The sequence below is a fragment of the Streptomyces sp. NPDC059895 genome, assembly GCF_042731035.1.
Taxonomy (GTDB): Bacteria; Actinomycetota; Actinomycetes; order Streptomycetales; family Streptomycetaceae; genus Streptomyces.
The window spans coordinates 1-57,249 of record NZ_JBHWKO010000035.1 but is presented as its reverse complement, the minus strand read 5'-3'; the positions used below and the strand labels follow the sequence as shown (position 1 = coordinate 57,249).

At 72.5% G+C, this 57,249-nt stretch carries 49 protein-coding genes and 2 pseudogenes; 27 read left to right on the top strand and 24 right to left on the bottom strand.

The features are described from left to right. Nucleotides 1–114: 114 nt before the first annotated feature. The 3 genes from ACFV9M_RS30690 to ACFV9M_RS30680 all read right to left on the bottom strand — a co-directional run bounded on the left by ACFV9M_RS30690 (nt 115) and on the right by ACFV9M_RS30680 (nt 2,959). The gene (locus ACFV9M_RS30690) at nt 115–873 is read right to left on the bottom strand and encodes an SDR family NAD(P)-dependent oxidoreductase (RefSeq protein ID WP_385067817.1); all 759 of its coding nucleotides are present in this window, start codon (nt 871–873) and stop codon (nt 115–117) included. Nucleotides 874–956: 83 nt separating this feature from the next. Further along, a complete protein-coding gene (locus ACFV9M_RS30685) occupies nt 957–2,300 on the bottom strand; it encodes an MFS transporter (protein WP_385067820.1) in 1,344 nt (447 codons plus the stop codon). Nucleotides 2,301–2,377: 77 nt separating this feature from the next. Beyond that, entirely contained in the window at nt 2,378–2,959 is a 582-nt protein-coding gene (locus ACFV9M_RS30680) for a TetR/AcrR family transcriptional regulator (RefSeq protein WP_385067823.1), read from the bottom strand. Nucleotides 2,960–3,246: 287 nt separating this feature from the next. On the opposite strand from ACFV9M_RS30680, the gene ACFV9M_RS30675 reads away from it, so the two are divergent. Beyond that, nucleotides 3,247–3,531 carry a hypothetical protein gene (locus ACFV9M_RS30675; protein ID WP_385067826.1) on the top strand — a complete coding sequence of 95 codons (285 nt, stop codon included), beginning with the start codon at nt 3,247–3,249 and terminating at the stop codon, nt 3,529–3,531. A 71-nt stretch (nt 3,532–3,602) separates the two neighbouring features. On the opposite strand, the gene ACFV9M_RS30670 is transcribed toward ACFV9M_RS30675, so the two are convergent. After that, nucleotides 3,603–4,121 carry a hypothetical protein gene (locus tag ACFV9M_RS30670; protein WP_385067829.1) on the bottom strand — a complete coding sequence of 173 codons (519 nt, stop codon included), beginning with the start codon at nt 4,119–4,121 and terminating at the stop codon, nt 3,603–3,605. A 129-nt stretch (nt 4,122–4,250) separates the two neighbouring features. On the opposite strand from ACFV9M_RS30670, the gene ACFV9M_RS30665 reads away from it, so the two are divergent. The 6 genes from ACFV9M_RS30665 to ACFV9M_RS30640 all read left to right on the top strand — a co-directional run bounded on the left by ACFV9M_RS30665 (nt 4,251) and on the right by ACFV9M_RS30640 (nt 10,360). Further along, on the top strand, nt 4,251–5,537 hold the full coding sequence (locus ACFV9M_RS30665) for a flavin-containing monooxygenase (RefSeq protein ID WP_385067831.1): 1,287 nt from the start codon (nt 4,251–4,253) through the stop codon (nt 5,535–5,537). 10 nt (nt 5,538–5,547) lie between these two features. After that, a complete protein-coding gene (locus tag ACFV9M_RS30660; RefSeq protein ID WP_385067833.1) occupies nt 5,548–6,018 on the top strand; it encodes a RidA family protein in 471 nt (156 codons plus the stop codon). Continuing rightward, a complete protein-coding gene (locus ACFV9M_RS30655) occupies nt 6,015–6,689 on the top strand; it encodes a DUF1028 domain-containing protein (RefSeq protein WP_385067834.1) in 675 nt (224 codons plus the stop codon). Before ACFV9M_RS30660 ends, ACFV9M_RS30655 begins: the two co-directional genes overlap by 4 nt. Continuing rightward, nucleotides 6,686–7,834 (top strand): M20 family metallopeptidase, encoded by a 1,149-nt coding sequence (locus tag ACFV9M_RS30650; protein WP_385067836.1) that lies wholly within the window; start codon nt 6,686–6,688, stop codon nt 7,832–7,834. The genes ACFV9M_RS30655 and ACFV9M_RS30650 overlap by 4 nt, the downstream gene beginning before the upstream one ends. A gap of 187 nt (nt 7,835–8,021) precedes the next feature. Further along, nucleotides 8,022–9,392 carry an MFS transporter gene (locus tag ACFV9M_RS30645; protein ID WP_385067838.1) on the top strand — a complete coding sequence of 457 codons (1,371 nt, stop codon included), beginning with the start codon at nt 8,022–8,024 and terminating at the stop codon, nt 9,390–9,392. Between the two features lie 41 nt (nt 9,393–9,433). Next, entirely contained in the window at nt 9,434–10,360 is a 927-nt protein-coding gene (locus ACFV9M_RS30640) for a LysR family transcriptional regulator (RefSeq protein ID WP_385067840.1), read from the top strand. Between the two features lie 218 nt (nt 10,361–10,578). Here the strand turns inward: ACFV9M_RS30640 and ACFV9M_RS30635 are convergent, their stop codons facing one another. Further along, nucleotides 10,579–11,196, bottom strand: coding sequence for a TetR/AcrR family transcriptional regulator (locus tag ACFV9M_RS30635; RefSeq protein WP_385067843.1), 618 nt, complete (start codon nt 11,194–11,196; stop codon nt 10,579–10,581). 240 nt (nt 11,197–11,436) lie between these two features. Between ACFV9M_RS30635 and ACFV9M_RS30630 the strand changes: the two genes are divergently transcribed. The 8 genes from ACFV9M_RS30630 (at nt 11,437) to ACFV9M_RS30595 (ending at nt 23,297) form a co-directional block, all read left to right on the top strand. Then, entirely contained in the window at nt 11,437–12,909 is a 1,473-nt protein-coding gene (locus ACFV9M_RS30630; protein WP_385067846.1) for an aldehyde dehydrogenase, read from the top strand. Nucleotides 12,910–13,055: 146 nt separating this feature from the next. After that, nucleotides 13,056–14,408, top strand: coding sequence for an aspartate aminotransferase family protein (locus ACFV9M_RS30625; RefSeq protein WP_385067848.1), 1,353 nt, complete (start codon nt 13,056–13,058; stop codon nt 14,406–14,408). A 132-nt stretch (nt 14,409–14,540) separates the two neighbouring features. Continuing rightward, nucleotides 14,541–16,058: an APC family permease gene (locus ACFV9M_RS30620; protein ID WP_385067851.1), complete on the top strand. Its 1,518-nt coding sequence runs from the start codon at nt 14,541–14,543 to the stop codon at nt 16,056–16,058. A gap of 47 nt (nt 16,059–16,105) precedes the next feature. Then, the gene (locus tag ACFV9M_RS30615; protein WP_385067854.1) at nt 16,106–17,500 is read left to right on the top strand and encodes a purine-cytosine permease family protein; all 1,395 of its coding nucleotides are present in this window, start codon (nt 16,106–16,108) and stop codon (nt 17,498–17,500) included. A 26-nt stretch (nt 17,501–17,526) separates the two neighbouring features. After that, nucleotides 17,527–19,182, top strand: a complete 1,656-nt coding sequence (locus tag ACFV9M_RS30610; RefSeq protein ID WP_385067856.1) for an amidohydrolase — start codon at nt 17,527–17,529, stop codon at nt 19,180–19,182. A gap of 225 nt (nt 19,183–19,407) precedes the next feature. Next, nucleotides 19,408–19,755, top strand: a complete 348-nt coding sequence (locus ACFV9M_RS30605) for a hypothetical protein (RefSeq protein WP_385067859.1) — start codon at nt 19,408–19,410, stop codon at nt 19,753–19,755. A 394-nt stretch (nt 19,756–20,149) separates the two neighbouring features. Then, the gene (locus tag ACFV9M_RS30600; RefSeq protein WP_385067862.1) at nt 20,150–21,409 is read left to right on the top strand and encodes a sulfite oxidase; all 1,260 of its coding nucleotides are present in this window, start codon (nt 20,150–20,152) and stop codon (nt 21,407–21,409) included. Between the two features lie 1,081 nt (nt 21,410–22,490). After that, nucleotides 22,491–23,297 (top strand): nucleotidyltransferase, encoded by an 807-nt coding sequence (locus tag ACFV9M_RS30595; RefSeq protein WP_385067865.1) that lies wholly within the window; start codon nt 22,491–22,493, stop codon nt 23,295–23,297. 289 nt (nt 23,298–23,586) lie between these two features. Here the strand turns inward: ACFV9M_RS30595 and ACFV9M_RS30590 are convergent. Continuing rightward, a pseudogene (locus tag ACFV9M_RS30590) lies at nt 23,587–23,774 on the bottom strand (aldo/keto reductase); the annotation flags it as partial. 103 nt (nt 23,775–23,877) lie between these two features. Between ACFV9M_RS30590 and ACFV9M_RS30585 the strand changes: the two are divergent. Further along, the gene (locus ACFV9M_RS30585) at nt 23,878–24,474 is read left to right on the top strand and encodes a TetR/AcrR family transcriptional regulator (RefSeq protein ID WP_385067868.1); all 597 of its coding nucleotides are present in this window, start codon (nt 23,878–23,880) and stop codon (nt 24,472–24,474) included. A 210-nt stretch (nt 24,475–24,684) separates the two neighbouring features. Next, complete coding sequence (locus ACFV9M_RS30580) at nt 24,685–25,140, top strand: nuclear transport factor 2 family protein (RefSeq protein ID WP_385067871.1); 456 nt, start codon at nt 24,685–24,687, stop codon at nt 25,138–25,140. 93 nt (nt 25,141–25,233) lie between these two features. Here the strand turns inward: ACFV9M_RS30580 and ACFV9M_RS30575 are convergent, their stop codons facing one another. Then, nucleotides 25,234–25,662 (bottom strand): hypothetical protein, encoded by a 429-nt coding sequence (locus ACFV9M_RS30575; RefSeq protein WP_385067873.1) that lies wholly within the window; start codon nt 25,660–25,662, stop codon nt 25,234–25,236. A gap of 97 nt (nt 25,663–25,759) precedes the next feature. Here ACFV9M_RS30575 and ACFV9M_RS30570 point away from each other — a divergent pair, with 97 nt between their 5' ends. The 3 genes from ACFV9M_RS30570 (at nt 25,760) to ACFV9M_RS30560 (ending at nt 28,210) form a co-directional block, all read left to right on the top strand. Continuing rightward, a complete protein-coding gene (locus tag ACFV9M_RS30570; protein WP_385067875.1) occupies nt 25,760–26,479 on the top strand; it encodes a substrate-binding domain-containing protein in 720 nt (239 codons plus the stop codon). 73 nt (nt 26,480–26,552) lie between these two features. Then, on the top strand, nt 26,553–27,044 hold the full coding sequence (locus ACFV9M_RS30565) for a GNAT family N-acetyltransferase (RefSeq protein ID WP_385067877.1): 492 nt from the start codon (nt 26,553–26,555) through the stop codon (nt 27,042–27,044). Nucleotides 27,045–27,379: 335 nt separating this feature from the next. Then, a complete protein-coding gene (locus ACFV9M_RS30560) occupies nt 27,380–28,210 on the top strand; it encodes a DUF4232 domain-containing protein (RefSeq protein ID WP_385067879.1) in 831 nt (276 codons plus the stop codon). Here the strand turns inward: ACFV9M_RS30560 and ACFV9M_RS30555 are convergent. The 9 genes from ACFV9M_RS30555 to ACFV9M_RS30515 all read right to left on the bottom strand — a co-directional run bounded on the left by ACFV9M_RS30555 (nt 28,159) and on the right by ACFV9M_RS30515 (nt 36,467). Beyond that, complete coding sequence (locus ACFV9M_RS30555) at nt 28,159–28,482, bottom strand: hypothetical protein (RefSeq protein ID WP_385067882.1); 324 nt, start codon at nt 28,480–28,482, stop codon at nt 28,159–28,161. The genes ACFV9M_RS30560 and ACFV9M_RS30555 overlap by 52 nt on opposite strands. Before the next feature lie 226 nt (nt 28,483–28,708). Then, on the bottom strand, nt 28,709–29,971 hold the full coding sequence (locus tag ACFV9M_RS30550; RefSeq protein ID WP_385067886.1) for an APC family permease: 1,263 nt from the start codon (nt 29,969–29,971) through the stop codon (nt 28,709–28,711). Between the two features lie 108 nt (nt 29,972–30,079). Next, entirely contained in the window at nt 30,080–30,565 is a 486-nt protein-coding gene (locus ACFV9M_RS30545) for a hypothetical protein (protein WP_385067888.1), read from the bottom strand. A gap of 157 nt (nt 30,566–30,722) precedes the next feature. Further along, nucleotides 30,723–31,862: an LLM class flavin-dependent oxidoreductase gene (locus ACFV9M_RS30540; protein WP_385067890.1), complete on the bottom strand. Its 1,140-nt coding sequence runs from the start codon at nt 31,860–31,862 to the stop codon at nt 30,723–30,725. A gap of 25 nt (nt 31,863–31,887) precedes the next feature. Beyond that, entirely contained in the window at nt 31,888–33,072 is a 1,185-nt protein-coding gene (locus tag ACFV9M_RS30535) for an SfnB family sulfur acquisition oxidoreductase (protein WP_385067893.1), read from the bottom strand. Nucleotides 33,073–33,077: 5 nt separating this feature from the next. After that, complete coding sequence (gene ssuE, locus ACFV9M_RS30530) at nt 33,078–33,632, bottom strand: NADPH-dependent FMN reductase (RefSeq protein ID WP_385067895.1); 555 nt, start codon at nt 33,630–33,632, stop codon at nt 33,078–33,080. A 57-nt stretch (nt 33,633–33,689) separates the two neighbouring features. Further along, a complete protein-coding gene (locus ACFV9M_RS30525; RefSeq protein ID WP_385067898.1) occupies nt 33,690–34,907 on the bottom strand; it encodes an acyl-CoA dehydrogenase family protein in 1,218 nt (405 codons plus the stop codon). Nucleotides 34,908–34,956: 49 nt separating this feature from the next. Further along, entirely contained in the window at nt 34,957–36,123 is a 1,167-nt protein-coding gene (gene sfnG, locus ACFV9M_RS30520) for a dimethylsulfone monooxygenase SfnG (protein ID WP_385067900.1), read from the bottom strand. A gap of 266 nt (nt 36,124–36,389) precedes the next feature. Next, nucleotides 36,390–36,467, bottom strand: coding sequence for a putative leader peptide (locus ACFV9M_RS30515; protein WP_350786652.1), 78 nt, complete (start codon nt 36,465–36,467; stop codon nt 36,390–36,392). A gap of 143 nt (nt 36,468–36,610) precedes the next feature. Here ACFV9M_RS30515 and ACFV9M_RS30510 point away from each other — a divergent pair, with 143 nt between their 5' ends. Further along, entirely contained in the window at nt 36,611–37,522 is a 912-nt protein-coding gene (locus ACFV9M_RS30510) for a LysR family transcriptional regulator (protein WP_385067902.1), read from the top strand. A gap of 325 nt (nt 37,523–37,847) precedes the next feature. Continuing rightward, nucleotides 37,848–39,011 (top strand): TetR/AcrR family transcriptional regulator, encoded by a 1,164-nt coding sequence (locus ACFV9M_RS30505; protein WP_385067904.1) that lies wholly within the window; start codon nt 37,848–37,850, stop codon nt 39,009–39,011. A 148-nt stretch (nt 39,012–39,159) separates the two neighbouring features. On the opposite strand, the gene ACFV9M_RS30500 is transcribed toward ACFV9M_RS30505, so the two are convergent. After that, nucleotides 39,160–40,359: an oxygenase MpaB family protein gene (locus ACFV9M_RS30500; protein WP_385067906.1), complete on the bottom strand. Its 1,200-nt coding sequence runs from the start codon at nt 40,357–40,359 to the stop codon at nt 39,160–39,162. Nucleotides 40,360–41,037: 678 nt separating this feature from the next. Between ACFV9M_RS30500 and ACFV9M_RS30495 the strand changes: the two genes are divergently transcribed. Further along, entirely contained in the window at nt 41,038–44,163 is a 3,126-nt protein-coding gene (locus ACFV9M_RS30495; RefSeq protein ID WP_385067909.1) for an ATP-binding protein, read from the top strand. Here ACFV9M_RS30495 and ACFV9M_RS30490 read toward each other — a convergent pair. From ACFV9M_RS30490 to ACFV9M_RS30480, 3 genes are read right to left on the bottom strand one after another with little or no spacing between them, the layout of a single operon-like run. Beyond that, complete coding sequence (locus ACFV9M_RS30490) at nt 44,144–44,935, bottom strand: ABC transporter permease (RefSeq protein WP_385067911.1); 792 nt, start codon at nt 44,933–44,935, stop codon at nt 44,144–44,146. The genes ACFV9M_RS30495 and ACFV9M_RS30490 overlap by 20 nt on opposite strands. After that, nucleotides 44,932–45,903, bottom strand: coding sequence for an ATP-binding cassette domain-containing protein (locus ACFV9M_RS30485; protein ID WP_385067914.1), 972 nt, complete (start codon nt 45,901–45,903; stop codon nt 44,932–44,934). Before ACFV9M_RS30485 ends, ACFV9M_RS30490 begins: the two co-directional genes overlap by 4 nt. A 48-nt stretch (nt 45,904–45,951) precedes the next feature. Continuing rightward, on the bottom strand, nt 45,952–46,554 hold the full coding sequence (locus tag ACFV9M_RS30480; protein WP_385067916.1) for a hypothetical protein: 603 nt from the start codon (nt 46,552–46,554) through the stop codon (nt 45,952–45,954). A gap of 250 nt (nt 46,555–46,804) precedes the next feature. Between ACFV9M_RS30480 and ACFV9M_RS30475 the strand changes: the two genes are divergently transcribed. Then, nucleotides 46,805–47,944: a YrhB domain-containing protein gene (locus ACFV9M_RS30475; protein WP_385067919.1), complete on the top strand. Its 1,140-nt coding sequence runs from the start codon at nt 46,805–46,807 to the stop codon at nt 47,942–47,944. A 264-nt stretch (nt 47,945–48,208) separates the two neighbouring features. On the opposite strand, the gene ACFV9M_RS30470 is transcribed toward ACFV9M_RS30475, so the two are convergent. Then, nucleotides 48,209–48,868 (bottom strand): TetR/AcrR family transcriptional regulator, encoded by a 660-nt coding sequence (locus ACFV9M_RS30470; protein ID WP_385067921.1) that lies wholly within the window; start codon nt 48,866–48,868, stop codon nt 48,209–48,211. Between the two features lie 175 nt (nt 48,869–49,043). On the opposite strand from ACFV9M_RS30470, the gene ACFV9M_RS30465 reads away from it, so the two are divergent. After that, a complete protein-coding gene (locus ACFV9M_RS30465; protein ID WP_385067924.1) occupies nt 49,044–50,162 on the top strand; it encodes a serine hydrolase domain-containing protein in 1,119 nt (372 codons plus the stop codon). Between the two features lie 131 nt (nt 50,163–50,293). On the opposite strand, the gene ACFV9M_RS30460 is transcribed toward ACFV9M_RS30465, so the two are convergent. Both ACFV9M_RS30460 and ACFV9M_RS30455 read right to left on the bottom strand, forming a co-directional pair. Next, nucleotides 50,294–52,606 (bottom strand): FdhF/YdeP family oxidoreductase, encoded by a 2,313-nt coding sequence (locus ACFV9M_RS30460; RefSeq protein ID WP_385067925.1) that lies wholly within the window; start codon nt 52,604–52,606, stop codon nt 50,294–50,296. Nucleotides 52,607–52,640: 34 nt separating this feature from the next. Further along, nucleotides 52,641–53,159 carry an SRPBCC family protein gene (locus ACFV9M_RS30455; protein WP_385067928.1) on the bottom strand — a complete coding sequence of 173 codons (519 nt, stop codon included), beginning with the start codon at nt 53,157–53,159 and terminating at the stop codon, nt 52,641–52,643. A gap of 816 nt (nt 53,160–53,975) precedes the next feature. Between ACFV9M_RS30455 and ACFV9M_RS30450 the strand changes: the two are divergent. Further along, nucleotides 53,976–54,243: pseudogene (locus ACFV9M_RS30450) on the top strand (transposase); the annotation flags it as partial. 168 nt (nt 54,244–54,411) lie between these two features. After that, a complete protein-coding gene (locus tag ACFV9M_RS30445; RefSeq protein ID WP_385067930.1) occupies nt 54,412–56,493 on the top strand; it encodes a SpoIIE family protein phosphatase in 2,082 nt (693 codons plus the stop codon). Between the two features lie 106 nt (nt 56,494–56,599). Here ACFV9M_RS30445 and ACFV9M_RS30440 read toward each other — a convergent pair. Then, a partial coding sequence (locus ACFV9M_RS30440) for a helix-turn-helix transcriptional regulator (RefSeq protein WP_385102583.1) occupies nt 56,600–57,249 on the bottom strand: 650 nt, incomplete at its 5' end.

Here is a 57,249-nt window from a genome sequence, read left to right as displayed (position 1 = left end):
CGCGCACCGCCGGTCACGCCGGGGCGGCCCCTTCGCTCAGGGGTGAGGCATCACCCGTCCGACGCCGTCACGACGGTCCCTGACCGGGAGCGTGCCGCCGGCGCCCACGAGCCGTCAGGCCGATGCTCCACTGTCGATGACCAGGTCGGTGCCCACGACCGAGCCGGCCGCGGGCGAGGCGAGGTAGAGGACCGCCGCCGCCACCTCCTCGGCCTGCGCGACCCGGCCGAGCGGGTTCTCCGTTTTGACCCGCTCGGCTCGGTCGGCCTCGGTCTCGCCCGGCCGCAGCGACATGGGAGCGGCGGCTGCGCCGGGGCTCGCCGCGTTGATGCGGATGCCCTGGTGGATGTGGTCGAGAGCGGCGGCGCGGGTCAGCGCGGAGACGGCTGCCTTCGAGGTGAGGTACGCGGCGGTGTTCGGGACGCGCAGGTGTGCGCCCAGGTTGGAGGAGATGTTGACGATGACGCCGCCGCCGTTCTCCTTCATGTGGGCGATCTCGTGCTTCATGGCCAGCCAGACGCCGGTGACGTTGGTCCGCAGCACCGCGTCCCAGTCCTCCTCGCTCACCTCGCCGACGGGTACGGTGGCGCGGAGTATCCCGGCGTTGTTGACCGCGACGTCCAGTCCACCGAAGCGGGACACGCTCTCGCGGACCAGGTGCTGGAGCCGGCCGGAGTCGGTGACGTCGGTGGTGACGGCGGCGGCCGTGCCGCCGGTGGCCTCGATGAGGCCGACCGTCTCGTCCAGAGAGGCCTCGGTGCGTCCCGCGGCGACCACGGACGCGCCCTCGGCGGCGAAGGCGAGCGCGATGGCGCGGCCGAGCCCGGAGCCCGCGCCGGTGACGAGGGCTGTCTTGCCTGTGAAGCGGTTCATTGCGTCGGCTCCCTTGGATGATGGTCACGTGCCTGGGTGAAGGTCACGTGCCTGGGTGATGGATCACGTGCCCGGGTGACGGATCACGTGGTGCGGTGGTGCAGGAGGGCGACGACGGCGAGGGCGGCCCCCGTCGCGGCCAGGGACCAGGCGTCGCTGCCGAGGGTGAGCAGAACGGCGAAGAAGACGGTCGGGCCGACTTCCATCGCGGTGTTCAGCACCCCGGCCGCGAGCCCGGTCCGCTGCCGCGGCACGCCTTCGGTGGCGAGCACGGCGGCTCCGCCGAAGGAGGCGGCGGTGCCGGCGGGCAGCAGTACGAGGCCCGGCAGCAGTCCGTACGCGTAGCGGATGTGTGCGTCGGTCCCGGTGAGCGCGAGCAGGGCGAGCCCGGCAGCGCCCGTGCCGAGCCCGGCGGTCGTGACGGCTCGGGCCCCGTACCGGCCGATGAGCGGCCCTGCCGCCCGGCCCGAGGCGATCAGCACGACGGCGAAGGGCACGAAGGCGGCCGAGGTCCGCAGCGGTGACCAGTCGCGCGCCTGCTGGAGGTGGAGCGAGAGGACCACGAACGTCATCGCGGTGGCACAGGCGCTCAGCGCGATGGCCGCGAGTGCGAGGGCCCGCCGCCGGTCGAGCAGGAAGCGCGGTGGCAGCAGCGGGTCGCGGGCACGGCGCTCGGCGTACCAGAACGCGGCCAGAGTCGCGGTCCCGGCGAGCAGCGGCGCGAGCACGTCGGCCGACGCCCAGGGGCGGGCGTCGGTGACGACGAGCCCGTAACTGGCGAGGGTGATCCCGGCGGTGGCGAGCAGAGCACCCGGCAGGTCGAGGGACCTGCCCCGGTTCGGTGCGGTGTCCGGAAGCAGCCGGGGCGCCAGGGCGAGGGCGGCGACCGCCACCACGAGTGGTACGGCGAAGGTCCAGCGCCAGGAGAGCAGCGCGCAGACGCCGGAGAGCAGGTTTCCCGCCGTCGCGCCGAGTACCGAGAGCCCGCCCCAGGTGGCCATCGCCCTGCCGTACGCGGTGGCGGAGGGGAGGACGGCGCGCAGTACGGCCATGGCGGCCGGCGCGATGAGGGCCGCGCCCGTGCCCTGGGCCGAGCGCGCCGCGAGCAGTCCCCAGAAGCCGGGAGCGAGCGGGGCGGCGGCCGAGGCGGCGGCGAAGACGACGAGGCCCGCGGTGAGGACGCGCCGCCCGCCGTAACGGTCGGCGAGGCGTCCGCCGAAGAGCAGCAGCGCGGCGAAGGTCAGCCCGTAGGCGGCGCTGAGCAGGATCAGGTCGGCGCGCCGCAGGTCGAATTCGCGCCCGATGAGGGGTAAGGGCACGGCGAGCGCGGCGAGCGTGAAGATCAACGTGGTCTGGACGCCGCCGAGGAGGACGAAGGCGTATCGGTGCTGCGTGGTGGCGACGCGGACGGTACTGGTTGCGGTCATGTCACCCCTGTTCTTGACCGATCGATTCAGTATTCGGGCATGGGAAAGCGCGCCCGACGGCTTGCGGCGGCAGTGATTCAGTCCAGCAGGGCCAGCGCCTGTTCCGCCGCGTCCCGCACCCGGGCGGGATCGCTCGACGCCTTGCCGACGATCCGGACTCCTTGCAGCAGGACGAGCAGCATGCGGGCCAGCGCGCGTGGATCGCGGTCCTCTGCCAGCTCGCCCTGGGCCTGGGCGCGGACGAGCGCGGAGTGCAGCAGGGTCTCGACGTGCTCCCAGCTGAGCTCGACCCGGCGGGCGGCGGCAGGGTCGTGCGGGGCCAGCTCGGCCGCGGTGTTGGTGACGAGGCAGCCGTCGACCCCTTGCGGGGAGGCCGCTTCCGCGGCGAAGCGGCGCACCACCGCGCGCACCGCGGGCAGTGCGGGGCCCGGCTGGGACAGCTCGGCCAGGAGGAGCGGGTCGCGTGTCTCGGTGTACCGGTCCATGGCCCTCAGGTACAGCTCGTGCTTGCTGCCGAAGGTCGCGTAGAGGCTGGCACGGCCGATGCCGAGATGCTCGACGAGGTCCGTCAGCGACGTCGCTTCGTAGCCGCGCCGCCAGAACAGCTCGAGAGCCGACTGCAACGCGGCGTCAGGATCGAATTCCTTGGTCCTGGGCACGTCAAAACCCTAGTGGAGTCTGGACCGTTCGGTCAAATAAACGGAGCCCGTGGCTGGATGGGAGGTGGTGCGGAGTGGTGAAGGTTCCCGACTCCACGCGATCCCCACGTTCGGAGGAGCCCGGCCGTGTGGCCGCGCGTGTCATCGAGGCCGGACGGGCGCAGCGCCGTTCGGATCACACGGGCGGCCTTTGGTGATGAACGTCGGACGCCTCGCGAGCGCCGGCTGTCGCAGCGGGTATGGCGTCTCAGCGAAGGACGGACCCGCAACTCGTGAGGAGAACAGCCGTGTACGCAGCAGTCCGGAGGTATGAAGGGGTGACCGATCCGGCCGAGGCGGGGCGCCTGGTGAACGAGGGGTTCCTGCCGCTCGTGCGCCGGATCCCCGGTTTCGTGGCCTACTACTGGGTCGACGCCGGCGACGGCGTCATGGTCTCGACCAGCGTCTTCGAGGACCGGGCCGGTGTCGAGGAATCGGTCTCGAGAGCGGCGGAATTCGTGCGCGACAACCTCGCGTCCCTGCTCCCCAACCCTCCCCAGATCACGGCAGGGGAGGTCGTGGCCTCCGCGTAGCGGCACTCGCTCCCGCTGCTCAGGCATGTTCGGTCAGGCGTGTTCACGCAGGCGTGTTCCCACAGGCGTGTTCACGGGCCACGCGTCGGTGTCCGCGTGCGGTGCCAGGTGTAGACCACGACATGCAGGTCGGGGTGGTCGGCGGGGGCGAGGCGGTGGTGTTCGCAGCGCAGGACGCCTTGGGCAGGGTGGTGGAAGACGCGCGGGCGGGAGGTGAAGCCCTCGATCCGGTGGTCCTGCCAGGCGGCACGGAACGTCTCGCTGGTGTCCAGCAGCCGCTGGACGGCGGGGGAGCGGGCGAGGTCACCCAGGCGGGGCCCGGCCTCGGCGCGGAGCTCGGCGAGGAAGCGGCGGCTGGTGGTCTCCCAGTCCGGCAGCAGGTCGCGGACGTAGGGGTCGGTGAACACCAGACAACCGCCTGCCACGCCGGCAGCCGGCTGTGCCGGACCGGCACCCGCGGGCGGCCCGGACGAGCCGGGCAGGGCCCGTACGTCCGCGGTGCGGTCGAGACGGAAGGCCCGGTCCTCGTCGGACCGCCGCGCTTGGGCCGGCGGTGCGTCGCTCGCCGCGCCGGCGACCGACCCTCCCACATCTGAAAATCAGATCGCCTACAGCGGAAACATCTGTTGGACAGGCTTTCAGCCGCGCCCCAGGATGACTCGTGCGGTAGCACAGTCAACGCGACACCGGGATGGACTACCGCCTGAGTGGAGGCTGAAGTGCCGAGTGAAGAAACCGAAGTGGTCGTCGTCGGGGCGGGCCAGGCGGGCGTGGCGATGAGCGAGCACCTGGGAGCCCACGGCGTACCGCACATCGTCCTGGAGCGGCACCGGATCGCCGAGCAGTGGCGCTCGCAGCGGTGGGACTCGCTGGTCGCGAACGGGCCCGCGTGGCACGACCGGTTCCCGGGGCTGGAGTTCCCCGACGTCGCCCCCGACGCCTTCGCCTCGAAGGAACAGGTCGCCGACTACTTCGCCGCGTACGCCGACAAGATCGCCGCCCCGGTCCGGTGCGGTGTCGAGGTGACCAGGGTGCGCAGGCAAGCCGGCCGGCCCGGCTTCCGGGTCGAGACGTCGGAGGGCTCCCTCGACGCGCGCTTCGTCGTGGCGGCGACCGGACCGTTCCAGCGGCCCGTGATCCCGCCCGTCGTCCCGGACGGCGCCGTCCCCGTGCAGATCCACTCCAGCGGGTACCGCAACCCGGAGCAACTGCCCGAGGGCGCGGTCCTCGTGGTCGGGGCCGGCTCCTCGGGGGTCCAGATCGCCGACGAACTGCGCCGGTCCGGTCGCCGGGTCCTCCTCTCCGTCGGTCCCCACGACCGTCCTCCCCGCCGATACCGCGGACGGGACTTCTGCTGGTGGCTCGGCGTGCTCGGGCTCTGGGACGCCGAGACGCCTCCCCAAGGTGCCGAACACGTCACCATCGCGGTCAGCGGGGCCCGCGGCGGCCACACCGTGGACTTCCGTGCCCTGGCCGGCACCGGCATCGAGCTCGTCGGCCTGACCGTGTCCCACGACGACGGCGTCCTGCGCTTCGCGCCGGATCTCGCCACGAACATCGCGCTCGGCGACGCCAAGTACCTCGCGCTCCTGCGGGCGGCCGACGCGTACGTCGAGCGCAACGGGCTCGACCTCCCCGAGGAGCCGGAGGCCCACGTCCTCGGGCCGGACCCGGAATGCGTGACCGACCCCCGGCTGGAGCTCGACCTCGCCGAGGCCGGCGTCACCTCGATCGTCTGGGCGACGGGCTTCGCCGCCGACTACGGCTGGCTCGAGGTCGACGCGTTCGACGAGAACGGCCGACCGGACCAGCGCCGCGGAGTGTCCCGCGAGCCCGGCGTCTACTTCCTGGGCCTGCCCTGGCTGTCCCGGCGCGGGTCGAGCTTCATCTGGGGTGTCTGGCACGACGCCCGGTACGTCGCCGACCACATCGCGACCCGGCGGGGCTACCTCGCGTACGGCACCACCGACCGGCCCGGCACCGCGCCGGCGACCCGGAACGACTGAGGAGCGGACGATGACCTCCACGAGCGAGGGCCGCCAGGTGAAGGCCCCGATCGTCGCCGGCGGGCACACCCGGATCCGGCCGTTCAACACCCGTGACACCTATCCCGAGCAGAACCTCGACAACGACCTCTGCCAGGCCGTCGTCGCCGGACACACCGTCTACGTCCGGGGCCAGATCGGCCAGGACCTCGACACCAGCGAGTCGGTCGGCATCGGCGACGCCGAGGCGCAGGCCGAGCGGGCGATGGCGAACATCAGGACGCTGCTCGAAGAGGCGGGCAGCCGGATGGAGCACCTGGTCAAGCTGACGATCTATCTGGTCGACCCGCGCTACCGCGAGGCGGTGTACCGCACCGTGGGCCGCTGGACCAAGGGCGTCCACCCGATCTCCACCGGCCTGGTGGTGTCGGCGCTGGCCCGCCCGGAGTGGCTCTGCGAGATCGACGCCGTCGCCGTCATCCCCGGGGAGGACCGGGCATGACGTTCTCCCTGGTGGTCCGCGACGGTGAGCGGTTCGGTGTCGCGGCGAGCTCGTCGAGTCCGGCGGTCGCCGCCCGGGTCGCCCATCTGCGGCCCGGCGTCGGCGCGGCCGCCTCGCAGAACATCACCGACCCCACACTCGGCACGAGCCTGCTGGACGCGCTGACGGACCACGGCGACGCGGAACGCGCCCTGGCCGACGTCACCGGCGCGGCACGGAACGCCACGACCATCGCCTACCGTCAGCTGACCGTGCTGGGCCGCTCCGGGCCCGGCTTCGCCCACAGCGGCTCGCGAACGCTGGGCAGGCACGCCTCGGCCACCGCGGACGGCGCCGTGGCGGCCGGCAACATGCTGTCCGGCGAACACATCCCCGGCGTTCTCCTCGACGCGTACTCCGCCGCCACGGGCGAGCTCGAGCAGCGGCTGCTCACCGCGATGAAGGCCGCCGTCGCGGCCGGCGGCGAGGAGGGGCCGGTGTACTCCGCGGGCCTAACGGTCGTCGCGGACGTGGGCTGGCGGGTGACCGACCTGCGGGTGGACTGGGCCGAGGACCCCGTGGACCGGCTCGGTGAGCTCCTCGACGTCTGGCTGCCGCAGCGGGACGACTATGTGCGGCGCGGACTCGACCCCGCCTCCGCCCCCTCGTACGGCGTTCCGGGCGACCGGTGAGGGGCGCGCTGAAAAGGGCGGCCCGGCAGGCCGTCGACCGTCATGCCGAGGAGCTGATCGGCCTGTCCGAGCGGCTGCACGCCGACCCGGAGACCGCCTGGGAGGAACACCGGGCCGCCGCCGCCGTACCCGAGCTGCTGGACCGCGCCGGATTCGACGTCACCTCGTCCTACCTGGGCCTGGAGACCGCCTTCCTCGCCCGGTTCGGCAGTGGGCCCGTCCGGATCGCGTTGTGCGCCGAGTACGACGCGCTGCCCGGCCTCGGTCACGCGTGCGGGCACAACCTCATCGCGGCGAGCTCGGTCGGCGCCGCGCTCGGCCTGGCCGCCGTCGCCGACGACGCCGGCCTCACCGTCGAGGTCTACGGCACCCCGGCCGAGGAGGGCGGCGGCGGCAAGATCGAGATGCTCGACCGGGGCGCCTTCGCCGGGGTCGACCTCGCGATGATGGTGCATCCGGCGCCGGTCGACGTCGCCGAGGCCCGCCCGTTCGCGGTCAGCCACTCCAGGATCTCCTACACCGGGAAGTCCGCGCACGCCGCCGCCTACCCGGAGGCCGGCATCAACGCGGCCGACGCCTTCACCGTGGCCCAGGTGGCCATCGGGCTGTTGCGCCAGCAGCTGCCGGCCTCGGCGCGCGTGCATGGCGTGGTGACGCACGCCGGAGACGCCCCGAACGCCATCCCGGAGCGGTCGGCCGGACGCTGGTACGTCAGGGCCGAGACGCTCGCCGAACTGGCCGAGCTGGAGCCACGCGTCATGCGGGCCTTCGAGGCGGGTGCCCTCGCGACCGGCTGCGCCCTGGAGATCGAGCCGGAGAGCAAGCCGTACGCGGAGTTCCGCGCGGACGAGACCGCCCTCGGGCACTACCGCGCGAACGCCCTCGCCCTGGGCCGGGAGTTCGCGCCGCCCGGCCGGGCCGCACGGATGAACCGCGCCTCCACCGACATGGGCAACGTCTCGCAGGTGGTGCCGGCCATCCACCCCTACATCGGCATCGGTTCGCTGCCCGCCACCAACCACCAGCACGAGTTCGCCGCGCACTGCGTGGGCGGGCCGGCACAGCGGGCCCTCCTCGACGGAGCGGTCGCGCTGGCCTGGACCGGCGTGGACCGGGGCGCGCCGGCCGGGGGAGGGGCGGCGTGACGGAAGCGGGCGGGCGCGAGCCGAGACGAGGGCCCTGGGCGCGCGGCCCGGGCGCGCTGACCTGGGCGCCACTCCGCGAGCTCACCGGCCCCGCCTCCCCGACCGGCCCGCCCGCGCTCTGAGGGCACGGCGCCGGCGGCACCCGCACAGCTCCGGCTTCTCCATCCATCCCCACAAGGAGGCGCGTATGCCCACCTGTAAGACCGGCGCCCCGACGGCGACCGAGGCCGAGCCCGCCACCGACGCGGCGGCACTGCGCAGGAGCGTCGCCGCGGGAGCCGTCGGCGTGTTCGTGCACTGGTTCGACTGGGCGGCCTACGCCTATCTCGCCGGTACCGTCGCGACCGTGTTCTTCCCGGCCGGGGACGCCACGACCGGACTGCTCGCCGTGTTCGGCGTGTTCGCCGTCTCGTTCGGCATCCGGCCGGTCGGCGCCCTGGTGTTCGGACCGCTCGGCGACCGGATCGGCCGCAAGCGCACGCTGTCCCTGGTCATCTTCATGATGTCCGGCGCGACCCTGGCGATCGGTCTGCTTCCCGGCTACGCGTCGATCGGGATCGCCGCCCCGGTGCTCCTGGTGGTCCTGCGCCTGGTCCAGGGCTTCGCCGCGGGCGGCGAGTTCGGCAGCGCGGCCGGCTTCCTCGCCGAGACGGCGCCGCGCCGCCGTCGCGGATTCGGTGTGAGCTGGCTGGAGGTCGGCTCCCTGCTCGGCTTCCTCGCCGGCTCGTTCGTCTTCCTGCTGCTGTCCACCGGACTCGACGACGACCAGCTCACCTCCTGGGGCTGGCGCATCCCCTTCCTCGTCTCCGCACCGCTCGGCGTCATCGGTTTCATCATCCGCAACAAGATCGAGGACACCCCGCAGTACCGGGCGCTCGAAGCGGGCGGCGCCGTCCCGAGCAGCCCCGCGCGGGAGCTGCTGCGCTCCCACAAACGGCAGCTGCTCCAGGCGGCGGGCCTGATGGCGGCCATGCACGTCCCCTTCTACGCGGTGCTGACCTACCTCGTCACCTACGAGACCGACCACCTGGGCCACTCGGCCGACAGCGCGGCCCTGCTGTCCACCGTCATCTCGCTGCTGGGGCTGGTGCTCGTGCCGCTGTTCGGCATGCTGTCCGACCGCGTGGGACGCAAGCCGGTGTTCGTCGGGGCGACGGCGGCCCTGCTGGTCGTCTCCACCCCGGCCTTCCTCCTGATGCGGACCGGGCTCGCCGGAACGTGGATCGCCGGTCTGCTGCTCGGCGTGATCCTCGCGGCGATCCTCGGCACCTACGCGGTGTGGTCGGCGGAGATCTTCCCCACCCGCACCCGTCAGAGCGGACTGTCCGTCGCCTACAACATCACCGCCGCGCTGTTCGCCGGCACCGTGCCCTACCTGATGACCGTGCTCATCTCGGTGACGGGAAGCACACTGGTGCCCGGCCCGTACCTGATGGTGTTCGCCGTGGGCGGCCTGGTCGCCGCCCTGTCCCTGAAGGAGACCGCCGGTTCCGCGCTGCTGCGCCCCGAGGACGTCCCCGACGCACCCCGCGAGCGTGTCGGAGGCACCGCCGCATAGGGTCGGGCCCGGACACGGTTCACCGGGCACAAGGGTCTGGCATGACGTCACCGCTGGGTTTCACCCTCGTTCAGCTGCGCTACTTCCTGGTCGCCGCCGAGCGCGGATCCATGACGGAGGCGTCGGCGGAGCTGCACATCGCCCAGTCCGCCGTGTCCGCGGCCGTCTACAACCTGGAGCGGGACCTCCAGGTGCAGCTGTTCATCCGCCGACGGGGCCGGGGGCTGACCCTGACGCCCGCGGGGGAGAGGCTGCAACAGCAGGCGCGGGATCTGCTGGCCCGCGCCCGGGAGGTCGAACGGGAGGCCCGGGGAGACGGTGAGGCCCTCTCCGGGCCGGTGGCCGTCGGCTGTTTCGTGACCCTGGCGCCCTACTACCTGCCGCCCCTGTTCAGTGAGTGCACCCGACGCCATCCGGGCATCGAGATCGACGTGGTGGAGGCGGAGACGGACCGGCTCGTCGACGCCCTGGCGGCGGGGCGCGTCGACTTCGCCCTCACCTACGGCCTCGGTCTGTCGGCCGAGCCGGAACTGCGCGGCGAGACGATCGCCCGCGCCCCGGCCTACGTCATCGTCTCGGCCGATCACCCGCTGGCCGGTCGGGGCAGTGTGGAGCTGACCGAGCTGTCCACGGAACCGCTCGTCCTGCTGGACCTTCCCCACAGCCGCGACTACTTCCACTCGCTGGTGGCCGCCACCGGCACCGCGCCCGATGTCCGCTACCGCACCCAGAGCTACGAGACCGTACGCTCCCTGGTGGCCCGCGGACTCGGATACTCCGTGCTCAACCAGCGTCCGGCGACCAGTCAGACCTACGGCGGCGGCGAGGTCGCGGAACTCCGGCTCCTGGACGGCGGCCCCCCGCTCGAAGTCAAGATCGCCTCCGTGGGGGGCGTGACCCAGACGGCCCGCGCGCGAGCGGTGATGGACCTGCTGCGGGAGATCGCCGCCCGGTCCACCGAGGTCTGAACCGGCGGACACTCCCCGGGGAGGGACCCGTGCGGCGGCCGTCGCGCCCGGCAGGCTGTCGCGCCCGGCAGGCTGTCGCGCCCGGCAGGCTGTCGCGCCCGGCAGGCTGTCGCGCCCGGCAGGCTGTCGCGCCCGGCAGGCCGTCGCGCCCGGCAGGCTGTCGCGCCCGACAGGCCGTTGAGCCCGACAGGCCGTCGCGCCCGGCAGGCCGTCGAGCCCTACAGGCCGGCGCAGCCCGTCACCGCCCGCGCATGGGCCAGGACCAGTCCCCGGGCCCTGTCGGGGCGCAGCGCCGCGTTGTGGCTGACGATGTGCAGCCCGTAGCCGTCCTCCAGGGCCACCAGCCCGTGCGCCAGATCGTGCGCGGACGCGGCCAGGGAGAACACCCCGGTCGCCGCGCCGACCTCCAGGGCGGTCGTGTAGAGCGCCACCTCCCGGGCGAAGAGGGAGGTCATCAGCTCGGCATGGCCGGGACTGCGGCCGGCGCGCCGGTGCAGCTCGTAGAGCAGCCCGTGGACGGGGTCCTCCGCGGTGTCGGGCAGGCCGCTGTCGAGGAGCGCGCGCAGTCTCGCCGCGGGATCGCCGGCGGCCGCTCCGTCGTACGCCTGCTGCCGGGAGGCCAGGAAGCCCTCCACCGCTCCTCGGTGCACCTCCAGCACGAGGTCGTCGAGCTCCGGGTAGTAGTACAGCACCGAGCCCTGGGAGACGCCCGCCGCGTCCGCGATGTCCTTGATGCGCAGGCCCTCGAGCCCGCGCTCGGCGATGGCCCGCCCCGCGGCGGAGACGAGGGCTTCTCTGCGCGCCGTCTGGTTGCGTGGTCTACCGACTTTGCCCATGGCGGTTAATTCTCTGTTACTCGGACCATTTTCCGCAAGAAGTTCGCGCCCAGAGCATTGACGACCGGTTCACCGATTGTTTGAATCTCAGCTCAAAGAACTGGTCCGGACCTCCTGCGCGGAGCTGTCCCGCCCCGCCCTGCCCGGCCTCCGCGGCAGCACCTCCCACCCGGCCCCGGCCACGAGACCCGGACGGGCGTCGGTTCGCCCGGGTCCCACAACGCAATCGAAGGCCACCGCATGACGACGTACTCGCACTGGCGGCAGCGTGCCGCCGAGCTCGCGCCCCGCACGCGCCTCTTCATCGACGGAACGTGGACCGACCCCCGCGACGACCGGTGGCTCCCCACCGTGAACCCCGCCACCGGCAGGACAACCGCCGAGGTGGCGGTCGCCTCGGCCGCCGACGTCGACCGGGCCGTCTCCGCGGCCCGCACCTCCTTCGAGGACGGCCGCTGGTCGCGCACCGCCCCCGCGGAACGCAAGCGGGTCCTGCTGGAGCTGGCCCGTCTCATCGAGACCCACGGCGAGGAGCTCGCCCTCTGCGACACCCTCGACATGGGCAAGCCCATCGCCGAGTCGTACGGCACCGACGTGCCCGGCGCCGCCGGTGTGTTCGCCTGGTACGCCGAGGCCGTCGACAAGCTCTACGACGAGGTCGCGCCGGCCCCGCCCGGCAACCTCGCCCTGGTGCGCCGCGCCCCGCTGGGCGTCGTCGGCGCGGTGGTGCCCTGGAACTTCCCGCTCGACCTCGCGAGCTGGAAACTGGCGCCCGCCCTGGCGGCCGGCAACAGCGTCGTGCTCAAGCCCGCCGAGCAGTCACCGCTGTCGGCGCTGCGGCTGGCCGAACTCGCCGCGGAGGCGGGACTTCCCGACGGCGTGCTGAACGTCGTCCCCGGCCCCGGCGAGGTGACCGGCCGCGCCCTCGGCCTCCACCCGGACGTCGACACCCTGGTGTTCACCGGCTCCACCGCCGTGGCCCGGCGGTTCCTCGCCTACTCGGCCGAGTCGAACATGAAGCAGGTGTGGCCCGAGGCCGGCGGCAAGAGCCCGAACCTGGTCTTCGCCGACGCCGACCTGGAGGCCGCCGCGGAACGTGCCGCCTGGGGCTTCGCCTACAACGCCGGACAGGTGTGCTCCGCCAACACCCGCCTGCTGGTCGAGGCGTCCGTCGCGGAGGAGTTCACGGCCCGGGTCGCCGAGCACGCCCGCACCTGGCTGCCGGGCGACCCGCTCGACCCCGCCACCCGGCTCGGCCCGCTGGTCGACGGGGCCCAGGTGACACGCGTCCTGGACGCGGTGCGCTCCTCGGGCGGCACGCTCGTGTGCGGCGGCACCCGCCCCGACCGCGACGGCGCCTATCTCGACCCGACCGTCGTCACCGGCCTGACCCCCGACGCCCCGCTCGTGCGCGACGAACTGTTCGGCCCCGTACTGGCGGTGCTGCCCTTCCGCGACGAGGCGGAGGCGGTCCGCCTGGCCAACGACTCCGCCTACGGCCTGGCCGCGTCCGTGTGGACGCGGGACCTCGGCCGTGCCCACCGCGTCGCCGACGCCCTCCGGGCGGGCACCGTCTCCGTCAACACCGTCGACGCGCTCAGCCCCTTCACGCCCTTCGGCGGCTTCAAACAGTCCGGCCACGGCCGCGACCTCTCCCTGCACTCCTTCGACAAGTACACCGGCCTGAAGACCACCTGGATCGCCTACGGCTGACCGGGCCGACGACCGCCCACCCGGCCCCTCCCTGGCCCCGGCCTCCCGCGGCTCCTGGCCTCCTGTGGCCCCCGGCCCCCGGCCCCGGCCGCCACCGCACCCGCCACCGCACCCGCCACCGTCACCGAGCAAAGGACGCACCCCCCATGACCCTCGACGCCGCCGACCTCACCCGCCTGGACCGAGCGCACATCATCCACCCCTACCTGCCGGGCAGCGCCACCGAGCGCGTCGTGATGACCGAGGGATCGGGCTGTCGCCTGGCCGATTCCGAGGGCCGGAGCTATCTGGACGCCACCGGCGGCCTGTGGCTCGCCCAGGTCGGCCACGGCCGCACGGAGCTGGCCGACATCGCCCACGAGCAGATGAAGAAGCTGGAGTACTTCACCAGCTTCTGGGAGTTCTCCAACGACCGCGCGATCGCGCTCGCCTCCCGGCTGGCCTCCCTGGCCCCCGACCCGCTGAACCACGTGTACTTCACCTCCGGTGGTTCGGAGGGCAACGAGGCCGCGATCAAGATGGCCCGCTACTACCACCACCGCCGCGGCGAGAGCGGCCGGACCTGGATCCTGGCGCGCAGCAAGGCCTACCACGGCATCGGCTACGGCGGCGGCTCGGCCACCGGCTTCCCCCTCTACCACGAGGGCTTCGCCCCGATGATGCCGCACGTCTCCCACCTCACCCCGCCGTGGCCGTACCGCACCGAGCTGTACGGCGGCGAGGACCCGACCGACTTCCTGATCCGGGAGTTGGAGGAGCGCATCGCACAGATCGGCCCGGAGAACATCGCGGCGATGATCGGCGAGCCCATCATGGGCGTCGGCGGGATGCTCGTGCCGCCGGCCGACTACTGGCCGCGGGTGCGCGAGGTCCTCGACCGGCACGGCATCCTGCTCGTCTTCGACGAGGTCGTCACCGCGTACGGACGCGTGGGGGAGTGGTTCGCCGCCCAGTACTTCGGCGTCACCCCCGACATCATCGTCACCGCCAAGGGCATCACCTCCGGCTACGTCCCGCTCGGCGCCCTCCTGGTCGGCGACCACGTCGCCGAGGTCCTGCTGCGCGACCACGGTTTCCCCATGGGCTACACCTACAACGGCCACCCGGTCGCCACCGCCGTCGCCCTCGCCAACCTGGACATCATCGAGAAGGAGGGCCTGCTCGCCCGCGCCACCGGCCTCGGCGCCTTCCTCCACGCCGAACTCCAGGCCCAGCTGGGCGACCTGCCGATCGTCGGCGAGATCCGCTCCGTCGGCATGATGCTCGCCGTCGAACTCGTCGCCGACCGCACCACCCGCACCCCCCTGCCCCTGAACCCCGACCGGATGCCGCACGACGTCATCCGCCGCGAGACCGGCGTCATCGTCCGCGACTCCGCCCACAGCCTGGTGCTGTCCCCGCCGCTGATCATGACCGAGGCCGAGGCCAAGGAAGCGGCCTGCGCCCTGCGCGGCGTCCTGGAACGCACCGACGCCCGCGGCGAGATCCGCCCCGCCTGACACCTCACCCACGGGAGGCCCGGCGCACCACCGGGCCTCCCCGCCCAGCACCACCCGACACGGAACCCCACGCCGTCGCCGCGCCCGCACGCGCCCTCTCGCAGTCCCCTCTCCCCGTCCTAGGAACTGCCCGTGTCCTCCCAGCTGACCTCCGCAGACCCGCGCACACCGGACACCGCCACCGGTCTGCAGCGCAGTCTGAAGCGTTTCGACATCACCGCCATGGCCGTCGCCGCCGTGATCTCCTTCGACACCGTCGGACAGATCGCCACCGGCGGCGGCGAGGCCGCCACCTGGACGGCGGTCGTCGCCCTGTTCTTCCTCATCCCCTACGCCCTGCTGTTCGCCGAGACCGGCGCCGCGTTCCCCCAGGAGGGCGGCCCGTACGTGTGGGTCAAGCTGGCCCTCGGCCGGCCCGCGGCGGCGCTCACGACCTTGTTCTACTGGGTCACCAACCCCATCTGGCTCGGTGGCTCCCTCGTCTTCCTCGCCGCCGAGACCTGGGACGGTTTCGTCTTCCCCCTGGGCTCGGGCACCGTCGCCGACTACGTCTTCAAGCTGCTGTTCGTGTGGACCGCCATCCTCACGGCCGTCGTCTCCCTGCGCCGAGGGAAGTGGATCACCACGGCCGGCGCGCTGGTGAAGGTCCTCGCCCTCGCGCTGTTCACCCTCACCGCCGTGCTCTACGGCATCGAGCACGGATTCCACGGACTCACCGACACCCGGTTCACCCCCACCACGGCCGGCTTCCTCGCCCTCGTCCCGATCCTGCTGTTCGCCTACGTCGGCTTCGAGGCCCCCAACGCCGCCGGCGAGGAGATGCACGACCCGCGGCGCGACGTACCCACCGCCCTCGGCCGCTCCGCGGCCATCGCCGCCTGCTGCTACCTGCTGCCGGTCCTCGCGCTCCTGGCCGTGGTACCCGCGCACAAGGTCACCGGCATCGGCGGCTTCATGGAGGGCGCCCGCCTCGTCTTCGGCGTCTACGGCGGCGCCGCCGGCCCCCTGCTGACGCTCACCGCCGTCATGTTCGTCTTCGCCCTGCTCACCCAGGGCAGCGCATGGATGATCGTCAGCGACCGCATGCAGGCCATGGCCGCCGCCGACGGCGCCTTCTTCACCCGCTCCCTCGGCGCCTTCCACCCCGGGCTCGGCACACCCGTGCGGACCAACCTGCTCTCCGGGGCGGTGGCCACCGTGTTCATGCTGGCCGCCATGCGACTCGCCGACGGCGACGCGGGCGCCGTCTTCGCGGTCGTGCTCACCGTGGCGGTCACCACCCTGCTGCTGTCCTACCTGGTGGTCGTCCCCGCGCTGGTCGTCCTCCGGCTGCGCCGCCCCGACGTCGTACGGCCCTACCGCGTCCCCTTCGGCGACCCGGGGTTCCTGACCTGCGCGGTGCTGGTCTACGCCTGGATCCTGGTCGGCTCCTGGTCGGCGCTCTTCCCCGGCGTCCTGGAAGGGCTCTTCGGCATCGACTACGTCTTCCGCGACGTCTGGGGCGTCTCCCGCCTCTCCTTCGAGGCCTTCACCCTCGGCACCGTCGCCGTGCTGCTGCTCGTCGGGGCCGTCGGCATGACCGTCGCCCGCCGCGAGGCGGCCGCGCCGGTGGGCGCGGCGGCCGCACCGCACCGAAAGGCACTCTCATGACAACCGACAGGACCCCCGCGACCGCCCCGGCGCGGACAGGACCCCCAGTGGCTGCCGAGACCACCGGCATGCTGGAACAGCACACCATCGGCCCCATCCCCGCCTCCGAGCGCACCGGGACCGCCCGCGGCGTCTTCGGTATCTGGCTCGGCATCAACATGCTGCCCCTCACCGTCGTCACCGGCGCCCTCGCCACCACGGCCTTCGCGCTGCCCTTCGGCTGGGCCGTGCTCGCCGTCGTGATCGGCAACCTGGTCGGCGGCGTCTTCATGGCCCTGCACGCCTCGCAGGGGCCGCGGCTGGGCGTACCGCAGATGATCCAGGCCCGAGGCCAGTTCGGGACGAAGGGCGCCGCCCTCGTCGTCCTGGTCGCGACGGTGATGTTCCTGGGGTTCTACATCTCCAACCTCGTGGTCGGGGCGCAGTCCCTGCAGGGCGTCCTGCCCTCGGTCGACCCCACCGCCGCCGTCGCCGGAGCGGCCGTGCTCAGCATGGCCATCACCGTCGTCGGTCTGCGGCTGATCAAGCTGATCATCACGGTCAGTGCCGTCGCCATCGGACTGCTCGTGGTGGCCTCGTTCGCCTGGATCCTCGTCTCCGGCGTGCCCGACGGCGCGCTCGGCGCGGGCGCCTTCACGACCACCGGCTTCGTCTCCATGATCGCGGTGGGTGCCGTGTGGCAGATCGCCTACGCCCCCTACGTGTCCGACTACTCCCGCTACCTGCCGGCCGACTCCGGGGCGCGCGGCGCGTTCTGGGCCACGTACGGAGGCAGCGTGATCAGTGCCGTGCTCGTCATGGCCCTGGGGTGTCTCGTCGGCGCCGTCGCCGAGGGCGACGACGTGGTCGGCGGGCTCGCCTCCCTGACCGGCGGACTGTCCACCACGATCCTGCTGGCCTTCGCGGGGGCGTCGGCCCTCGGCAACGCCGGCAACGTCTACTGCGCCACGCTCAACACCCTGACCCTCGCCGAGACCTTCAAGCCCGGCTGGCTGCCCGGCCTGAAGGCACGCCTGGTGACCTCCGGCGTCCTGCACGTCCTCGGAGCGGCCGTCGCCCTGGCCGCCTCCAGCGGGTTCATCACCTCGTTCACCAACTTCATCACCGTGCTCCTCTACGTCCTGGTGCCGTGGTCGGCCGTCAACCTCGTCGACTACTTCCTGATCCGGGACGGGCACTACGACGTCGACGCCTTCTTCGCCCCAGACGGCGGCCCGTACGGCTCCTGGAACATCCCGGCCCTGGGCGTCTACCTGGTCGGTCTGCTGGTGCAGATCCCCTTCGTCGTCCTGCCGTCGTACGTCGGTCCGGTGGCCACCGCGATCGGCGGGATCGACCTCGCCTGGCTCGTCGGGCTCGCCGTCAGCGGATGCCTCTACCGGCTCGTCGCCCGACGCGCACAGGCGACGCGGCCCGATGTCCGCGTGGCAGCCGCACGATAGACCGCAGTACGGAGAAGAGGACCGCCATGAACACCGCCCACCCCGACCTCGTCGTCGTCAACGCCGACCTGCGCACCCCCCGGCCGGGCATGACGTCCCTGGCCGTCACCGCAGGACGGATCACCGCCCTCGACCAGGGCTCACTGGCCGAGCTGGCCGGTCCGGGCACCCGGATCGTCGACGCGGGCGGAGCCGCGGTGCTGCCCGGCTTCACCGACGCCCACGTCCACCCGATGGCCGCCGGAGTGCAACTGCTGACCTGCGACCTGTCCCGGCTGCCCCACGATCTCGACCGGTACCGCGCCACCATCCGGGCCTACGCCGACGACCATCCCGAACTGGAGTGGATCAACGGCACCGGTTGGTACGGCGACACCTTCCCGGGCGGGCTCCCGTCCAGGACGATCCTGGACGAACTGGTCCCCGACCGGCCCGCGGTGTTCGTCAGCCACGACTGTCACGGTGTCTGGGCCAACAGCCGGGCCCTGGAGCTGGCCAAGATCGACCAGCACACTCCGGACCCCGTCAACGGCCGCATCAACCGCGATGCCGACGGTGTGCCCACGGGCGTGCTGGTGGAGCGGGCCGGCGATCTCGTCACCGACCTGCTGCCCCCGATCAGCGAGGAGTTCGCCGAGCAGGCGCTCCTGGCGGCCCAGAGCCACCTGCACGCGATGGGCGTCACCGGATGGCAGGACGCCTGCGTCGGCAGTCTGTGGGGCATGCCCGACCCGCTGCCCGTCTACCGGCGGCTCGCCGCCGACGGCAGACTCACCGCGCGGGTGGTCGGCGCGCTGTGGTGGGCCGCCGAGAAGGGCCTCGGCCAGCTCGACTCCCTGGAGGAACGCCGCGCCACCACCACCGTCGGCCGCTTCCGGCCGGTCTCCGTGAAGGTCATGCAGGACGGAGTGTGCGAGAACTGTACGGGCGCCATGCTCCAGCCCTACTACGGCGACGTCCACCACGGCGCCGGCACCGGCGCGTCCTTCATCGACCCCGAGGAACTGCGGGAGATCTGCCGCGAGCTGGACAGCCGCGGCTTCCAGATCCACCTGCACGCCGTCGGCGACCGCGCCGTACGCGAGTGCCTCGACGCGCTCGAGGCGGCCCGGCGGGCCCACCCCGGACACGACAACCGGCACCAGATCGCGCACCTGGACGTGGTCGACCCCGCCGACGTCCCGCGCTTCGCCGAACTCGGCGTGATCGCCAACATCCAGGCACTGTGGGCCCGTCGTGACAAGGAGATCGTGGAACGCAAGCTGCCGCTCCTCGGGCCCGAACGGGAGGCCCGGCACTTCCCGTTCCAGGAGCTGAAGGCGGCCGGCGCCCGGCTGGCCATGGGCAGCGACTGGCCCGTGACCGACCCCAACCCCTTCTGGGCGATCTACACGGCCGTCACCCGCCTCGGCCCGCGCCAGGACCCGCACGCGGTCGGCGACACCGTGTTCACCGACCCCCTGGAGGCCCAGCACGCCCTCGACCTGGACGTCGCGCTGGACGCCTACACGGCGGGTTCGGCCTACGCCAACCACGCCGAGAACGAGGTCGGCACGCTCACCGTCGGCCGCCGTGCCGACCTGGTCGTCCTCGACCGCCCGCTGACCGACCTGGAAGCGGTCAGCTCCGCCCGGCCCGTCCTGACGCTCGTGGACGGCCAGGCGGTGCACGGCGACCTGTGACACCGGCCCGGTCCGGCGCACGCCGACGCCCGGGCCGGTCCCGGTCCCGGTGACCGTGCCGTCGACCTGTCTCGCCCCCTCGGTGGCCCGCCGTACGGCGTGCCGCCCGGGCGGCGTCGGCGGGGCACCCCGTCGAGGGCATGAGATCCTCCGACCGTGTCGGAAACGATGAGCGGGTTGCGGACGGCCCTGGCCGGGGCCGCGTCTCCTTCGTGGTCGCGACGTGTGCGTGCCGGACGCGCCCTGGCCTCCTCCGCCGATGTTCCCGAGGCGGCGAAAGCGCTGTCGAGGCTGCTGCTGGACGCCGAGGACACGGCGGTGACCCGGCACACGGCACACGCCCTGACCCGGGTGGGGACGGCGGACGCCATGAGGCTCATCGCCCTCGCGGTCGCCGCGGCCGACGACAGCCAGGCCGACTGGACGCAGACCGGCGTGCGGGACGCGCTCGCCGGACCGGTCGGCGTGCCGGACCTCGCGACGATCTGCGGGCGGCTCGCCCGGGAGCCGGCAGAAGCCGTCCGCCGGGGCGCTGCGGAGATCCTGGCGTGGACGGACGCCGCCGGACAGTGACATGAGCCGAACCGGCTCGCCGGCGGACGGCTGCCGTGGACCGGTCCGCGGGTCGGACCTCCTGCGGTGAGAGGAGCATCGCCTCTCGTGTCCTGTGATCGCTGACCGCAGGTGACGACGGAATCGATGGACCAAGTAGCCCGAACACCTGCCGAGGCGGCCCCGCCCCTCCTACGATGGCCTCATGATCCCCAGCCGACGCCGCCCCGCCCTTTCGCGGTACCGCGTGCCCGCGCCGCGCTGTTGTTGATCCTCCGCACCCTCCGCCTGCCCCGCCCCCGGACACGGGACCGTCTCCCGACGCCGTGAGGCCCTGACGCCTCGACGCCCTGACGCGGTGGCCCCGTCCGACGCAGGCGTCCCCCGGTACCCCCGCCTCCAGAAAGGCAGACTTATGCCCGCGTCCGTCTCCGAATCCGCCTACGACCGCCGCAGACTCCGCCAGTGGCTGGCCGGCGAGGCCCGCGCCGACGGCGTCTCCCGTCGCGACATGCTCCGCCTCCTCGCCGCCGCCGGACTCGCCACCGCCGCCGCCCCCGCATTCGCCGCCCCCGCGACGGCGGCCACGGCGCCCGGCATCGTCAAGCCCCTCCCCGACGACCGGTTCACCGTCCGCGGCACCAACGCCGAGACGAAGTTCGCCTCTCTCGCCGACACCGGCTACCACACCCCCAACGACCGCTTCTTCGTCCGCAACCACACCTCCACCCCGGTCCTCGACGCCGCCGAGTGGACCCTCACCGTCCACGGCGACGGCCTCACCGGCACCACCCCCGCCGTGTTCTCCCTCGACGACCTGAAGGGCCTGCCCGCCGTCACCCGCACCGCGTTCGTGGAGTGCGCGGGCAACGGCCGCAGCTTCTTCACCAGCCAGCAGGGCCAGAGCGTCAGCGGCACCGCCTGGACGCTGGGCGCGATCGGCACGGCCCGGTGGCGCGGCGTACGCCTGGCCGACGTCCTGCGGCACGCGGGCCTGGGCCCGCGTGCCGTCGACGTCCTCCCGCGCGGCCTCGACGCCGACTACGTCACCGCCGACGGCACCGACCTGGGCCGCGTCCGACGCCCGCTGCCGCTGTCCAAGGCCCTCGACGACGTCCTCCTCGCCTACGAGATGAACGGCGAGCCGCTGCCGTACGACCACGGGTACCCCGTCCGCGTCCTCGTGCCGAACTGGATCGGGATCGCGTCGATCAAGTGGGTCGGGGACATCGAGGTCGCGGCCCAGCCGCTCTACTCGCCCTGGAACACGGACTTCTACCGCTTGTTCGGCACCTCCTACCCCGAGGGCGGCAGCGCCCCGCTGACCCGGCAGACCCTCAAGAGCGCCTGGGAGCTGGCCTGGAACGCGCCCCTCGCCGCGGCCGCCGAACACCGGCTGACCGGCCGCTCCTGGTCCGGCGCGGGCGGCGTCGTCCGCGTCGACGTCAGCACCGACGGCGGCACCACCTGGAACCGGGCCCGTCTCCACGACGCCCCCCGCCGGGCGGGCTGGGTCCGCTGGTCCACCGACTGGACTCCGCCGACGCCCGGGGCGTACACCCTGCTGGCGCGGGCGACCGACAGCACGGGGCGCACCCAGCCCGACACCACCGTCCACAACACCCAGGGGTATCTGTTCGACGCCGTCGTGCGGCATCCGGTGCAGGCGGTGTGAGGCTTCGCCGGCCCCGTCGGAGCGCCGTGCGGGCGGCCGTGCCGTGCGGAGCTGCGGCTGTCTGACCGCGGTGACCAGGTCGGCGCGGGACGGGAAGTGCCGGTGGACCGTGGCGACGCCCGCGGCCGACGCGGCGGGCGATCTCCCGCCGAGGGCACGACACTGCTGATCGGCGGTGCGGCGGGCGGCGTCGGGAGCGCCGCCGTGCGGCCGGCGGTGGCACGCGGGGCCCGCGTGATCGGGACCGGCCGCCCCGGCAGCCACGACTCCCTCGCCGGTCTCGGCGCGATCCCGGTCGCCTACGCCCGGTCCGGCCGAACGGGTCCGCGCCCGCGGCATCCCCCGGATCGACCACGCGCTCGACGTCGCCGGCGCCGGCTCGCTCGACGAACTCGTCGCCCTCGCCGACGGCACGGAACCGGTCGTCACGCTCGCGGACTTCACGGTCCCCGGCGGCGGGGTGCGCCTCTCGACGGGCCGGTACGGCGGCCGGCCGGACGGGTGCCACGGGCTCGCGCTCGCCGCGGACCTCGCCGAGCGGGAGGAGGGGGCAGCGGGCCCGGCCGTCTCCCAGCGGGTGTACGACCTCGGCGGCTACTGCGCCCGCAGTACAAACGGCTCGCCGACCTGTCAACCTTGCTCGCAGCCCAGGCGCCGCCCACCTGGGTGCCGCCGGCCTCGGGGACCTGGCGGACCTCGGCTTCCGCGGCCTGGACAGCGACGTACGCGATCCCGTGGTCATCACCGGCTTCCACGCCAGCCGCACCCACAAGCTCACCCCCGGCCAGAAGGCCGGCTGGTGTGATGCGCGCACCGCCCGATGCTTCGGTGCGCCCTGCCTCCGACGGTCTGCCGGGCGGATGCTGGGGGACGATTCCCAGGGCTCCCTTCCTGTTCCGGCTCTGGGTGGCCGCCGTCAGTGTGGTCATGCCGCGGCTGCCCTCCCGGGATCTCCCCGGACGCGGGAACCGGCCCGGTCCCGGGTGATAGCGTCGGTGGAGGTATTGCTCGTCGGAGGGCGCGCCGGCGTCGGCAGGACGACGGTGGGGCAGCGCACCGCACCACAAGGCACAGGGACCTCATGAGCGAACAAGGGCTGGCGCGTGACGGAACGATCGCACGCGAAGGCGCCCTGGACCGGGTGCCGGAAGCGTTCGCCCCCGTTGTCGGCGCCGCCCGCACTCGGATCGCCGAGACGTTCGACGGCGCGCGGCTGCACAGCGCCTACATCTACGGCAGCATTCCTCGCGGCACGGCCGTCCCCGGAGTGTCCGACCTCGACCTCCAGCTCGCCCTCCACGACGAGCCCACCGAAGCCGACCGCGCCGACGCCGCGGCGATCGAGGTCGCACTCGACCACGCCTTCCCCCAGATCGATGGCGTCGGCATCCTGCTGACCAGCACGCGTGCTCTGCTCAGCGACCTCGAACGCCACGATGCCGGGTTCTTCGTCGCCTGCCTGTGCACCCCGCTGCTCGGCCCCGATCTCGCCGAACGGCTTCCTCGCTACCGCCCTACGAGCGAGCTCGCCCGCGAGACGAACGGCGACCTCGCCCTCGCGCTGAAGCGCTGGCGCACCCGAGCCGCCGAAGCCGTAACGGACGCCGACCGCCGGGCCCTCAGCCGCGTCGTCGCCCGTCGCGTCGTGCGCACGGGATTCACTTTGATCATGCCTCGCTGGGGCGGCTGGACCAGCGACCTCAACGAGTCCGCCGAACTCTTCGCCCGCTACTACCCCGAGCATGCGGACCAGATGCGTACCGCCGCGACCGTCGGCCGCGCACCTTCGGCCGATCCGGCAGTACTCAGCACCCTCATCGACGACCTGGGCCCCTGGCTCGCCGCCGAATACGCGGCCGTGCACGGCGAGAAGACACCCCGCCCGTAAGGCGTACGTCCGTGACCGGAGGAACCGGCGGTCCGGCCATCCGGCGGTCCGGCCATCCGGCCTTCCGGTGGTTCGTACCCGCGATCTGCGTAGCCGCGGCCCCCACCACGGCCAGGCCGGGCGCCGCCACACGCGCGTCATCGGTCTGCGTCCCGCATGGCGCTGCACGCCGCGGCGCCCGCGGCCGTTCTCCGATCCCGCCGTCCGCACCCGACCGAGCAGGGGCGGCCTCGGTGGACGGCGTCCTGGACCTGTGTCATGCGCGGCGGCCGCCGTTGCCGGGGACGGGTCAGGCGGCGGAGCGCTCGTCGGCCGGGCGGCGGCCAGCGGGGCCTGCGCGATGGTTGGCGGGTCGTAAGCCATGTCGAGCGTCCCGACGTCGGTGCCGGGCGGCACGATGGCGTCGATCTCGTCGAGGACGTCGTCGGACAGGGGGATCCCGGCGCCGGCGAGGAGGTCGTCGAGGTGGTCCATGGTTGAGGCGGGCAGCACCTCGCGCGGCGCGATATGCTCGCGCAAGCGGAACATCGTTCGACTTCAACGATACGGAACACTGTTCCGGTTAGCAAGGAGGGGTTACGTGAACGACGGCCCGACGGACGGAGGGCGGCCCCGCCCGCGCCTGCGCGCCGACGCGCAACGCAGCATCGACACCCTGCTCGCCGCGGCCGCCGAGGTGTTCACCGCCTCCGGTGTGGACGCCCCCGTGCGGCAGATCACCGCCAAGGCGGGCGTCGGCGCAGGCACCCTCTACCGCCACTTCCCGCAGCGCGCTGACCTCATCGCCGCCGTCTTCCGCCACGAAGTCGACGCCTGCGCCGAGGCGGCGCCCGCCTTCGCCGAGCAGTACGAGCCGGTCGAGGCCCTCACCCGGTGGCTGCGGCGCTTCGCGCAGTTCGTCGCAGCCAAACGCGGCCTCAAAGCCGCCCTGCACTCCGGCGACCCCGCCTACGAAAGCCTGCCCGCCTACTTCCAGCAGCGCTTCGTCCCCGTCGTGACGGAACTGCTGGACGCTGCCGCCGCATCCGGCGACATCCGCTCCGACGTCGCCCCGTACGACCTGCTGCGTGCGCTGAGCGACATCGTCGCACCGGACGACCACGGCTACACCCAGCGCATGATCGCCCTGCTCGTCGACGGACTCCGCTACGGCACCCACACCGCGGCTGCCGCATAGCCCCCTCCGTACCCCGAGCACGGGCCCGGGCGCCGGTGAGCCGCGGGGTCCGCCTGCCGCGCCCGGTCGACACGGCAACCCGTGCCGAAAGTGGATCTCGGCGCGCCGTGCCGTTATCCGGGAGGTAATGGCGCCGATCCGCCGGCGCTGGTGACAATGCTGATCTCGCCGCGTCAGTCGGACGCGGATGCCGGATCGGAGTGATGAGTCGTGTCCATAGCCGCACCCGCGATCACCCGCGCTGTCGTGGAGGAACTGCTGCGCCGGATCGGCGAGGGCGATCCAGAGCGCATCGCCGAGATGTATGCCGAGCGGGTCGACTGGAAGCTGGACTGGCCGGAGGCCGAGCACGGTCGGACCGCCACCCCGTGGATCCGTCACCGTTCCACCCGCGCCGATGCCGTCAGCCACTACCGCGAGCTCGTCGAGCACCATGTGCCAGGGCAGGCGGCGACCGAGATCGAGCGCATCCTCGTCGACGGCCGCGACGCGGTCGTGCTCGGCGAGATCCGTCAGAGCGCCCGCTCCACCCGACGTGCCTATCGGGCTCGCTTCGCTCTGCACCTCACCGTCGAAGACGGCCTCGTCACCCGGCACCATGTCTACGAGGACAGCCTTGCCGTCGCCCAGGCGTTCGACACGAGGGGGCCGGGGGAGGCCCGCTGAGGCATCCGCGAAGTCAGCGGTCGCAGCCACTCGCCGAGGACTGCGATCCGCGCGGTCGCCTCATAGCGGACAGCAGGTCCGTCGTACGACCGCTCAGCGCGCACGTACCCGCGCGAACTCCTTGCCGAAGCTGTCGCGCACCGATGTTACGGTGCGCCGGGCCTCCGTGACCTCGTCCCAGGCCAGGGCCACGGGCGTGCCGCCCTCCGACAGCCACGCCAACCCTTCCTCCCAGACGACCACCCAGGTCGCCGGATGCCGGATGCCGGGACGCTTGTCCAAGGCGACCCACAGCATCCCGAGGGTCATGAGGTAGCCGAGCGACAAGCCCATGACGGCCGGGAACGGGAGGTCGGGCCACAAGAACACCACTCCCCAGGTCGTCAGTCCGCCGATGAGGAGCGCGAAGAACAGGGCGGTGATCAGGGCGGGCCAGGAACCGCCGTGCATCCGCCCGCCGACTGTGTAACGCGCCTCGCCCCAGCCCGTGCCCTCGGTCGCTTCCCTGAACGCTTCGATCACGTGATCAGAGAATCCCACCCGTTCCACGTCGCCCCCTTCGAGCACCATGCCCAACTCGCTTGTCCGATGCGGGCTTTGACGTTTCCACGAGCCGTCAGTGGCGCGGGCGCGTTGTCGAACAGGGGACAGGTACGGTCATGGCGGGCAAAGGGCCAGTGACGCTCCAGGGGGACTGGTCATCGGCGACGCGCACCTGGACGGCGCCGTCCTCGACCTGCCCGCCCTGCGCACCACACCCTTCGTCCTCGTCAACCGCCGCACCGGCGCCGGGCACACCTCCGTGACCTGTGACGACCGGCTGGGCGGGCGGCTGGTCGCCGAGCATCTGCTGGAGCTGGGACACACGTCGGTCGGCGTCATCGCCGGAGAACCCTTCGCCAGCACGGGAGCGGACCGGACCGAGGGGTTCGTCGAGCGCTACCGGGAGGCGGGACTGCCGGTGCCCGCACGGCGTGTCGTGCACTCGGCCTTCGACACGGCAGGCGGTCGCCGCGCCGCGTTCGACCTGCTCGCCATGCCGGAGGACCGGCCGACCGCTCTCTTCGCCGTGAACGACTTCGCGGCCATCGGAGCCGCGGGCGCGGCCCGTGACCTCGGGCTGCGACTCGGGCGGGAGCTCGCGCCGGCGGGCTTCAACGACACGCCGCTGGCCGCGGAACTTCCCGTGCCGCTGACCAGTGTCCGCTCTCCCGCGGCCGAGCAGGGACGCCGAGCGGTGGACCTGCTGGTACGCCGCATGGCCGGCGAGGACATCGAGTCCGAGATCCTGGCGCCGCGTCTCACGGTGCGGGAGTCCACGGGCGCGCCGCTCTCGTGACCACCGCGTTCGTGATCATGATCGTTGTCCGGAGTGCGTTCTCACCCATGGTTCGTGGTCCCTTGCCCCTGTCGTGCTCGGTAGGGTCGGGATCATGAGCGTGGAGATCGAGGCGGTTCGCGAGGCGAGTGACGAGATGGTGGCGGCGTTCGCCCGGCTGCTGCCGCAACTGTCGAGCACGGCAGTGCCGCTGGACCGGGATGCGGTGACGCGGATGGTGGCCAGCGACGCGAACACGGTGCTGGTGGCCCGGGTCCAGGGTGAGATCGTCGGGACGCTGACGCTGGTGATGTTCCCCGTGCCGTCCGGCCTGCGCGCTCGCATCGAAGACGTGGTGGTCGACGAGGCCGCGCGAGGTCATGGGGTCGGGGCGGTGCTGACCGAGGAGGCACTGCGTCTCGCGGGGAAGGCGGGTGCCCGCACCGTGGATCTCACGTCACGTCCTTCGCGGCAGACGGCGAACCGGCTGTACGAGCGGCTTGGGTTCCAGTCTCGCGAGTCACGCGTCTACCGGTTCGTCGTCGACGGTCGTGAGAAGTCACCTCCTGCGGCGGGTCTGCGGTAGCGGATCAGGGTGCAGACGACGCCGTGAAGGCGAGGCCTGGAGCCGTGCACGGCATCGTCCCCCACGCCTCCGGTTGACGGGTCAACCGGAGGATGACCCTGTCCGTCGGCACAGGGTTTACGGCGAGGAGCCGCTCGACGCCCGAAGTTGACGGAGCCGCCGGCCCTCTGCTGGATGCCGTCGACACCCTCGCTCTCCTAACCTCGGCGTCGCCGGGACGACGTGTCGGCGCACCAGCCCGGTGAGGAGAGTCACGAGGTGATGTCGGGACTCGCCTTGTCGTGGAGAACCGAGAGTCGAGAGCGGCCGGGCACGGCCGATCACGGGGGAGCACCATGAGTACTGCTGTCCGCGAGAACCGCGAGAACCGCGAGAACCGCAAGAACCGCGAGAACCGCAAGACGTTCAAAAGCCTCCAGGGCACCAGGAGTTGGAGGTTCACGGTCGTCTGGGCCGCTGCGGTCGCCGCGATGCTCGTGTCCACGGCGTGTGAGCCGAGTGCGGCCGACGGCGCGGACTCCACTCCGTCGGGCCGACCGAGCGCGACGAGCCCGGCGAAGCCGGGGGAGACGGGCGAGACGGGTGCGGCCACGCCGAACGGCGGTTCGGGCGGCACCGGCGACGGCAACACGGGGGGCGGCACCGGTGGCGGCAGCACAGGGGGTGGCACCGGTGGCGGCAGCACAGGGGGCGGGGACGGTGGCGGCAGCGGTACCGCCGTCCCCGCCTGCGCCGCCGAGGACCTCTCGTTCGGCACCACGCTGGAGAACGCGGAGGGCGAGGACCCCAAGCACCTCCTCATCACCGTCACCAACGCCGGCGACAAGAAGTGCGGCGTCTACCACTACCCGCACCTCTTCCTCGGTGACTACGCCGAGGCCCGGTATCCGATCGACGTGTACGAGGACAGCGACCCGAAGGCGGGGCCCCTCACTCTCGCGCCGGGTGACGAGGCGTATGCCGCTCTGCTCGCCTCCGGTGTCCCCATGGACCAGTACGAGACGGACAGCATCACCCTCCTCCTCCACGGCAGCGAACTCGGCAGCGACGGGAGCGAGCCGATCGGCGTCGACCTGCCCCGCGTGGTGGCGTTCGACGACGGTGCCCGCGTCACCTACTGGACGACCGCCTCCGGCTCTGCCCTGGACTTCATCATGTCCTCCTGACGGACCTCGACCGGGACCACTTCCACTTCCCGGTCACCGACCTCCGCCTGCCCCGTCGGGACGTCACCGGCGGGGCAGGCGATCATCTGCAACCCTCCGTAGGGGCGGATCAGTTGGGAACCGTCGTCTACCATGGCCGGATGCCCGCGATGCTGGCCTTCCGCCCGCGCCCGGCCAACGTCGCCCTCGCCGTCGGTTTCGCCGTCGCCGGCTGTCTGGCCGGCGCCTTCTACCATCCGGCGCCCTGGCGGCCGTTCGACCTGTGGGCTCATCTGCTCACCGCGGTGATCGCCCTGTCACTCGCCCTGCGGGAGAACCGGCCGTTCGCCGTGCTCGTGACCACGGCGGCCGGTTTCGCCGGATATCTGCTGCTCGGGTACCAGCCCTCTCTCAACCGTCGCGAGCCCTTGGCCGGGCGGGCCGGCCACGGTCACCTGATCAGTCCCGGCACGCTGTACGGGCGCCGCCCCGCGGATCAGCTTTATCCGCGGAAGCCCGTCAGGCGCGGGTGGCGGCCTTGCGCAGGCCGTAGGCGGCGGCGCCGGCCGCGATCACCGCGGCTCCCCACAGCACCGAGGCCGGTGGCAGTGCGAAGGCCAGGACCAGGCAGCCCGCCGTGCCGACGAGCGGCACGATCCGCGCGGGGCGGCCCTCGGCGGGAGTGAGGGTCCAGGCGGAGGCGTTGGCGACGGCGTAGTAGGCCAGCACGCCGAAGGAGGAGAAGCCGATCGCGCCGCGCAGGTCCGCGGTGGCGGCCAGAACGGCGACCACCGCGCCGACCGCCGACTCGGCGCGGTGCGGCACCTGGAACCGCGGGTGGACCGCGGCCAGCGCGTACGGCAGATGCCGGTCGCGGGCCATGGCCAGGGTGGTGCGCGACACCCCGAGGATCAGCGCCAGCAGCGACCCGATCGCCGCGACGGCCGCCCCGGCGCGCACCACCGGCGCCAGTCCCGGGACACCAGCGGCGCGCACGGCCTCGGCGAGCGGGTCCGCGGTGCGGGCGAGTTCGTCCGCGCCGAGCACCGCGAGCACGGCGACGGCGACGGCCGCGTAGACGGCCAGCGTGATGCCGAGCGCGAGAGGGACGGCCCGGGGGATGGTCCGCTTCGGGTCACGGACTTCCTCGCCCAGGGTGGCGATGCGCGCGTACCCGGCGAACGCGAAGAACAGCAGCCCGGCCGCCTGGAGCACACCGCCGAAGGTGGTGTGCTCCCCGACCTCCAGCCGCAGGGCCCGCGCCTGACCGCCGGCCAGGCAGGCGGTGACCACGGCGGCGAGCACCGCCAGCACGACCGCGACGATCCCGCGCGTCAACCACGCCGACTTCCGCACGCCGACGTAGTTCACCCCGGTCAGCGCCACCACTGCGGCCACCGCCACGGCGTGGGCCTGGTCCGGCCACACGTACGTGCCCACGGTCAGGGCCATCGCCGCACAGGAGGCGGTCTTGCCGACCACGAAGCACCAGCCGGCCAGGTAGCCCCAGAAGTCGCCCAGTCGCTCGCGGCCGTAGACGTAGGTGCCTCCCGACTGCGGGTAGCGCGCGGCCAGGCGGGCGGAGGAGGTGGCGTTGCAGTACGCCACCACGGCGGCCAGCGCCAGGCCGACCAGGAGCCCCGGGCCGGCCGCGCGGGCCGCCGGGGCGAACGCGGCGAAGACACCCGCGCCGATCATCGAACCGAGCCCGATCACCACGGCGTCGCACACGCCCAGGTGCCGCTTCAGCTCTCCCGACGCGGCTGACGCCGACCTGCCCATCGCTCGCTCCTCGCACCCAGCCCACCGACATCACGGACTCCGACATCGGCGCACGATAGAGGACCGGGGTGTCGACCAGTCGACGCGCCCGCTCTCCCCGCGGGCAGCTCACCCCCAGGTGATGACCTCAACGCCCGCCGGCCGGGGAAACGGTGTCGTCTCCCAGCCCAGAGGCCAGTCTCCTCCGCGGTGCTCCGAGGCCTCGACCTCCAGGCGACGGGGAACCCGCCGGTCCCACCACCCGGCCCCGTCCTCGGGCCGGCCGGGCCAGGGCACCGTGGCCCGGCGATACCGCTCGTCGACGCGGTCGAGCTCGGGCTGTCTGATCGACCGGACCCGCAGGGGCAGCAGCGGCCAGACCCTCGCGAGGGCGCTTCGGCACCAGAGGCTGTCGCGGAACGCGGGAGCACAGTCCGAGCAGCCTTCCTGTTCCAGCTCCGCGGCGATGTCGCTCCACTGCTCCAGCAGAGAGTTGAGCGTGGGCGGTTGTCCGCCGGCCCGGGGGCCGGCGACGGCGGCGAGGGCTGCGCATACCGCCTCGTATTCCTCAGCGCTCAGCACGATTCCGTCCGCGTGATCGTCTGCTGTCTCCATACGTCGACATTCTCTGATGATCGTCGACCTCGGGGTAGAGGCTGCCGTCCGGAATCCGTGCATCGCGCCGCTGGGACAGGTGCCGATGGGCGGCTCCGCCGGGTGGGCGCGGCGGCCACGGACCGCCCATGGCCGCCGCGCGACCGCACCGCGCCCCTCAGCCCGCGAACGGCACCTGCACCGACGACGCCCTCTCCCCGGCCGGGTGCGTCCACAGCCCTTGCCCGGCGAGCCGCGGCAGCACACCCTCCCCGAACCAGTACGCCTCCTCCAGATGCGGGTACCCGGACAGCACGAACTCCTCGATGCCCAGCGCCGCGTACTCCTTGATCCGCTCGGCGACCTCCTCGTGGCTGCCCACCAGGGCGGTGCCCGCGCCTCCGCGCACCAGGCCGATCCCGGCCCACAGGTTGGGATGGATCTCCAGCCCGTCCCGGCTCCCGCCGTGCAGCGTGAGCATCCGCCGCTGCCCCTCGGACTCGCTGCGCGCCAGCCCGGCCTGCACGGTCCGCACGGTCTCCGGGTCGAACCCGTCGAGCAGCCGGTGCGCCTCCGCCCACGCCTGTTCGGAGGTGTCCCGGGTGATGACGTGCAGCCGGATGCCGAACCGCAGGGTGCGTCCCTCCCGCGCGGCGAGCCCCCGGACCCAGGCGATCTTCTCGGCGACCTGGTCCGGCGGCTCCCCCCACGTGAGGTAGACGTCGGTGTGGCGGGCGGCGATCTCGCCGGCGATCGGTGAGGAGCCCCCGAAGTACACCTCGGGGACGGGATCCGGAACCCGGACGAGCTGCGCGTCCTCGACCCGCAGGTGCTCGCCCTTCAGATCGACGGTCCCGCCCTCCCACAGCTCGCGGACGATCCGCAGGAACTCGCCGGTACGGCGGTAGCGGTCGTCCTTGTCGAGGAAGTCGCCGTAGGCCCGCTGCTCGTGGCTCTCACCGCCGGTGACGACGTTCAGCAGCAGGCGCCCGCCGGAGTGCCGCTGGAAGGTGGCGGCCATCTGCGCGGCGAGCGTCGGGGAGACGAAGCCGGGCCGGAAGGCCACCAGGAACTTCAGCCGCTCGGTGTGCCGGCTGACCATCGCCGTGGTCAGCCACGCGTCCTCGCACCAGGCGCCGGTGGGGGTGAGCGCCCCCACGAAGCCCAAATCCTCCGCGGCGCGGGCGATCTGGCTCAGGTAGCCGACCGTCGGCGGCCGGTCGCGTCCCGAGGCGGTGGCGGGGGTGCCGTGGCCGCCGCCGACGACATGGCGGCTGTCTCCGTTCGTGGGCAGGAACCAGTGGAAGGTCAGGGACACGAGGGGTCTCCGTTCGGGGGTGTCGCTAGAGGAGGCCGTGGCGGGGCGGTCTGGTCCCGTCGAGGGCGTACCGGCCGATGTGCTGGATCTTCCAGCGGGCCGGGTCGTGCAGCGTGTGCGTGCGGGCGTCGCGCCAGTGGCGGTGCAGGTTCAGGGAGTCGAGCGCGGACCGGGTGCCGCCGACCTCGAACAGCGCGCCGGCCACCTCCACCGCCGCGCGGGCGGCCTGCACCTTGGCCGCGGCGACCGCGACGGACGCCGCGGCGGCCGAGTCGTCGGTGAGGTCGGCCCGCGCCGCGTCCACCGCCCGCGCCGCCTCCCGCAGGAGTGCCTCGGACGCCCGCACCCGCAGGGCGAGTTCACCGAACTGCTGGATCAGCAGCGGATCCTCGGCGGCCGTCTCGACCCCGCTCTCGAACCAGGGGCGGCTCTTGGTACGGACGAACTCCGCGGCCTCGGCCAGCGCTCCCGCGGCGATGCCGGCGTCGATGGCCGCGTGCAGCAGCTGGGCGACCGCGCCGTGGAGCTGGGGGCCCCGGAAGGTGAGGTGGTGGGGCAGGACCCGGTCGGCGGGCACGGACACGCCGTCCAGGCGGACGGTGCCGCTGGCGGTCGTCCGCTGACCGAGGCCGTCCCAGTCGTCGATCACCGTCAGGCCGGGGGCGTCCCGCGGCACGTACGCCACGTGCAGTTCGTCGTCCTCGGCGCGGGCCAGCACCGGGATCCAGTCGGCGAACAGGGCGCCGGTGGAGTAGTGCTTGACGCCGGTGAGGAGGTACGAGCCGTCCGGCGCCGGCTCCAGGCGGGTGCGGATGTCCTGGACGTGCCGGGTGCCGGCCTCCGACTGGGCGTTGCCGAAGCGGCGGCCGGCCAGCAGCTCGGCGAAGAAGAACTTCTGCTGCTCCGGCGTGCCCTGGCGGCGGATCACGTTGACGTAGGCGAAGTGGCTCTGCGGGATCTGGGCGAGACTGCCGTCGGCGGAACCCAGCAGCCGGAAGATCTCCGCGAGGGTCTCGGCGCGGACGTCCGCGCCGCCGTGTCCGGCGGGCACGGTGACGGCGAGCAGCCCGGAGGCGGAGAGCCGGTCGAGCTCCTCGCGGGGCAGCCTGCGCTCGCGGTCGCGGGCCGAGGCACCCCCGCGGAACGCGTCGGCCAGGGCCGCCGCGACGGCGACGGCCTCGGCGTCGTCGGTGATGACGTGCGCGGTCATGGCCGTCAGCTCGCCGCGGCCAGGATCGGGGCACGGCCCAGCACGGTCGAGAACCGGTCGACGACCTGGATGAGCGCCTCGGTGGCGGCCGGGGCGACCGTGATCGAGCCGTCCTCGTGGGCGGTGATGTCCTTGTCGAGGGTGAACCAGCCCTGCACGATGTGGGCCGCGCCCATGGAGTTCAGGACGGGCCGCAGCGCGTAGTCGATGGCCAGGACGTGGGCGACGGAACCGCCGGTGGCGAGCGGCAGCACGGTCTTCCCGGTGAGCGCGTACTGCGGGAGCAGGTCGAGGAGCGCCTTGAGGACACCGGAGTACGACGCCTTGTAGACGGGGGTGCCGACGACGACACCGTCGGCGCGGGCGAACAGGTCGGCGGCCTCGACGATCGCGGGGTGGCGGAAGTCCGCGCCGAGCAGGGCCTCGGCCGGGATGGTGCGCACGTCCAGAGGGATCACCTGGTGGCCGTGGGCGATGAGCCGCTGGTCGAGGTGGCGCAGCAGGCGGCCGGTGCGGGAGGAGACGGAGGGGCTGCCGGAGACGGACAGGACGGTGGCCATGGGTCCTCTTTCGGGGGAGTGGGGCGCCCGCGCGAAACGGGCGCCCCGGGGGAGCGGTCAGGAGTACCAGGTGGGTTCGGGCAGTTCGCCCTCGAGGACCCAGCGGCCGACCTCGCGGCGCTTGTAGGCGACGGGGTCGTGCAGGGTGTGCGTGCGCACGTTGCGCCAGAAGCGGTCCAGGCCTTCGCCGGTGGCGGTGGAGCGGGCGCCGGTGACCTCGAAGATACGGCTCGAGACCTCCAGGGCGACATCGGTGGCGCGGGCCTTCACCGCGGCCACCCGCACCTCGAAGTCGCCCCGGGTCTGTGCGGTCACCGCGTCGGGGTCGTCGTGCAGCTTCTGCCCCTCGGCGGCGACCGCGTCGGCGAGGGCCTCCACGGCCCAGAGCTTGGCGGTGAGGTCGCCGTAGACGTCGATGACGTACGGCTCGTCGACCGCCCGCTCGTGGCCGCCGTGCAGCCAGGAACGGGACTTGGTGCGGGTGTAGGCGGCCGCCGTCTCCAGCGCTCCGGCCGCGATGCCCAGATAGAAGTTGACGAAGACCAGCTGGATGGTCGGGACGTTGAGGGTGTTGTAGGTGCGGGGCTGGAACACCTTGTCGACGTAGCCGGCCGCGGAGGACCACGAGGTGCGCACGCCGTCGAGGGTGACGCCGCCGCTCTCGGTCAGCCGCTGGCCGATGTTGTCCCAGTCGTCGTGGAAGGTCAGGCCCTCGCTGTCGGAGGGGACGATCGCGAACACGTGCTGGTCGGTGCCCTCCAGCACGCCTTCGAGGACGGTGACGTCGGAGACCTTGCTGCCGGTGGAGAAGGACTTGCGTCCGGTGAAGACGAGGTCGTCGCCGTCCTCGGTGACCACGACGTCCTTGTCCCGCGGGTTGACGGCGCCGCCGAAGAACCAGCGGCCCCGCGCGGCCTCGGCCTCGACGTGCTCCCACTGCTCACGGGTGCCGACGAGCCGGGCGGCCCAGTTCCACAGGTAGTGGTAGCCGAGGAGCTGGCCGATGGAGCCGTCGGCCTTGGCGATCTCGCGGACGACGCGGTAGGCGGTGGGCCACGACTGGCCCCCGCCGCCGTGCTCGACCGGGCCGAGCAGGGTGACCAGGCCGGCGTCCTTCAGCAGTTGGACCTCGGCGTACGGGGTGGCACCGGCGCGGTCGCGCTCGGCGGCGTCGGTGGCGAGGACGGCGGCGGCCTCGGCGGCGCGGGCGATCCATTCCTCGGGGGTCTGCGGGGCGGGGTGGGTCTGCCAGTCGGGGTGCGTGGCGGTGCTCATGCTCGTCGACCTCTTTCGCGGTGCGGTGCGGTGCGGAAGGTGGGGGCGGTCAGGCGCGGACCGGGACGGCGTCGGTCTCGGGGCTGTCGGTGTCGGTGTCGGTGTCGGTGTCGGTTTCGGATTCGGTGTCGGGAAGTCGTGCTTCCAGCTCGCGGACGAGGGGCAGCACGCGCCGGCCGAAGTACTCGACCTCCTCGTGGTAGTGGAGGAAGCCGAGGAGGAAGAGGTCGACGCCGAGCCTCTTGTAGGCGACGATCCGCTCGGCGATCTGCTCCGGCGTGCCGATGAGGCCGGTGCGGAAGCCGTCGTTGTACTGGACGAGGTCCTCGAAGGTGGAGTCCTGCCACATGCCCTTGCCGTCGGCGGTGGACTGTCCCGCCTGCTTCACGGCGGCGCCGAAGCCCTCGACGGCCTCGCTGTCCGCCTTCGCGACGATCTCCCGGAGAGTCTCGCGCGCCTCGCCCTCGGTGTCCCGGGCGATGAGGAACCCGTTGAGGCCGAACTTCGGCGCCGTACGGCCGGCTTCGGCCGCGGACCGGCGTACGTCGGCGATCTGCTCGGTCACGCCGTCGAAGTCCTTGCCGTTGGAGAAGTACCAGTCGGAGACCCGGCCGGCCATCTGCCGCGCGGCGGTGGAGTTGCCGCCCTGGAAGATCTCCGGGTGCGGGCGCTCGGGGGTGTTGAGGGGCTTGGGCTTGAGGGAGAAGTCGCGCAGCCGGTAGAAGTCGCCGGCGAGTTCGGCGTGGTCCTCGGTCCAGATCGTGCGCAGCGCGCGGATGAACTCCTCGGAGCGGCGGTAGCGCTCGTCGTGCTCCAGCCAGGGCTCGCCGAGGGCGGTGAACTCGCCCTTGAACCAGCCGGAGACCACGTTGACGGCGAAGCGGCCGCCCGAGAGGTGGTCCGCGGTGGCGCCGAGCTTGGCGAGGACACCGGGGTGCCACAGTCCCGGATGGACGGCGGCGATGACCTTCAGCCGCTGGGTGGCGAGGAGCAGGGCGAGGCTGAAGCTGGTCGACTCGTGCTGGTACTCGGCGCCGTAGCTGGCCATGTAGCGCACCTGGCTGAGCGCGTAGTCGAAGCCGTTGTTCTCGGCGAGGACGGCGAGTTCCCGGTTGTAGTCGTATCCCCAGTCGGTGCGCTGCTCGATCGTGCTGGTGACGAGTCCCCCGCTGACGTTGGGGACCCAGTAGGCGAATTTCACGGGCGCTGCGGGCATGCGGAACTCCTGGCGCGAAACGGTGTCGGGCACGCCGAATTCAGGGTGCGGAAACACGCGGCGAAGACGTGCGGCGGATCCGTGCGGCGAATCCGTGCGGCGGATCCGTGCGGCGGATCCGTGCCGCGGTGCACCGGGTGGTGAATTCGGGCGGTGAGGGGGAGGCACGGCACCCGACCGCACGGACGCCGGCGCGCCTGCGCGTGCGGGTACGGGGGGCGAGTACGGGTGCGGTGCGGGAGAGGGGCGGCGGATCGGGAAGGCGATCAGGCCGCGGCGCAACAGGAGGCGCTGGAGACGCGCGCGAGGTCGACATGGCGTCGCCGCGTGAGGTCCAGTCGCATCTTCATGCCGTCGATCGTGGCAGCCGCCGGCCGCAGTGGTCAAGGAAAACCCGACCGGTCTCGTATCGCGGACCATTGAATTTCACGAAGGCGTGACAGGGAAACCCTTGAACAGGTGGTGAATGTGCCCGCATTCTTCGGGCGTGCGGACAGAACAGCTGGAATACATAGCGGCGGTCACCCGGCTCGGTTCGCTGCGCCGGGCCGCCGAGGAACTGCGCCTGTCGCAGCCCGCGTTGAGCGAGACCGTGCGGAACCTGGAGCGCGAGCTGGGCGTGGACCTGCTGGAGCGCAAGCGCTCCGGCGCCACGATGAGCGCGTCGGGGCGTGAGCTGCTGCCCCACATCATCGGGGTGCTGGACGCGGTGGACCGGCTGCGCGCGGCGGCGGGCGAGCAGCACCGCATCAGCCGGATGGTGCGCGTCGGCACCGTGAACGCGGCGACCGTGCCGCTGCTCATCCCGGCGGTGCGGACGTTCCGCGCCTCGCATCCCGTCACCCAGGTCGAGGTGGTGGCGGCCCAGCAGACCGACATCCACCGGACGCTGCTGGAGGGGGGCTTCGACCTGGGGCTGGTGAACCACCTGGCGGGTGACGACATGCCCGCGGAGTTCGAGTCGACCGAACTGCTGCGGGGGCGGCCGGTGGTGTGCGTACGGCCCGACAGCCCGCTGGCGGCCGGGCCGTCGGTGTCGGTGGACGACCTGCTCGGCGTACCCCTGATCGGGATGCGCTCGGGGTATGTGATGCATCGTTACGTGCACCGGCTCCTCGACGGACGCGCGCCCTCGTTCGCGTACTCCACCGACGGGGCGGAGATGGGCAAACTCATGGTGGCCGAGGGGCTGGGGGCGACGGTCCTGCCCGACTTCAGCGTGGCCGGTGACCCGCTGGAGCGGCGCGGCGCCCTCACCTACCGGCCGATCAGCGGGGAGACGACCCGGGTGCTGCTGATGCTGCGCCGACGCCGGGCGGACTCCGTGCCCCAGGCCGCGCAGGACCTGCACGAGGTGTTCGTGCGGACGGCACGGGCGCTGGGCGCGGGCGGCCGCTGAGGGCACGGCGCCACCGAGGCCGCCGGAGGGCGGGGGCCTCGGCGCCCGGCGGGTCGCTCCTCGTCGCCCGTCGGCGCGACCCGACGAGGACGGCGTCCGACTTCACGTCCATGGCGAGGGCCGCGGGCTCGCCCTCCGCCCGCCGCACACTCCTCCGCCGGCCCCGATCAGTGCGGAGCGCCCGCGGGAGAACGCTCCAGCACCTTGCCGCCCTGGAGTCCGTCTTCGCCTCCCGCGCAGTCCGCGCCCCAGGAGCCCAGGACCTTCGAGCCACGTGTGATTGACTGACCCGCATGGTCCCGTCTCCGCATCCGCCCGTTCGGCCGTGACCGCCGGTCCGACCGCCGCCACTCGGCCCCGCAACCGCAGGCAGCTCATCGTCGAGGCGGCCGGCCGGGTCTTCAGCGAGCGCGGCTACCACGCGGCGTCCATGGAGAAGATCGCCGCCGACGTGGGTATCACCGCGGCGGCCCTGTACCGGCACTTCCCGAACAAGTACGCGCTGTTCGCCGAGTGCGCCGACGTCATGGCGGACGGACTCGTCGCCGCGCTCGACGAGGTGCCGCCCGGGGCACCCCTGACGGACGTGCTCACCGCCGTCACCCGGGTCACCGTCGCGCACCGCGCATCGGGCGGCGTGTACCGATGGGAGGCCCGGTACCTCAACGGCGAGGACCGCCGACGTCTCAGGGCGAAGTTCGGTCACGTCGTCGGGCGGGTCGACGAGGCGGTGCAGCGCGAGTACGCACTGCCCGACGAGCGCCTGCGGGCCGTGGCAGCCCTCGGTGTGATCGGGTCCATCACGATGCACCACACCTCGATCGCTCAACGCCGGGCCGAGGACCTGCTGTCGGCATCAGCGCTGCGCGTGGCCGCGACCGATCCCGCGGCAGCCCGGAGGGACGCACGCCCCGTCGAACTGCCCGCCCAGCCGGTGCCGCGCACGCGACGCGCGGAGATCCTCGCGGCCGCCATCCCGCTGTTCGCACGGGACGGGTTCGCCAGCGTCACCAACGGACAGATCGCGGAGGCGGTGGGACTGGCCCCGTCCGCGCTCTACCGTCACTACCCGGGCAAGGTCGACATCCTGGCGGCGGCCTGCCTTCAGGCGGCGGCACTGCTGGCCCAGGGGGTGGACCAGAGTCTTCACGAGGTGGCCGGCCCGCACGACGCCGTCGTCGCGCTGGCGGCGACGTACGTGGCCTACAGCTTCGAGCACACCGCGCTCAACAGCGTCGCCGAAGCCGAGCTCGCCGGCTTGCCGGCCGACCTGCGGCGGTCCTTGGTCGTCGCACAGCGTGAACACATCGCCGTCTGGGAGCAGCAGCTGCGGCTGGCCCGCCCGGAGCTGGACCCGCGCCAGGCCCGGGTACTGGTGCACGCGGGGTTCGGCGTGGTGGTCGAGGCCGGACGCGGACTGCGGTGGCGGGACAGCCATGGCAACCGTGACGCCGTGACCGCTCTGGTCCTGGGCGCTCTGGGGCTCTGAACGGCCGTCGCGACCCGGCGGCGACGAGGCGCCGCACCGTGAAGCGGCGGGCGCCGCACCGTGAAGCGGCTGGTGCGGGAGTCACCCTGATGCCCGCCCCTCGGCCCGATCTGCCGCGGGGCGGGCAGGTGAGAACGGGATCGACGGCTCAGCCCGCCCTGTTCCCGGTGGGGATCGTGATGGGGGTGGTGGTCCCGGAGGAGCCCTTGTTGAGGAACAGCATGGCCAGGGCGCGCACGAACTGGTCGAACATGTAGAAGGTGCCGGGCATGACGGGCGACAGCCCCTCACGGAACAGGATGAACGCCGGCCATGCGGTGCGGACCAGGGCCGCCGACGCGTAGTCGCGCTCCAGTCCCAGCCAGTCGCCGACCTCGTCACTGAGGACGTAGCGCACGAACTCGTTCAGGAACCCGCGCGTGACGCCGAGGTCGATCTGTGCGGTCAGGCCGAGCAGTTCCTCGGCCAGTGCGATGCCCTCGGTCGACGGCGTGAGGATCGGGGTGAGCACCTGTGCCGACTGCTTCTCGGCGGCCGCCCACGTCTTGGGGATGTGCTCGTACGGCACACCGAGCAGGTGGATGGCGACCTGCCACGAGTGCAGGAACGCCTCCTGGTCCGCGGCCGGGAACGGGATCTTCCAGTCGAGCAGCTTCCGGTATACGTAGGTGCCCAGGCTGTGGAAGGTGACCAGGATGTCGGCGGCGCTGATCGGGATGGTCTCGTCGGCGACCGCCCGCCAGTGCGGCGACTGCGGCAGCAGGTGACGCACCGCGGCGTGCACCACGCGCGTCTTGTTGGCGGTGACGACGAACTGTCCCGTCGGCTCGAAGGCTTTCAGCTGGGACAGGTCGTAGCCGAACGTGAACGTCTTGGCCGCGCGGTCCTGCATGTCGGCGCCACCCGCGGACCAGTAGACGCTCTTGGCCTCGCGCGGGATCACGGTGCTCATGATCCCGCTGCCGAGGCCGTACAGCATGAAGAGGTACGTGTCCCTGCGCCGGTTGAAGTCGGCCGCGCGGGCCAGCTTGGCGGGGTCGGCCCAGGAGGGCAGCCGGTTGACCTGCCCCAGGTACGTGGCGAACGCGGCCGGCACGCCGCTGGGCAGCGGATCGTTGTTGTTCACCCACGACGCCCATGCGGTGTTGATCGCCGGCACGTGTCCGTTCTCGAGCATCGAAACCATCAGAGGGTCCGCCGCGTCGTCCCAGATCCACTCCGGACCGGTCCCCGCGGCGGCTCCCGTCACGGAGTCCGTCGACGCCCACGCCTGGGCGGGGTTCGCCAGGCCTGCGAGGCCGAGTGCGACACCGAGCGACAGAGCCCTTCTCCTGCTGAGGTTCTCCATTGACTTACCTGCTTCCCTGATGAGGCAGACAGCGCTATGTGGCGCTCCTGGCTTGCCCGTTGCGTTAACACCGAGTTTCCGATCATGCTGAGCTATGTGATTTCCAATTAACATAGCGAGGCGGGTTACCGACGGCAATGGTGGTGACCGACGCGGCGCACCCGATCATCCCGGCCGCGACCCGATCACCGACCCGCCCCGCCGGAGAGGGAGGCGACGCTCCCGCGGCAACGGTGCGCACGGCCTGCGGATCCACGACTGGGCGGGCGTCGAACCCCGTCCCCGGCACCGCCCGGACCACCCCCACCGGGTCCCTGCCTCCGCAGCGTCAGCCGGCCCGAGCAGCTCGCTCGCAGCCGCCGCCGTTGCCTCCGGGAGCGTGCTCGGCGACACCCGGTCAACCTCGATGAGGAGCACGCACGTGCCCGGCGGCGTTCACCGGCGCGCAGGGCCGTCCACAGCCCGGTGAAGCCCCCGCCGCCCACGAGCGGGCCGGTCCCGGCGTCCCCCGTCAGGAGGCTCGGGGCTTCGGCCGGTCGGGGGTCGGCACCCGCCAGGAGGCTCGGGGCTTCGGCCGGTCGGGGGTCGGCACCCGCCAGGAGGCCTCAGCGCCCCGGCCCGTCGGGGGTCGGCCCCCGGTGGGGCGTTCCGGCGGCGGGCCTTGGCTAATCTGCACGGGTGACCACCGACCTGACCCTGCTGCCGCGTGTCGCCTACCGCGGACACGAGGTCACCGCGCCCCGGCTCCGCGCCCTCCTCGCACTGCTCGCGGGCGACCTGCGCACGGGCTGCAGCACCGAGCGGCTCGTGGCGGGGCTGTGGCCGGACGAGTTGCCGGAGCGGCCGGGAAAGGCGCTACAGGTCCTCGTGTCCAGGGCGCGTGCGCAACTGGGCGCCGACGTCCTCCTCAGCACGCCGACCGGATACCGGCTCGGTCTCGCCGAGGACCAGGTCGACAGCTCCGCCCTGCTGCTGCACGCCGCCGCCGGCGCGCACCGGGCCAGGGCCGGGGACCACGCCGGATCGCTGGCCGCGGCCGAGGCCGGGCTCGCACTGTGGGAGGGGACCACGGACGGGGGCGGCGACAGCGACGACCCCGTCACCGCGTTGCGCGCCGAGCGCGCCCCCGTGCGCGGCACGCTCGTACGCGCGCGTGCGCTCGCGCTCGCCCGCCTCGGGCGGCACGCCGAGGCGGCCGGGCCGCTGGCCGTGGCCGCCTCGGAGCATCCGCGCGACGAGGAGGTGCTCGCCGAACTGCTGCGCGGCCAGGCGGCCACGGCGGGCCCGTCCGCCGCGCTGACACGGTACGAGGCCTACCGCCGTGAGCTGCGCGACGAGCTCGGCACGGATCCGGGCGCCGGGCTCAAGGCCGTACAGCGGGAGCTGCTGAGCGGCGAGGCGCCTGTGGTCAGGCACGGCGTGCCGCACGAGCCGAACCCGCTCCTCGGCCGGGACGACGACATCGCGGCGGTGCGGCTGCTGCTGCGCGCCTCCCGCGCCGTCACCGTCGTCGGCCCCGGCGGCCTCGGCAAGACCCGCCTCGCGCACGCCGTCAGCCGCCGGGCCGAGCAGCGCGTGGTGCATTTCGTGCCGCTCGCCGGCGTCACCGCGGACGAGGACGTGGCCGCGGAGGTGGCCTCCGCGCTCGGCGCGGGCGAGGGACGGCCCGGCGCCATGAGCGGCCACGCCCCGGCCGACCCGGTGTCCGGCATCCTCGGCGTGCTCGGCTCCGGGCCCGCTCTGCTGGTCCTCGACAACTGCGAACAGGTCGTCCGGGGCGCCGCCGACCTCGTACACGCCCTGGTCTCGTCCTCGAAGGACCTGCGGGTGCTCGCCACCAGCCGGGCCCCGCTGGACCTCACGTCGGAGGCGGTGTACGCGCTGCCCGAGCTCGGTCTCGACTTCTCCATCGAGCTGTTCACGCAGCGGGCCCGGGCCGCCCGGCCGGGCGTGGAGCTGCCGTCGGGCGCGGTGGCCGAGCTGTGCCGCCACCTCGACGGGCTGCCGCTCGCCGTGGAACTGGCCGCGGCGCGGGTGCGGGTGCTGTCGGTGCCGGACATCGCCCGCCGCCTCGGCGACCGGTTCGCGCTGCTGCGGGGCGGGGCGCGGGACGTGCCGGAGCGCCACCGCACGCTGCACGCGGTCGTGGAGTGGAGCTGGAACCTGCTCGCGGAGGACGCCAGGGTCGCGCTGCGCATGCTGTCCGTCTTCCCCGGTGGCTTCTCCGGCGAGGCGGCGGAGCAGGTCCTCGGCGAGGACGCGCTGTTCCTGCTGGAGCAGCTGGCCGACCAGTCGCTGCTCACCGTCGCCGACACCCCGGTCGGCGTGCGGTTCCGGATGCTGGAGAGCGTACGGGAGTTCAGCGCGGCCCGGCGCGCGGAGGCGGGCGAGGAAGACGAGGCCATCGGCCGGTTCCTCGCCTGGGCGCGCGACTTCGGGACCGCTTACCACGACTGGTTCTTCGGCTCGGAACCGCTGGCCGCCTGGGAGCGGATCAGGGCCGAGCAGGACAACCTCGTGTCGGCCCTGCGGCACGCCCTGGCCCGTACGGACGGCCCCACCACGGCCGCCCTCACCGCCGTCCTCGCCGCCCTGTGGTCCACCGACTCCAACTATCTCCGCCTCGCCGCCCTCGCCGCGGACACCGGCCCGCTGCTGTCGCACTACCACCCCGAGCCCGCATACGTCGAAGTCGCCCGCGCCGCCGCGGTGTTGTGCACGGCGAGCTTGTTCATGGGCTACGGCCCGCACGTCGTACGTCAGCTCGTCACCCTCCGGCGGCTGCCCCCGGCCCCGCCGGACACGCTGCTGCGCGCCACCGCGGCAGTGCTCAGCGCGGTCCCCGAGATGCTGCCTCCCGACTACGACGTGCTGCAAAACCTCTGCGACAGCGAACAGCCGCTGCTCGCCGGCGTCGCCGAGTGCGTCGCCTCCTACGTCTGGGAGTCGGAGCACGACATCGACCGGGCGCTCGCCTCGGCTCGCCGGACCATCGCCGCACTGGCGCCGGTCGACAATCCGTTCCTCCAGGTCATGGGCCACTCCAGGCTGAGCCAGCTCTGCTTGCAGACGGAACGGGGCGAGGCCGCGTACGGGCACCTCAAGGCGGCGCTCGAGGCGCTGCCGCGGCTCGGCGACGAGCACGACACCATCGGCGTCCGCTCGGGCCTCGTCCTCGCCTGCCTGCAGCGCGGCGACCCCGACGAGGCCGAGTACTGGCTGCGGCAGGCGGAGGACGCCAACACCCGGCAGGACGGCTCCGACAGCGCCGACCTCGGCGGCCGCGCCGAGATCGCGCTCGCCCGCGGACTGACGGAGGCCGGGCTCGGCCTGTGGCGCGGCGCCGTGGCGGGGGCGGCCGAGGCCGGTTCGATGTACAGCGGCGATCCCTTCTTCGACCGGTGGGTGCTGCAGATCCAGTCGGCGGCGGTGACGGCACACGCGCATGCCGGCCGCCTCGAGCTGGTCGCGGAGCCGGTCGACCGGCTGCGGCAGGGGCTGCGGACCCTGCTCCGCGGTCCGTCCCGCTCGCCCATGGAACTCACCTTGTTCGGGACGGTGCTGCACGCCCTCGGCATGGCGGGGCTCGCCTCCGGTGACGCCGCCGCCGTACGGATGATCGCGCTCGCCGAACGGCTGCGGGTGCTGCGCGACTACCAGCCGACGATGTCGGCGGAACGCGCCCGGAAGGCGGCCCAGGACGCCGACAGGGCGGCGTACGCCGACGCGGTGTCGGAGTACGCCGCCCTGGAGCGGGACGAGTTGCGGGAAGCGGCCCGCGCACTCATTCCGGGTCGCGGTTGAACAACGCCGTCGACCAGCGGTAGCCGAGCGCGGTCAGGCCGACGCACCAGGCGATCGCGATCCACCCGTTGTGGCCGATCCCGGTGCCGAGGAGCAGGCCGCGCAGGGTCTCGATGGCGGGTGTGAAGGGCTGGTACTCGGCGATCGGCTGGAACCAGCCCGGCATCGTGTCGGCCGGGATGAAGGCGCTCGAGATGAGCGGCAGGAGGATCAGCGGCATCGCGCTGTTGCTGGCCGCCTCGGGGTTCGGGCTGGCCATGCCCATCCCGACCGCGATCCAGGTGAGCGCCGTGGCGAACAGCACGAGCAGCCCGAACGCCGCCAGCCACTCCAGGGCCGTGGCGTCCGTGGACCGGAAGCCGATGGCCACGCCGACAGCACCGACGAGTACCACACTGGCGATCGACTGGAGCACGCTGCCGACGACGTGCCCGACGATCACAGAGCCGCGGTAGACCGCCATCGTGCGGAAGCGGGCGATGAGGCCCTCGCTCATGTCCATGGAGACGTACACCGCGGCCCCGATCACGGTGCTGCCGATGGTCATCATCAGGATGCCCGGGACGATGTAGGCGATGTAATCGGAGCGGTCGGCGCCGCCGCCGCCGATGCCCGCGCTCATCACGTCGCCGAAGACGTAGACGAAGAGCAGCAGCAGCATGATCGGCGTGAGCAGCAGGTTCAGGGTTCCGGACGGGTAGCGCCACGCGTGCAGCAGATTGCGGCGCAGCATCGTGTTCGAGTCGCGGACGGCGAGGGAGAGGGAGCTCATCGGACGTTCTCCTTGGGCTGGTCGGCGACGCCGGCCGGGCCGGTCAGGGCGAAGAACACGTCGTCGAGGTCGGGGGTGTGCACGGTCAGTTCGTCCGCCTCGACGCCGGCGGAGTCCAGCCGGTCGAGGAGGGAGCGCAGCTCGCGCTGGCTGCCGTCGCTGGGGATGCGCAGGGACAGCGCTTCGTCGTCCCGGGTGACCTCGCGCAGGGTGGAGGCGGCGCTCCGGTACGCGGCCGGGTCGGTGAAGCGGAGCCGGACGTGGCCGCCGGGGATCAGCCGTTTCAGCTCGTCGGCGGTGCCCTCGGCGGCGATCCTGCCGTCGTTGAGCACCGCGATGCGGTCGGCGAGTTCGTCTGCCTCGTCCAGGTACTGGGTGGTGAGGAAGACGGTGACGCCGCCGGTGACCAGCTCGCGGATGATCTGCCACATGGTGTGGCGGCTGCGGGGGTCGAGGCCGGTGGTGGGCTCGTCGAGGAAGATGATCCGCGGGCGGCCGACCAGGGTCATGGCGATGTCGAGGCGGCGCTTCATGCCGCCGGAGTAGGTGGAGGCGGGCTTCTTGGCGGCGTCCACCAGGTCCAGCCGCTCCAGGAGTTCGGCGGCGACCCGCCGTCCCTCGCCGCGGGAGAGGTGGTGCAGGTCCGCCATGAGGAGCATGTTCTCCTCGCCGGTGATCAGGCCGTCGACGGCGGAGAACTGCCCGGTGACGCCGATCGCGGCCCGCACGGCCTGCGGGTCGGCGGCGAGGTCGTGGCCACCGACGCGCACGGTGCCGGCGTCGGCGGTGACGAGGGTGGAGCAGATCTTGACGGCGGTGGTCTTGCCGGCGCCGTTCGGCCCGAGCAGGGAGAAGATCGTGCCGGCCGGCACCGCCAGGTCGATACCGTCGAGGACCGTCTTGCCCCCGTATGCCTTGCGCAGTCCCTTGGCCGCGATGGCGAGTGAGTGCGATGTCGTTGACGTCATGCCGCAGAGGTTGCGGCAGGGCGCATTCAGCGCGGTTTCACGATGGTTTCAGCGGCCTGGAAGCGGGGGGTGAAGGGCAATGCCGCAGTACCGCACGGTGTTTGCCGTGGCTGCCGGACGCACGGAGAACTGCGGGATCGGGATGTTCCTCGCCTGCGCCACCGGCCGCGGGCGCACGCCGGCGGCGGCACGATGCCGCACCATTGCCGAGGCCGCCACACTCATCCGACGAAGCGCACTTCGGAGTAGCGCCTTGCCCATGAGCATGAACGGGCGGTCGAGCCCTTCCAAGGCCACAGGGAGGAATGCGGTGCTGCTGTACTGGAGCGCGCCGTCCATGTTGATGCCCGCGTCGATGCGACGGTCCGCGCGCATGGTCTCGGCCGCGGTGATACCCCCGGCCGAGTGGCCGTACATTCCGATCCGGTCCAGGTCGAGCACCCCGCCCAGCCCACGGGGCAGACGGCGCCCCTCGGCATCGGGGTTGCGGCCGGCCCGCAGCACGGCAAGCTGGTCAAGGACGAAACGGGTGTCGCGTACCCGGGTGTCGACAGCCTTCTTGACCGTCTCGGCTCCGGTCATCGGCTCCTTCTGCACCTCGACGCGGCCGCCCGGGAACTCCACCGGAGTGGTCTCATGGGTGTGGTCCACGGTGACCACCACGTAGCCGCGGCTCGCCAGTCAGCTCTGGGTCGGCGTCAGCCCCCGGGCGTCCGGCGCGGGCGGCCGGCGCGGGCGGCCGTTGACGGACGGCACCGCGGTGTGCGCGGCGGCGGCGATGGCCGCCCGGCCGGTGTGCACGCCGGCCTCCAGGGCCAGAAGATCCGTCAGGCCCCTCGTAGCGGGTCCGGGCCGTACGAATTCGCTGGCCGAGAAGGGGGCCGTACGGGATGCTGAACGCGTGATCGATCGAGAAGCCGCAGTTCAGGCTGTCGAAGAGCAGCTGGAGCGCGACTGTCACAAGTGGCGGACCGCGGGTGTGGACGCGATGCGCATGGCTGTGGTCGACGTAGAGGAGCACGAGCTGGTGTGGATCGTCTCCTGGCAGTCCGAGGAGTTCGTACGCACTCGCGACTCGGAGCTCATGCTGGTTGGCAACGGGCCGTACCTGGTCGACCGTGTCGACGGCGGACTGCACCGGATCGGCGTCGTCTCCGCGGCAACCGGAGAGTGGGAGGCCGACTACCGGGCCCGGATACGCGGGCTGCCGGTGCGCACCGCGGTAGACGATCTACACGATGCGCTCCGCGGAGTCGCCGCCACACGCGGGCACCTGCACGCTGTGCGGACACTGCGCCAGAGGCTGCCTGTGCTCTCGCCCGCGGAGGCCGTCGACTACGTGAGCGCGTTGCTGGACGGTGAAGCACCCGCGCGCCTCGTTGCCGTCGCCGTCGAGGAACTCGTGGAGCCTCTCGACCCGGTACGTGCGGTGAAGAAGAAGAGCATGGCCGGCATCGCGGCCGAAGCGCTCGCCCGAGGGCCGCGAGACCCGCACCCGCTGGGCCTCGGCCACGGCCCCGTCGCCGCCGACCTCTGGACCGACGGCGACCTCGGCTTCGTCCTCCTGCTCCACCGCAGGGACGACGGGTTCGTCGCCAGCGAGCTGTACTACTCCCTCAAGGGGGCGGACGGCCGCTGGACGGAAGCGGAACACCTGTCCGGAGAGTTCGTCGGCTTTGATCCGAACGACCCCGCGTCGGCCGAGGCCGTCCTGTCCGGCGCCGCGATGACGGTCCTCTCGGAATCCGAGTCCCGCGTCTTCACAGGCGGCGCCGACGACGAGGACGGAGGGGAACTGATCCGCCTGTACGAACTCCTGGTGAGCGAGGCGGTCGACTCCCTGCGCATCGAGAAGCACGGACCGGGACCGCACGGCGGGCCGACCGTCGTCCACAAGACCCTGACCACCCGAGGGGCGCTCGTGGCCGTCCGGCCCGGTCAACGCCTGCGAGTCGTCCCGGTGGAACGCAGCGGCCTGCCGGCGGCGACCACGCACGACGGCGTGGAACTGTTCTGCGCCGACGAGCCGACGGGTCCGTGACGCACCTTGCGCCCGTGCCCGCGCGTAGCCGATGAGCGCCCAAGAGGGACGAAGGCAGGAGGTCCGGCCACCCGCCGACAGGGGCCCGGTGACCGCCGATCCACGGGACTGCCGTCCTGGCCGCCGCACGCGAGGAACGCGCCCGCATCCGCAGCGAGAAGGGCATCCGCTGGGGCGGACGCCCCCTTGCCGCCGCTGCCTGAGCGACCCGGCGGACCTGTGCGGACCTGCGCGGACCTGTGCGGACCGAACAACTGTGAACAACTAGCCCGGGCGGATCGCGGCCTCGATGTGGGCGAGGTGGGCGGCGAGGATCTCCTCGAACGCGGCGTGGCGGTCCGCTCCGAGAGGGCGGACGTCGCGGGCGAAGCGGGCCAGGGCGGGGAAACGTTCGGGGTCGGCGCCGAGTACCGCGACGCGGAACAGCTCCATGCCCTGTTCGTGCTCCTCCGGGGTGATGGCGCTGACCCCGGCCTCGGAGGCGATCAAAGCGGCGATGAGGACCGCGATCCGGTGGTAGCGCGCCGGGATCTCCTGGTCGGGCAGTCCCGACGCGCGCAGGGCCTGCAGCACCTCTTCCATGACCAGCCGGGAACCGGTGCCGCTTGACGCGTAGCGTCCCCAGACCGCGGCGAGCTGGGGCTGCTGGCCGAAGGCCTCCCTCACGCGCAGGGCGAGGGCCGTGATGCGCCGCTTCCAGTCGCCCTCGGGGCGGTAGCCGTCCATGGCGGCCATGAGGATCCGGTCGGCGACCGCCCGCAGCAGTTCGGTCTTGCTGCGGAAGTGCCGGTAGAGGCTGGAGGAGTCGGTCCCGAGCGCAGCGGCGAGTTTGCGCACGCTGAACGACTCGGCGTCGCCCGTGCGCAGCAGCTCCGCCGCCGCATCCAGGATCTCCTCGGTCGACCAGCGCCTTCGGCCTGCCATCCTCACCCCTCTCGCCAAGACTCAGCCTAACCCATGCACTTGGTGTTGCACGCACCGCGTGCATAATGAGGACATGAGCGTGCCGGGCGGCCCCGGCGTGCCACTCGTGCCCTGTTGACCCGGGTCGGGCCACCTACGTGAAGCCCACCCCGGGAAAGACGAAAGGACGCATGTCATGAGCAACTCACTGAATTCCGCGGAGCTGAACGCCGCCGTGGACAACATCCACCGCGCCGGGGTGCCGGGCCTGTTCGCCGAGGTGCGTGACGGCGACCAGGTCTGGCGCGGCGCCGCCGGGGTCGCCGATGTCGCCACCGGACGCCCGGTCACCGCCGACATGCGGCACCGCGTCGGCAGCATCACCAAGACCTTCACCGCCGCAGCGGTCCTGCAGCAGGTCGAGAACGGTCGGATCGGTCTCGACGAGCCGATCGGCCGGTACCTTCCGAGGCTGGTTCCCGGAGAACGCGGTGCCGCGATCACGGTCCGGATGCTGATCAACCACACCAGCGGCCTCGCCGAGTACCTCCCCTTCGCCTACCCCTCCCTCAAGGCGCTCCCCGCCCTCGCGGACACCGGGCCCCAGAGCCTGGACGACCACCGGCTCACGCGCTTCCACCCCACCGAACTGATCGAGATGGGGGTCACCGCACCTGCCGTCGGCGCCCCGGGCGGCACTCCGGGGGTGTACTCCAACACCAACTACCTGCTCCTCGGCGAACTCCTGGAACAGGTGACCGGCACGACGGCCGAGCGGTACATCACCCGGAACGTCATCGAACGCGCCGGGCTCCGGGACACCGAACTCCCCGACGGACCGTACGTCACCGGGCCGCACTCGCAGATGTACGAGGCGTGGTTCCAGATGATCGACCCGCCGCGTGACTACAGCGTCTACGACATGTCATGGGTGGGGCCGGCGGGCTCGCTGATATCGACCGTCGCGGACCTCAACCGCTTCTTCCGCATGCTGCTCGCCGGCGAGATCGTCAGCCCGTCGTCGCTGGCGCAGATGCAGCGCACCGTCCCGGTCGTCTCCCAGGAGGGAAGGACGATCGACTACGGCCTCGGCCTGCACCCGATGGAGGCTCCCGGGCAGGGCACCTTCTGGGGCCATGGCGGCACGGTCTGGGGTGCCGGCGCGCTGGCCATGACCCGTGCCGACGGCAAGCGGCAGCTGTCCGTCGCGGTGAACCTGCAGAGGTGGAACAGGCTCGACTCCGCGGGCGTGCCGCAGCCCCACCCCATCGACGACGCGCTCGCGGCTCTCTACCGCGTGGCGGTGTACGGCTGACCGGGCCGCGGAGCGCTACGAGGGCGTACGGGTGTGCGCCGGCAGGCAGGAGGTGGTGGACCGCTCCTACGGCGGTGATCACCGCCGCACCGCGCCAAGACCGGCGCGATGCCCGGGCCGGCGCCGACAGATCAGCCCCGGGAGCCGTCCGGCCGGGGTACCGCGGGCTCCAGACGGACCACGATCTCCTTCGACGTCGGCTGGTTGCTCTCCTCGGCCACGCTTTCCAGGGGGACCAGCAGGTTGGTCTCGGGGTAGTACGCGGCGGCGCAGCCCCGTGCCGTCGGGTACGGGACCACGCGGAAGTCCTCGACGCGGCGCCCGACATCGTCGGACCAGACACTGACCAGGTCGACGTTCTGCCCGGCCGCCAGGCCGAGTTCGGCCACGTCGGCCGGGTTGACGAGCACCACCCGGCGGCTTCCGTGGATGCCCCGGTAGCGGTCGTCGGACGTGTAGGGGACGGTGTTCCACTGGTCGTGGGAGCGCAGGGTCTGCAGCAGCAGGTGTCCCTCGGGCGCTCGCAGCACCTCACAGGTGTTGCGGGTGAACAGTGCCCTGCCGACGGCGTTGGAGTACACGCCCTCGTTGACCGGGTTCGTCAGCGGGATACCACCGGGACGGGTCACGCGCCGGTTGTAGTCGTGCAGCCCCGGGACGACACGGGAGACGCGGTCGCGGATCGCGCCGTAGTCGGCCTCGAACTGCTCCCAGGGGATGTCGGGCGTTCCGCCGAGGGTGCGGCGGGCCAGCCGGCTCAGGATGGCGACCTCGCTGAGCAGCAGCGCGGAGGCCGGCCGCAGCCGCCCGCGGGAGGTGTGCACCTCGCTCATCGAGTCCTCCACGGTCACGAACTGCTCCCCGCTCGCCTGCACGTCCCGCTCGGTGCGGCCCAGGGTGGGCAGGATGAGCGCGGTGTCACCGCACACGGTGTGGGACCGGTTGAGCTTGGTGGAGATGTGGGCGGTCAGCCGGCAGGTGCGCACCGCCGCCTCGGTGACCGTGCTGTCCGGAGCGGCCCGGACGAAGTTGCCGGCCAGGCAGAGGAAGAACCTGACACGGCCCTCGCGCATCGCCTTGATCGCGTTCACCGAGTCCAGTCCGTGGCCGCGCGGCGGGTCGAAGCCGAACTCCTGCCGCAGGGCGTCGAGGAAGGAGGCCGGCATCCGCTCCCAGATGCCCATCGTGCGGTCGCCCTGCACGTTGCTGTGCCCGCGCACCGGGCAGGCGCCGGTGCCCGCCCTGCCGACGTTCCCGCGCAGCAGCAGGAAGTTGACGATCTCCCGGACGGTGGGGACGGCGTGCTTGTGCTGGGTGATCCCCATGGCCCAGCAGACGATGACGCGTTCGCTGCGCAGCACCTCGTCGCGGACGTGCTCGATCTCCTCGCGGGTCAGGCCGGTCGCGGCGAGGATGTCGCTCCAGTCGACGCCGCGGACGTGCTCGGCGAACTCCTCGAAGCCGGCGGTGTCGGTGCGGATGAAGTCACGGTCCAGTACCTCGCCCGGCCGGGCGTCCTCGGCCTCCAGCAGCAGCCGGTTGATCCCCTGGAACAGGGCCAGGTCCCCACCGGTGCGGATGTGCAGGAACCGGTCGGCGATCTGGATGCCCTGCCCGATCAGCCCGCGGGGCTTCTGCGGGTTCTTGAACCGTCGCAGCCCGGCCTCCGGCAGCGGGTTGACCGCGATGATGCGGGCGCCGTTCCGCTTGGCCTGCTCCAGCGCGGACAGCTGCCGCGGATGGTTGGACCCGGGGTTCTGCCCCACCAGGAAGATCAGGTCGGCGTGGTGCAGGTCGTGGAGGCTGACCGTCCCCTTGCCCGTGCCCAGCGTCTCGTGCAGGGCGTAGCCGCTGGACTCGTGACACATGTTGCTGCAGTCGGGCAGATTGTTGGTGCCCAGCGCCCGGGCGAACAGCTGCAGCACGAACGCGGCCTCGTTGCCGGCCCTGCCCGAGGTGTAGAAGACGGCCTCGTCGGGGGAGTCGAGCGAGGTCAGCTCTTCGGCCATCAGCCCGAAGGCGTCGTTCCAGCTGATCGGCTCGTAGAAGTCCGAGCCCGGCCGCTTGACCATCGGCTCGGTCAGCCGGCCCTGCTGGTTCAGCCACGCGTCGGAGCGCCGAGCCAGCTCGGCGACCGGGTGTGCGCGGAAGAAGTCGGCGGTGACGCGCCGCGTCGTCGCCTCGTCGTTGATGTGCTTGGCGCCGTTCTCGCAGTACTCGCTGCGGTGCCGGTGGCCCGGCGCGGGATCCGCCCACGCGCAGCCGGGGCAGTCGATGCCGTCCACCTGGTTCATGGCCAGCAGCATCTCCCCGGCGCGCCGGGGAGACGTCTCCTCCAGGGAGTACTCCAGCGCGTGCACCACCGCGGACACGCCCGCGGCCCACTCCTTGGGCGGAGTCACGGTCAGAGCTTCGTTCGGCTCCTCGCCGGGCGCCTTCTTCATCGGATCGCCTCTCGCTCCCGCTGTCCCCGGGGGATCAGCCGACGGGCCAGACGGGCACGCCGCTCACCTGCTGTTCCGGTTCCGCACGCCGTAGGCGGCCGTTGCGGATGGTGCCCCGCCAGGCCCCGCTCTCCTGTCCCAGCCCCTCGATGTACTCCTTGAAGCGCCGCAGCTCTCCGCGCACCACTCGACCGGCCAGCTTCGGGACGCCGGCGAGCAGGCCGGCGGCGCCGCGCGGCGCGACCTCCAACCGCACGGTGACCGCCGTGCGGCCTTCCGCCGATGGCTTGAACGACACCTCACCCCGGTGGGCGGGACGCTGATCGAGACTGCGCCAGACCAGGTGGGAGTCGGGCTCCTGCTCCACGATCTCGGCCTCGAACTCGCCACGCAACGGTCCGACGGCGATGGTCCACGAGGTGAGGGCCGGTCTGATCTGATCGACCTTCTTCACCGTGGTCATGAACCGGGGGAAGCTCTTGAACTGCGTCCACTGGTTGTACGCGGTGCGCACCGGGACCGCGACCTCGATCGTTTCCTCAACGCTGTGCATGGCCCACCCATCATCAGGTGCCGCTCGCTCCAGTCTCGCCGTCCGTCCGGCACCTCGCCACACGGCGTGCGCGCATGGCCCGTCCTCGGCGGGGCGACCGGCCGCCGGTGGACCGGTGCCGGTGCCGGTGCCGGCCGGTGTCGGTGGTGGGTCGGTGATCCATCGGTGATCTGTCGGTGATCATCGGTGATCCGTCAGTGATCTGTCGATGGCTGCCGGGACATTGGAGCTGGTTGGCGCGGTGATCAACGGCACCGGCCACCGGCATCGCATCGTCCCGACTCACTGGAACGGCACCCCGGCATGACCTGCGGGGTCTCGGGCGGCCGCCGTCAGCTCGGCCGGCTCGGCCAGCACCGTCCGGTCGGTGCCCTCGGCACTGCCCTGTGACCGGGATCCGAGCGCGGCGGCGGCGCCGTGGTCGAGCGTGTTGACCCGGCGGGGGCACCCCTCAAGAGAGTGTGATCCGCGGGTGATCGCCGCCGTGGAAGTCGAGGAAGGCGGCGTGCGCCGTGCCGCCGTCGTCGCCTTCGAGAGTCCGGCGGAGGCATTGGAATCCCAGGGCGCCGCCCTCGTCGGCTACGGGAGCGGGGTCGCCGCGCGGAGGCGATCGCGACCATGTTCGCCTCCCCCGCAGGCGCATAACAGGTCATCTCATTTGGAGTGTTCGATAGCCTGCCGGTGTGGGGATCGTTGAGCGGCTGGTGCCGGATGAGCTGTGGGAGTTGTTCCAGCGGGTGGTTCCTGAGGCGCCTACTCGCCCGCAGGGGGGCGGCCGGCTTGATCCCACTGGCGCAGGGCACGCCGATCCGTTCCCGCCGTGGCCGGCGGCGGCGCAGGCCGGGCAAGCTTCACGGCGACAAGGGCTACGACTACAACCACCTGCGGCGATGGCTACGCGCCCGTGGCATCACCCCACGGATTGCCCGTAAAGGCACGGACCCCAGGCAGAGGCTGGGGCCGCTGGACCATCGAACAGACAATGGCGTGGCTCGCCGGATGCCGACGCCTGCACCGCCGCTACGAGCGCAAAGCCAGCCACTACCTGGCCTTCACCAGCATCGCCTGCACTCTTATCTGCTAACGCCGACTCGTGCTCTGGTCACGAGTATCTCGTGGACAGAGGTACGGTACGGGGTCTCTCAAGGCGTCGGCGGCGAGAACGGGCGCCGGTTCGGCGGCGTTCCTCCCGGTGAGGGATCCGGGGGTGCTCACCGGGAGGAACCGGGCGGGGCTGGGCAGAGATCTCCGGGTGAGGCACAACGCACCCCGTTCCACCGGCCCCGAACTGGATCTCAGGAGTCTCCACCGCATCCCGACCGGTGCGGCGCTGACCACCGGCGACCGGCACCGGCTGATCGAGCGGAACAAGGCCTTCCGGGAGCTGTTCGGCGGATGGAAGCCGGGCCTGGACGTGGGCGACGCTCTCCCCGGCTCCCGGTTCGCACCGCTGAGAGGGGCGCTGGACCGGGCCCGGCACGAGGAACGGCCGACCGTGCCGGCCGATCCACTGATCACTACGGTGGAGCCGGGGTCCGAGGATCAGTCCGTTCGCGCCTGCGTGGTGAGTTGTACCCCGGTGGTGGCACGGCAGGGGCCCGCGGTGCTGATCCTGGCCACCCCCCTGCCGGACACCGGCACGGACACCGGCACGGACTCCGGGACTGACACGGCGGGCAGGGAAGCGCGTCAGGCACTGCGTCGCTATGAGACCCTGCTCGCCGCATCCCGGCAGATCGTGTGGCGGATGGCCCTCGACGGTGAGCTCAGCCTGCTGGCGCTCAACCCCGCCGACCCGACCGGACGGCTCTGGTACCCCGGCTCCCGGCAGACCTGGCTGGACGCCGTACACCCGAAGGACCGGCCCCGGCTGTCCAGGGAATGGCAGGCGGCCGTCGCCGATCCGGCGCTCTTCGAAGCCCTCGTCCGAGTACGGGAGCAGGACCCACCCGACCGCTACCGGCATGTGCAGATCACCGCTGCGCCGGTCCTGCGCGAGGGAACCCTGCTGGAATGGATCGGCACCACCCGTGACGCCGAAGAGCAATGGTGGGCCCGCACCCGGGAGCGCATGCTGGCGCGGATGGCTCAGGCCCCGACGGCCCACGACCTGTCCGAGGTGTTCGTGGCGGCGGCGGCCGCGGTCGTACCGGAACTGGTCGACGCCTTCGCGGTCTTCCTGCTGCGCCGGCCCGACGAGCTGTCGTCCGCGGCCCCGCCCGCCGCCGGATACGCCACCACCAGCGGACGTACCTCACTCGCCCCCGGCCTGCCCCCGATCCCCCCGCTAAAGGACGGATTCGAGCTGGGCCCGCTGGCGCAGAGCGCGATCGGCGCGGGTCGGGCCAGGCGGCTGGTCTTCCCCGAAGGCCGGCCGCCCGATGACCTGGTGTCCGGGCTGTCCGGTGAGTGGATGCGGCAGGCCAGGGCCACGAGTCTCACCCTGATCCCGGTCGTGATCGACGGTGAACCGGTCGCGCTCGCGTCCGCCGCCACCTGCAACGGCAACCCTCCGCCCAGCGAATCCGAACTTGCCCTCCTGGAGGAGGTGCTGGACCGGATGGCCGGTCCGCTGCGCCGCACCATGGAGCACCAATCCGTACGCGCCACTGCGCTGGCGCTCCAACGCGCCCTGCTGATCGCTCCGCCCGCCGTCACCGGCGCCGAACTCGCCGCCTCTTACCGGCCGGCGAGCTCCACCGCCGAGATCGGCGGTGACTGGTACGACGCGCTCGGTCTGGCTGACGGGGCCGTCACCCTCACCATCGGGGACATCGCCGGTCATGACCTGGCGGCCGCCACCGCCATGAGCCAACTGCACAGCATGCTCCGCGGCATCATTTTCGACTGTACCGCGCAGGAAAGCCCGGCCCGGAGCCTCAGCAGGCTGGACTCCGTGGTCCAAGGGCTCGACATCGCCCCTCTGGTCACCGCCGTACACGCAACACTCCGCCGGGGCAGGACAGGTGGCTGGAACGCGGTCCTCTCCAACGCCGGTCATCCGCCGCCCCTGCTCGTCCCGGCCTCCTCCCCTCCCCGGTACCTGTACACCCCGAACGGCGCGGACCCGCCCCTCTGCGTCGCGCCGGGCCTGGCCCGAACCGACTGGAACGTGAGGCTCGCTCCCGGCGACACGCTCCTGCTCTACACCGACGGACTCGTGGAGGTACCCGGCCAGGACATCACCGACGGCCTCCGGCAGTTCGCCCGTCACACCGGCGCCGCCCACGCCCGCGCCCTGCCGCTGGCCGACCTCATCGACGACCTGGTCACCCGCGTCGAAGACCAGCGGGACGACATCGCGGTCATCGGATTCCGAGCCACCGCCCCTTGACGGGCCACGCATCCGGGAAGCGGCCGGCTCCGCACGCGCAGCAGTGGCAAGGGCGGGCGCCGTCGTAACGGGCCGCCGGGTCAGGGACGGAAGAGGTTCGGCCAGGTCACCTCCGGGTCACCCAGCCCCGCTCGTACGCACGCCAGCCCAGTTGCAGACGGGTCGTCACCCCGGCCAGCTCCATCAGCCGCTTCACCCGGCGCTGTACGGTCCTGAGCCCCAGACCGAGCTGTTGGGCGACGCTCGCGTCGGTCATCCCGGCGAGCAGCAGGGACAGCACCTCCAGGTCGGGGCCGTCGGGCTCCCCCTCGGCGATCCCGCGCGTGCCGAGGCGGAGCGGCAGCGCGTCCCGCCACACCGACTCGAACAGGCCCGTCAGCAGTTCCAGCAGTCCGCCGGCGTGCACGACCAGCGCCGCCGGTTCCGCGGTGGGCGAGGCCAGCGGCACCAGGGCCTGGGACCGGTCGGCGACGACGAGCTTGGTCGGCACCCGGTCCACCACCCGCACCTCCTCGTCGCGGCCCAGCGCGGCGGACAGCTCCGTGATGCCGTGCGGCAGGTCGAGGACGGACCGTTCGACGACCACCCGGTAGCGCACCCCGCGGTCGGCGGCCTGCTCCTCGGCATCGTTGTCCATGCCGGAGACCACGGTCGGCCTGCCGGTGACCAGCGCGCACACCTCGTCGCCCGCCCCCAGCTGCAACTGGAGGAAACGCTGCGAGACCGCGCGCGCCCCGATCACCACCTCGACCAGAT

Bases quoted from the DNA above. Each gene is read 5' to 3' on its own strand.
- ACFV9M_RS30690 (WP_385067817.1), bottom strand. From the start codon at position 873: ATGAACCGCTTCACAGGCAAGACAGCCCTCGTCACCGGCGCGGGCTCC.
- ACFV9M_RS30655 (WP_385067834.1), top strand. From the start codon at position 6,015: ATGACGTTCTCCCTGGTGGTCCGCGACGGTGAGCGGTTCGGTGTCGCG.
- ACFV9M_RS30460 (WP_385067925.1), bottom strand. From the start codon at position 52,606: ATGAAGAAGGCGCCCGGCGAGGAGCCGAACGAAGCTCTGACCGTGACT.
- ACFV9M_RS30490 (WP_385067911.1), bottom strand. From the start codon at position 44,935: ATGAGCTCCCTCTCCCTCGCCGTCCGCGACTCGAACACGATGCTGCGC.
- ACFV9M_RS30485 (WP_385067914.1), bottom strand. From the start codon at position 45,903: ATGACGTCAACGACATCGCACTCACTCGCCATCGCGGCCAAGGGACTG.
- ACFV9M_RS30500 (WP_385067906.1), bottom strand. From the start codon at position 40,359: ATGGAGAACCTCAGCAGGAGAAGGGCTCTGTCGCTCGGTGTCGCACTC.
- ACFV9M_RS30635 (WP_385067843.1), bottom strand. From the start codon at position 11,196: ATGGGCAAAGTCGGTAGACCACGCAACCAGACGGCGCGCAGAGAAGCC.
- ACFV9M_RS30515 (WP_350786652.1), bottom strand. From the start codon at position 36,467: ATGCGACTGGACCTCACGCGGCGACGCCATGTCGACCTCGCGCGCGTC.
- ACFV9M_RS30550 (WP_385067886.1), bottom strand. From the start codon at position 29,971: ATGGGCAGGTCGGCGTCAGCCGCGTCGGGAGAGCTGAAGCGGCACCTG.
- ACFV9M_RS30595 (WP_385067865.1), top strand. From the start codon at position 22,491: ATGAGCGAACAAGGGCTGGCGCGTGACGGAACGATCGCACGCGAAGGC.
- ACFV9M_RS30600 (WP_385067862.1), top strand. From the start codon at position 20,150: ATGCCCGCGTCCGTCTCCGAATCCGCCTACGACCGCCGCAGACTCCGC.
- ACFV9M_RS30625 (WP_385067848.1), top strand. From the start codon at position 13,056: ATGACCCTCGACGCCGCCGACCTCACCCGCCTGGACCGAGCGCACATC.
- ACFV9M_RS30630 (WP_385067846.1), top strand. From the start codon at position 11,437: ATGACGACGTACTCGCACTGGCGGCAGCGTGCCGCCGAGCTCGCGCCC.
- ACFV9M_RS30660 (WP_385067833.1), top strand. From the start codon at position 5,548: ATGACCTCCACGAGCGAGGGCCGCCAGGTGAAGGCCCCGATCGTCGCC.
- ACFV9M_RS30645 (WP_385067838.1), top strand. From the start codon at position 8,022: ATGCCCACCTGTAAGACCGGCGCCCCGACGGCGACCGAGGCCGAGCCC.
- ACFV9M_RS30545 (WP_385067888.1), bottom strand. From the start codon at position 30,565: ATGGAGACAGCAGACGATCACGCGGACGGAATCGTGCTGAGCGCTGAG.
- ACFV9M_RS30685 (WP_385067820.1), bottom strand. From the start codon at position 2,300: ATGACCGCAACCAGTACCGTCCGCGTCGCCACCACGCAGCACCGATAC.
- ACFV9M_RS30470 (WP_385067921.1), bottom strand. From the start codon at position 48,868: ATGGCAGGCCGAAGGCGCTGGTCGACCGAGGAGATCCTGGATGCGGCG.
- ACFV9M_RS30555 (WP_385067882.1), bottom strand. From the start codon at position 28,482: ATGAGCCCACAGGTCGAACGGCCGCCAGGGCGCCGGATGGTAGAAGGC.
- ssuE (WP_385067895.1), bottom strand. From the start codon at position 33,632: ATGGCCACCGTCCTGTCCGTCTCCGGCAGCCCCTCCGTCTCCTCCCGC.
- ACFV9M_RS30465 (WP_385067924.1), top strand. From the start codon at position 49,044: ATGAGCAACTCACTGAATTCCGCGGAGCTGAACGCCGCCGTGGACAAC.
- sfnG (WP_385067900.1), bottom strand. From the start codon at position 36,123: ATGCCCGCAGCGCCCGTGAAATTCGCCTACTGGGTCCCCAACGTCAGC.
- ACFV9M_RS30640 (WP_385067840.1), top strand. From the start codon at position 9,434: ATGACGTCACCGCTGGGTTTCACCCTCGTTCAGCTGCGCTACTTCCTG.
- ACFV9M_RS30525 (WP_385067898.1), bottom strand. From the start codon at position 34,907: ATGAGCACCGCCACGCACCCCGACTGGCAGACCCACCCCGCCCCGCAG.
- ACFV9M_RS30610 (WP_385067856.1), top strand. From the start codon at position 17,527: ATGAACACCGCCCACCCCGACCTCGTCGTCGTCAACGCCGACCTGCGC.
- ACFV9M_RS30455 (WP_385067928.1), bottom strand. From the start codon at position 53,159: ATGCACAGCGTTGAGGAAACGATCGAGGTCGCGGTCCCGGTGCGCACC.
- ACFV9M_RS30535 (WP_385067893.1), bottom strand. From the start codon at position 33,072: ATGACCGCGCACGTCATCACCGACGACGCCGAGGCCGTCGCCGTCGCG.
- ACFV9M_RS30560 (WP_385067879.1), top strand. From the start codon at position 27,380: ATGAGTACTGCTGTCCGCGAGAACCGCGAGAACCGCGAGAACCGCAAG.